Source organism: Ferrovibrio sp. (assembly GCF_019636075.1).
GTDB lineage: Bacteria > Pseudomonadota > Alphaproteobacteria > Ferrovibrionales > Ferrovibrionaceae > Ferrovibrio.
Map to the genome: position 1 here is coordinate 1 of NZ_JAHBYG010000020.1, position 57,671 is coordinate 57,671.

At 63.2% G+C, this 57,671-nt stretch carries 47 protein-coding genes and 1 tRNA gene (1 of these 48 running past the window's edge); 25 read left to right on the forward strand and 23 right to left on the reverse strand.

Annotated elements, in window-relative coordinates; all coding sequences use genetic code 11:
• Positions 1 to 82 precede the first annotated feature (82 nt).
• Positions 83 to 1,057: a GDP-L-fucose synthase gene (locus KF827_RS10105; protein ID WP_291004390.1), complete on the reverse strand. Its 975-nt coding sequence runs from the start codon at positions 1,055 to 1,057 to the stop codon at positions 83 to 85.
• Positions 1,058 to 1,174: 117 nt separating this feature from the next.
• Between KF827_RS10105 and KF827_RS10110 the strand changes: the two genes are divergently transcribed.
• From KF827_RS10110 to KF827_RS10120, 3 genes are all read left to right on the forward strand, one after another.
• The gene (locus tag KF827_RS10110) at positions 1,175 to 1,660 is read left to right on the forward strand and encodes a PAS domain-containing protein (RefSeq protein WP_291004393.1); all 486 of its coding nucleotides are present in this window, start codon (positions 1,175 to 1,177) and stop codon (positions 1,658 to 1,660) included.
• A 6-nt stretch (positions 1,661 to 1,666) separates the two neighbouring features.
• On the forward strand, positions 1,667 to 2,656 hold the full coding sequence (locus tag KF827_RS10115; RefSeq protein WP_291004396.1) for a glycosyltransferase family 2 protein: 990 nt from the start codon (positions 1,667 to 1,669) through the stop codon (positions 2,654 to 2,656).
• Positions 2,657 to 2,734: 78 nt separating this feature from the next.
• Positions 2,735 to 5,917 (forward strand): CHAT domain-containing protein, encoded by a 3,183-nt coding sequence (locus KF827_RS10120; RefSeq protein ID WP_291004398.1) that lies wholly within the window; start codon positions 2,735 to 2,737, stop codon positions 5,915 to 5,917.
• A gap of 17 nt (positions 5,918 to 5,934) precedes the next feature.
• Here KF827_RS10120 and KF827_RS10125 read toward each other — a convergent pair whose 3' ends face one another.
• From KF827_RS10125 to KF827_RS10170, 10 genes are all read right to left on the reverse strand, one after another.
• Positions 5,935 to 8,010 carry an adenylate/guanylate cyclase domain-containing protein gene (locus KF827_RS10125; protein WP_291004401.1) on the reverse strand — a complete coding sequence of 692 codons (2,076 nt, stop codon included), beginning with the start codon at positions 8,008 to 8,010 and terminating at the stop codon, positions 5,935 to 5,937.
• A 2-nt stretch (positions 8,011 to 8,012) separates the two neighbouring features.
• Positions 8,013 to 8,666, reverse strand: a complete 654-nt coding sequence (locus KF827_RS10130) for a hypothetical protein (protein ID WP_291004404.1) — start codon at positions 8,664 to 8,666, stop codon at positions 8,013 to 8,015.
• A gap of 99 nt (positions 8,667 to 8,765) precedes the next feature.
• Positions 8,766 to 10,634 (reverse strand): adenylyl-sulfate kinase, encoded by a 1,869-nt coding sequence (gene cysC / locus KF827_RS10135; protein WP_291004407.1) that lies wholly within the window; start codon positions 10,632 to 10,634, stop codon positions 8,766 to 8,768.
• A gap of 13 nt (positions 10,635 to 10,647) precedes the next feature.
• A complete protein-coding gene (gene cysD / locus KF827_RS10140; protein WP_291004410.1) occupies positions 10,648 to 11,445 on the reverse strand; it encodes a sulfate adenylyltransferase subunit CysD in 798 nt (265 codons plus the stop codon).
• Between the two features lie 22 nt (positions 11,446 to 11,467).
• Positions 11,468 to 12,223: a phosphoadenylyl-sulfate reductase gene (locus tag KF827_RS10145; RefSeq protein ID WP_367273135.1), complete on the reverse strand. Its 756-nt coding sequence runs from the start codon at positions 12,221 to 12,223 to the stop codon at positions 11,468 to 11,470.
• The gene (locus KF827_RS10150) at positions 12,220 to 12,735 is read right to left on the reverse strand and encodes a DUF934 domain-containing protein (protein ID WP_291004413.1); all 516 of its coding nucleotides are present in this window, start codon (positions 12,733 to 12,735) and stop codon (positions 12,220 to 12,222) included. Before KF827_RS10150 ends, KF827_RS10145 begins: the two co-directional genes overlap by 4 nt.
• Complete coding sequence (locus KF827_RS10155; RefSeq protein WP_291004416.1) at positions 12,722 to 14,377, reverse strand: nitrite/sulfite reductase; 1,656 nt, start codon at positions 14,375 to 14,377, stop codon at positions 12,722 to 12,724. Before KF827_RS10155 ends, KF827_RS10150 begins: the two co-directional genes overlap by 14 nt.
• A gap of 5 nt (positions 14,378 to 14,382) precedes the next feature.
• On the reverse strand, positions 14,383 to 14,697 hold the full coding sequence (locus KF827_RS10160) for a DUF2849 domain-containing protein (protein ID WP_291004419.1): 315 nt from the start codon (positions 14,695 to 14,697) through the stop codon (positions 14,383 to 14,385).
• Between the two features lie 12 nt (positions 14,698 to 14,709).
• The gene (gene cysG, locus KF827_RS10165; RefSeq protein ID WP_291004422.1) at positions 14,710 to 16,107 is read right to left on the reverse strand and encodes a siroheme synthase CysG; all 1,398 of its coding nucleotides are present in this window, start codon (positions 16,105 to 16,107) and stop codon (positions 14,710 to 14,712) included.
• Positions 16,108 to 16,279: 172 nt separating this feature from the next.
• Positions 16,280 to 18,523, reverse strand: coding sequence for an adenylate/guanylate cyclase domain-containing protein (locus KF827_RS10170; protein ID WP_291004425.1), 2,244 nt, complete (start codon positions 18,521 to 18,523; stop codon positions 16,280 to 16,282).
• A gap of 225 nt (positions 18,524 to 18,748) precedes the next feature.
• Here KF827_RS10170 and KF827_RS10175 point away from each other — a divergent pair, with 225 nt between their 5' ends.
• Complete coding sequence (locus KF827_RS10175; protein WP_291004428.1) at positions 18,749 to 20,125, forward strand: tetratricopeptide repeat protein; 1,377 nt, start codon at positions 18,749 to 18,751, stop codon at positions 20,123 to 20,125.
• 13 nt (positions 20,126 to 20,138) lie between these two features.
• Positions 20,139 to 24,890, forward strand: a complete 4,752-nt coding sequence (locus KF827_RS10180; RefSeq protein ID WP_291004431.1) for a FecR domain-containing protein — start codon at positions 20,139 to 20,141, stop codon at positions 24,888 to 24,890.
• 97 nt (positions 24,891 to 24,987) lie between these two features.
• Here KF827_RS10180 and KF827_RS10185 read toward each other — a convergent pair whose 3' ends face one another.
• On the reverse strand, positions 24,988 to 25,680 hold the full coding sequence (locus tag KF827_RS10185) for a DJ-1/PfpI family protein (protein WP_291004433.1): 693 nt from the start codon (positions 25,678 to 25,680) through the stop codon (positions 24,988 to 24,990).
• Between the two features lie 121 nt (positions 25,681 to 25,801).
• Between KF827_RS10185 and KF827_RS10190 the strand changes: the two genes are divergently transcribed.
• From KF827_RS10190 to cysG (KF827_RS10240), 11 genes are all read left to right on the forward strand, one after another.
• Positions 25,802 to 26,875 (forward strand): nitronate monooxygenase, encoded by a 1,074-nt coding sequence (locus tag KF827_RS10190; RefSeq protein ID WP_291004436.1) that lies wholly within the window; start codon positions 25,802 to 25,804, stop codon positions 26,873 to 26,875.
• A gap of 20 nt (positions 26,876 to 26,895) precedes the next feature.
• The gene (gene zapE, locus KF827_RS10195) at positions 26,896 to 28,047 is read left to right on the forward strand and encodes a cell division protein ZapE (protein ID WP_291004439.1); all 1,152 of its coding nucleotides are present in this window, start codon (positions 26,896 to 26,898) and stop codon (positions 28,045 to 28,047) included.
• A 106-nt stretch (positions 28,048 to 28,153) separates the two neighbouring features.
• Entirely contained in the window at positions 28,154 to 28,732 is a 579-nt protein-coding gene (locus tag KF827_RS10200) for an ANTAR domain-containing response regulator (RefSeq protein WP_291004442.1), read from the forward strand.
• A gap of 431 nt (positions 28,733 to 29,163) precedes the next feature.
• The gene (locus tag KF827_RS10205) at positions 29,164 to 30,489 is read left to right on the forward strand and encodes a CmpA/NrtA family ABC transporter substrate-binding protein (RefSeq protein ID WP_291004445.1); all 1,326 of its coding nucleotides are present in this window, start codon (positions 29,164 to 29,166) and stop codon (positions 30,487 to 30,489) included.
• A gap of 53 nt (positions 30,490 to 30,542) precedes the next feature.
• The gene (gene ntrB / locus KF827_RS10210; RefSeq protein ID WP_291004448.1) at positions 30,543 to 31,406 is read left to right on the forward strand and encodes a nitrate ABC transporter permease; all 864 of its coding nucleotides are present in this window, start codon (positions 30,543 to 30,545) and stop codon (positions 31,404 to 31,406) included.
• Positions 31,407 to 31,419: 13 nt separating this feature from the next.
• Positions 31,420 to 32,736: a CmpA/NrtA family ABC transporter substrate-binding protein gene (locus tag KF827_RS10215; RefSeq protein WP_291004451.1), complete on the forward strand. Its 1,317-nt coding sequence runs from the start codon at positions 31,420 to 31,422 to the stop codon at positions 32,734 to 32,736.
• Between the two features lie 9 nt (positions 32,737 to 32,745).
• Positions 32,746 to 33,546, forward strand: coding sequence for an ABC transporter ATP-binding protein (locus KF827_RS10220; RefSeq protein WP_291004455.1), 801 nt, complete (start codon positions 32,746 to 32,748; stop codon positions 33,544 to 33,546).
• A 33-nt stretch (positions 33,547 to 33,579) separates the two neighbouring features.
• Positions 33,580 to 36,042 (forward strand): nitrite reductase large subunit NirB, encoded by a 2,463-nt coding sequence (gene nirB / locus KF827_RS10225; protein WP_291004458.1) that lies wholly within the window; start codon positions 33,580 to 33,582, stop codon positions 36,040 to 36,042.
• Complete coding sequence (nirD, locus tag KF827_RS10230) at positions 36,042 to 36,410, forward strand: nitrite reductase small subunit NirD (protein WP_291004461.1); 369 nt, start codon at positions 36,042 to 36,044, stop codon at positions 36,408 to 36,410. Before nirB ends, nirD begins: the two co-directional genes overlap by 1 nt.
• Positions 36,407 to 39,073, forward strand: coding sequence for a nitrate reductase (locus KF827_RS10235; protein ID WP_291004463.1), 2,667 nt, complete (start codon positions 36,407 to 36,409; stop codon positions 39,071 to 39,073). Before nirD ends, KF827_RS10235 begins: the two co-directional genes overlap by 4 nt.
• Before the next feature lie 16 nt (positions 39,074 to 39,089).
• Positions 39,090 to 40,511, forward strand: a complete 1,422-nt coding sequence (gene cysG, locus KF827_RS10240; RefSeq protein ID WP_291004465.1) for a siroheme synthase CysG — start codon at positions 39,090 to 39,092, stop codon at positions 40,509 to 40,511.
• A gap of 2 nt (positions 40,512 to 40,513) precedes the next feature.
• Here cysG (KF827_RS10240) and rho read toward each other — a convergent pair whose 3' ends face one another.
• Both rho and KF827_RS10250 read right to left on the reverse strand, forming a co-directional pair.
• On the reverse strand, positions 40,514 to 41,842 hold the full coding sequence (rho, locus tag KF827_RS10245) for a transcription termination factor Rho (RefSeq protein ID WP_291004468.1): 1,329 nt from the start codon (positions 41,840 to 41,842) through the stop codon (positions 40,514 to 40,516).
• A 279-nt stretch (positions 41,843 to 42,121) separates the two neighbouring features.
• A complete protein-coding gene (locus KF827_RS10250; RefSeq protein ID WP_291004471.1) occupies positions 42,122 to 42,775 on the reverse strand; it encodes a HupE/UreJ family protein in 654 nt (217 codons plus the stop codon).
• A gap of 138 nt (positions 42,776 to 42,913) precedes the next feature.
• On the opposite strand from KF827_RS10250, the gene KF827_RS10255 reads away from it, so the two are divergent.
• From KF827_RS10255 to KF827_RS10265, 3 genes are read left to right on the forward strand one after another with little or no spacing between them, the layout of a single operon-like run.
• Positions 42,914 to 43,384 carry a DUF2946 family protein gene (locus tag KF827_RS10255; protein ID WP_291004474.1) on the forward strand — a complete coding sequence of 157 codons (471 nt, stop codon included), beginning with the start codon at positions 42,914 to 42,916 and terminating at the stop codon, positions 43,382 to 43,384.
• A 56-nt stretch (positions 43,385 to 43,440) separates the two neighbouring features.
• On the forward strand, positions 43,441 to 44,406 hold the full coding sequence (locus tag KF827_RS10260; protein ID WP_291004477.1) for a DUF1775 domain-containing protein: 966 nt from the start codon (positions 43,441 to 43,443) through the stop codon (positions 44,404 to 44,406).
• A 37-nt stretch (positions 44,407 to 44,443) separates the two neighbouring features.
• Positions 44,444 to 46,573 carry a TonB-dependent receptor gene (locus KF827_RS10265; protein WP_291004481.1) on the forward strand — a complete coding sequence of 710 codons (2,130 nt, stop codon included), beginning with the start codon at positions 44,444 to 44,446 and terminating at the stop codon, positions 46,571 to 46,573.
• Here the strand turns inward: KF827_RS10265 and KF827_RS10270 are convergent.
• Both KF827_RS10270 and nth read right to left on the reverse strand, forming a co-directional pair.
• On the reverse strand, positions 46,570 to 46,941 hold the full coding sequence (locus KF827_RS10270; RefSeq protein ID WP_291004484.1) for a hypothetical protein: 372 nt from the start codon (positions 46,939 to 46,941) through the stop codon (positions 46,570 to 46,572). The two genes, KF827_RS10265 and KF827_RS10270, sit on opposite strands and share 4 nt — an antisense overlap.
• Positions 46,934 to 47,608, reverse strand: a complete 675-nt coding sequence (gene nth / locus KF827_RS10275) for an endonuclease III (RefSeq protein ID WP_291004544.1) — start codon at positions 47,606 to 47,608, stop codon at positions 46,934 to 46,936. The genes KF827_RS10270 and nth overlap by 8 nt, the downstream gene beginning before the upstream one ends.
• A gap of 64 nt (positions 47,609 to 47,672) precedes the next feature.
• On the opposite strand from nth, the gene KF827_RS10280 reads away from it, so the two are divergent.
• Entirely contained in the window at positions 47,673 to 48,395 is a 723-nt protein-coding gene (locus tag KF827_RS10280; protein WP_291004487.1) for a hypothetical protein, read from the forward strand.
• Between the two features lie 128 nt (positions 48,396 to 48,523).
• Here the strand turns inward: KF827_RS10280 and KF827_RS10285 are convergent, their stop codons facing one another.
• The 5 genes from KF827_RS10285 to KF827_RS10305 all read right to left on the reverse strand — a co-directional run bounded on the left by KF827_RS10285 (position 48,524) and on the right by KF827_RS10305 (position 53,591).
• On the reverse strand, positions 48,524 to 49,753 hold the full coding sequence (locus tag KF827_RS10285) for a methyl-accepting chemotaxis protein (RefSeq protein WP_291004490.1): 1,230 nt from the start codon (positions 49,751 to 49,753) through the stop codon (positions 48,524 to 48,526).
• Positions 49,754 to 49,780: 27 nt separating this feature from the next.
• On the reverse strand, positions 49,781 to 50,311 hold the full coding sequence (locus KF827_RS10290) for a PAS domain-containing protein (RefSeq protein ID WP_291004493.1): 531 nt from the start codon (positions 50,309 to 50,311) through the stop codon (positions 49,781 to 49,783).
• Entirely contained in the window at positions 50,311 to 50,724 is a 414-nt protein-coding gene (locus tag KF827_RS10295; RefSeq protein WP_291004496.1) for a hemerythrin family protein, read from the reverse strand. The genes KF827_RS10290 and KF827_RS10295 overlap by 1 nt, the downstream gene beginning before the upstream one ends.
• A gap of 189 nt (positions 50,725 to 50,913) precedes the next feature.
• Positions 50,914 to 53,259, reverse strand: coding sequence for a lysylphosphatidylglycerol synthase domain-containing protein (locus KF827_RS10300; protein ID WP_367273136.1), 2,346 nt, complete (start codon positions 53,257 to 53,259; stop codon positions 50,914 to 50,916).
• Positions 53,260 to 53,515: 256 nt separating this feature from the next.
• Positions 53,516 to 53,591 (reverse strand) — tRNA-Ala (locus KF827_RS10305).
• A 248-nt stretch (positions 53,592 to 53,839) separates the two neighbouring features.
• Here KF827_RS10305 and KF827_RS10310 point away from each other — a divergent pair.
• The 3 genes from KF827_RS10310 to folD are packed head-to-tail and all read left to right on the forward strand — an operon-like array spanning position 53,840 to position 55,417.
• A complete protein-coding gene (locus tag KF827_RS10310) occupies positions 53,840 to 54,139 on the forward strand; it encodes a YggT family protein (protein WP_291004502.1) in 300 nt (99 codons plus the stop codon).
• Positions 54,140 to 54,171: 32 nt separating this feature from the next.
• A complete protein-coding gene (locus KF827_RS10315; protein ID WP_291004547.1) occupies positions 54,172 to 54,471 on the forward strand; it encodes a DUF167 family protein in 300 nt (99 codons plus the stop codon).
• A 55-nt stretch (positions 54,472 to 54,526) separates the two neighbouring features.
• The gene (gene folD, locus KF827_RS10320; RefSeq protein WP_291004505.1) at positions 54,527 to 55,417 is read left to right on the forward strand and encodes a bifunctional methylenetetrahydrofolate dehydrogenase/methenyltetrahydrofolate cyclohydrolase FolD; all 891 of its coding nucleotides are present in this window, start codon (positions 54,527 to 54,529) and stop codon (positions 55,415 to 55,417) included.
• 6 nt (positions 55,418 to 55,423) lie between these two features.
• Here the strand turns inward: folD and KF827_RS10325 are convergent, their stop codons facing one another.
• Positions 55,424 to 55,867, reverse strand: a complete 444-nt coding sequence (locus tag KF827_RS10325) for a helix-turn-helix domain-containing protein (RefSeq protein ID WP_291004508.1) — start codon at positions 55,865 to 55,867, stop codon at positions 55,424 to 55,426.
• A gap of 159 nt (positions 55,868 to 56,026) precedes the next feature.
• A complete protein-coding gene (locus tag KF827_RS10330; RefSeq protein WP_291004511.1) occupies positions 56,027 to 56,356 on the reverse strand; it encodes a multidrug efflux SMR transporter in 330 nt (109 codons plus the stop codon).
• A gap of 229 nt (positions 56,357 to 56,585) precedes the next feature.
• On the opposite strand from KF827_RS10330, the gene sigJ reads away from it, so the two are divergent.
• Positions 56,586 to 57,542: an RNA polymerase sigma factor SigJ gene (sigJ, locus tag KF827_RS10335; RefSeq protein WP_291004514.1), complete on the forward strand. Its 957-nt coding sequence runs from the start codon at positions 56,586 to 56,588 to the stop codon at positions 57,540 to 57,542.
• Positions 57,543 to 57,611: 69 nt separating this feature from the next.
• Positions 57,612 to 57,671, forward strand: the start of a protein-coding gene (locus KF827_RS10340) for a HupE/UreJ family protein (protein WP_291004517.1). Its footprint extends 606 nt past the window's final position; the window shows 60 of its 666 coding nt (coding positions 1–60); the start codon lies at positions 57,612 to 57,614; the stop codon falls past the right edge of the window.

Below are 57,671 nucleotides of genomic sequence, written 5' to 3' on the forward strand. Positions count from 1 at the left end.
GCTCAGCGCCCGTTTCGGCATTGCACGCGCCGATTGGCGGCAGGCCGTGGAAGCCTGCTGCGCGGCAAGGGCTGCCGGCTGATTACTTGAGATTGGACTGGCGCACCGCCGCGATGTTGCGGCGATACCAGTCGAAGGCTTCGGCAAAGCCTGCTTCCAGCGCGATCCGCGCCCGCCAGCCCATGGCATGCAAGCGGCTGCTATCCATCATCTTGCGCGGGCTGCCATCGGGCTTGCTGGCATCCAGCCGCAACTCACCCTGCCAGCCGGAAATCCGCGCGATCATGCGGGCCAGATCGGCAATCGAAATCTCCTGCCCGCTGCCGACATTGATATGCTCGTAGCCGGAATAATGCTGGGTGAGGAAGATCAGCGCATCGGCCAGATCGTCCACATGCATGAATTCGCGCAGCGGTTTGCCGCTGCCCCAGATATCCACCACCGGCCTGTTCTCCAGCGCCGCAGCATGGAAGCGTGCGATCAGCGCGGCAGCCACATGGCTATGCTCGGGGTGGAAATTGTCGCCCGGGCCATAAAGATTGGTGGGCATGGCAGAGATGAAATCGCGGCCATGCTGCTTGCGATAGGCCTGGCATAATTTGATGCCGGCGATCTTGGCCACGGCATACCATTCGTTGGTCGGCTCCAGCGGCCCGGTCAGCAGCGCATCCTCGCGCATCGGCTGTTCGGCCAGGCGCGGATAGATGCAGGATGAGCCCAGGAAAATCAGCTTCTTCACATCGCATTGATGCGCGGCCTGGATGATATTGGTTTCCAGCACCAGGTTGTCGTAGAGAAAATTCACCGGGAAGCTGTTATTGGCATTGATACCGCCCACGGTGGCCGCCGCCACGAACACCACATCCGGCTTGTTGGCGGCCATCCAGGCTTCCACATCGGCCTGCCGGCGCAGATCCAGCGTGGCGCGATCGACGGTGAGGATATCGCAGCCTTCGCTGCCCAGCCGCCGCACGATGGCAGAGCCCACCATGCCGCGATGCCCCGCCACCCAGACCCGACGGCCAGATAAACTGAAAGCCTGCTGCGCTGTATTCATCTGACCCTCGCCGCCCATCGCCGGAACCGATACTCCGGCCTTGCTTACCCGTATGAACCCGCTTCGACAAGGCCGATCAATGCTATCCTAGGGCCAGCGCCGCGCTATAATGCCGCCATGAGCCATTCGCCCGCCGACCGCACTTTGATCGATTTGAGCCCGGGCGAGGCCATGCATCCGAATATCAAGCGGCTCTATGAGCATTGGCGCGCTCTGGCGCCGGATCGGCCACTGCCCGGCCGGCAGCATATCGATCCGCTGAATTTCCCCGATCTACTGCCTGGAATCTGGCTGCTGCAAGTAGAGCGCGATCCGTTGCGTTTCCGCTATCGACTGGCCGGCACCAATATCGTTGAGGTTGCCGGTCACGAGGTGACCGGGCTTTATATGGAAGAAGCACATCCGCAGATCAAAAACCAACCCAACGCCCTGGCCCGCTATATCAACGCCGCGAAAAATGGCCGGCCGAGCCGACGCAAAGGCAAGGCCACGCTCTGGCAGCATAAGGATTTCCACCTGATCGAGAACCTGCTGCTGCCGCTGGCCAAGGATGGCGAGACCGTGGACATGATCCTGGTCTATACGCAGCTCTATACTGAGTAACACCCCATGCCGGCCGTAAGCGTGCTGATCGTGAACTACAATGCCGGACCGTATCTGGCGGCCTGCCTGTCTGCCTTGGCGCGCCAGAGCCTGACGGATTTCGAAGCCATTGTGCTGGATAACGGCTCGACCGACGATTCCTTTGCCCAGGCCCAGGCCGCCATTGCAGGGGATGCGCGTTTCCGCCTTCAGGCAATGGGCCGCAATCTGGGTTTCGCCGCCGGCAACAACCATGCCGCCAGCCTGGCCCAGGCGCCCTGGCTGGCCCTGCTGAATCCCGACGCTTTTGCCGAACCCGACTGGCTGGCCGAGTTGCTGGCCGCCACGCAACGCCATCCCGATGTGGCGATGTTCGGCTCGCAGCAGATCGATGCCCGCGATCCAGCCAGGCTCGATGGCGCCGGCGACCGTTATTTCGCCCCCGGCTTTGCCTGGCGCGGCGGCTATGGCTGGCCGGCGGATACGGCATTGCGCGAGGGCGAGGTATTCTCGCCTTGCGCGGCAGCGGCATTGTATCGCGCCGATGCCTTTCGGGCCGCTGGCGGTTTCGACGAAGATTTCTTCTGCTACGTGGAAGACGTGGACTTGGCTTTCCGCCTGCGCCTGATGGGCCAGCGGACGATCCAGCTCGTCTCCGCCAAGGTGCGGCATCTCGGCAGCGCCACATCCGGCGGCAAAGACTCGCCCTTCGCGCGCTATCACGGCATGCGCAATTCGCTATGGTGTTTCACCAAGAACATGCCCGGCCCGTTATTTTGGCCTTTGCTGCCGCTCTGCTGCTGCGCACTGTTATATCTTTGGCTGCGCAACATTCAGAAAGGCACCGCCTTGCCATTCTGGCAAGGTATTCGCGATGCCCTGCGCGGCCTGCCCGGGGCCTGGGCGAAGCGCCGCCGGATCCAGGCGACCCGCACCGCCTCTGCAAGTGCGATAGCCGTCACACTCACGTGGAATCCCTTCGAATATATGCGTCGCGCACCCGCCAACCGGCATTAGCGCCCTGGACTGAAACGCGCCTGCCGCTTTAGCATCGCTCCACCCGCAAAAGCAGTTTTTGGCCGGGTGGAGGTTTGCATGTCTGTGTCGCGACTGGGTGGCTATAAGGCGATGATCCGGCCCATTCTGCTGGCCTCCGCCCTTATCGGACTGAGCGTACCGGCCTTGATTACATCCGCCGAAGCGCAGCGGCGCCAGGTCATCGGCGATGCTCCCGGCGGCTATAAAGGCGGCGGCCCGCAGCGGCCAGCACAGGAAACCGCTGTACCGCCAGATGGCCAGACTCAAACAAATCAAAATCAGCCTGCGAATCAAAATCAGGGCCCGAGCGATACCAGCGTGGAGCGCCTGCTGGATGGCAGTCTGGGCGATCCAGCCAAACTGGCCGAGGCTCAGCGCAAGAGCGAGGAACAACCACCGGCCAGCACCGATCCCAGCAGGCTGAGCACATTCTATTTCGAACGCGGCCTGGCTCGCATGGTGATCGGACAATACACCAACGCGATTGCCGATTTCAGGCAGGCGGCCGAACAGGCCGAGCAGGGCCGCAACCTGGAAGCCGGCTATATCTGGACCGAGTTGGCTATCGCCTACAAAATGGCGGCCCGCCCGGCCTCGGCCTTCCTGGCCGGGCAGAAAGCCATCGAAACCGCACGCTCGCCCACGCCACCCCGCCTGTCGGTGCTGAACGCGCATCTGGTCACCTATGCCAGTGCCATCGGCGAGCTGGCCGTCGCCGAAAAGGCGCTGGCGGCCGTGAAGGACGCCGCCGCCTCGCCGCGCCAGGGCGGCGGCCAGGGCCAGGTGGTGATCCAGATGTCGCTGTTGCGCGCCGAAGCGGATCTGCTGGAGGCGCGTGGCAAATATACCGAGGCGGAACCGCTGCGACGGCAGGCCATCGGCATGACGATGCGCTTTCCGCATCTCAAGGGCATGCCTGAAATCAGCCGCTTGATGGCCCTGAGCCAGAATCTGATGATGCAGGGCCGCATGGGCGATGCCGAAGTGGTCACGCGCCGGGCGCTGATCAGCGTGCAGCAGCAATTCGGGCAGAACAGCTTCTACGTAGCGCATGTGTTGCAGCGCCTGGCCAATATCCTGATCGAACAGGGACGCCTGGCCGATGCCGAAGCCTTGGCCAACCGCTCCCAGCAAATCGCCCAGAGCAACAGCACGCAAAGCACCGGCGGCCTGTTTGCCAATCTCTATGCCGCCCAAGGCCGCTGGCGGGAAGCCGCCGAACGATACGATGCCGTGCGCAAGCTGCGGTCGGCTGAGGATTTCGAGGCCTTCGCCAGCAACAACCCGAATTACGCCCTGGTGATGGTGAAGGCCGGCCGCGCCGCCGAGGTGCTGCGGCGGCTTGAACATCTGCTGGATACGAACCGGCAATTGCTGGGCGACAAGCATGCCGAAACCGCCGAAACCCGCGGCCTGCTGGCCATGGCATTGGTGGAAGCCGGCCAGACCGACCGTGCCTTGAGCGAATTCGCCGCCGCTATTCCGATCCTCACCCAGGCCTCGCGCGCCGCCGAAAGCGATGATGGGCAATCCGCGCGCGACATGCGCCAGCGCGCCATCATCGAGGCCTATATCGATCTGCTGATGCGCCGCCATGGCGCCGGTCAGCCGTTGCCTTCCGGCATCGACGCCGTGGCGGAAAGCTTCCGGTTGGCGGAAGCGGCACGCGGCCGCGATGTGCAACGCGCGCTTGCCGCCTCGGCCACCCGCGCTGCGGCCGGCAATCCGGCCCTGGCCGATCTGGTGCGCAATCTGCAGGATGCTGAAAAGCAGATTGCGGCATTGAATGCCGCGCTGGCGAATGCCATCAGTGCCCGAGCGGATGGTCAGAATCCCAATACCACCGCCGATCTGCGCCGACGCATCGATGGCCTGCGCGACATGCGTGGCGGGTTGGCCGCGCGGCTTGAACGCGAGTTCCCGGATTTCGCCGCGCTGCTCAATCCGAAACCGGCGGATGTTGCCGCCATGCGCAAGGCATTGCGGCCGGGCGAAACCCTGGTTTCGTTTTATGTCGGCGACAAAGCCACCTATATATGGGCGATCGGTAGCAATGGCAGTACCAGCTTCCACATGAGCCCGCTGGGCCGCATCGAATTGGCCAGCCTTGTGAGCAAGCTGCGCACCAGCCTGGAGCCCAATGCGGATAGCGTGGCCGGCATACCTGCTTTCGACACGGCCATCGCCCACCGCCTGTATGCCGAGTTGTTGGCGCCGCTGGGCGCTCCGGTCAGCACGGCGCAACACTTGCTCACCGTGCCGCATGGCCCGCTGGGGCAATTGCCGCTGGGCCTGCTGATAACCGAAGCCACGCCCATGCCATCGTCATCGCCGGGCAACCAGGCCTTCACCGGCTATCGCGGCCTGCCCTGGCTGATCCGCAAGATGGCGGTTACGCAATTACCCGCCGCCGCCTCGCTCGGCACGCTGCGCGCCCTGCCGCCCGGCGCTCCTGATCGCCAGGCCTTCATCGGCTATGGCGATCCCTGGTTCAACAACCAGCAAGCCAGCGAGGCCGCAAGCAGCCAACTGGCCATGCGCGGCGCCAAGTTGAAGCTGCGCAGCGCGCCCAGCAATGTGAAGGCAACCGATGCGAATGCGGTCAGCCTGAATGCCGGCATCAGCCTGAAGGATCTGCCGCGCCTGCCTGAAACCGCCGACGAAGTGCGCAACATCGCCGGCGTGCTGCTGGCCGATGCCGGCAGCGGCAGCCGCCTGGGCAAACAGGCTTCGCGCAGCGCGGTGAAAGCCGCCGACCTGTCGCATCAGCGCGTCATCATGTTCGCCACCCATGGCCTGATCCCCGGCGAGTTGGAGGGCCTGGACCAGCCCGCGCTGGCGCTGAGCGCGCCGGATGTAACTGGCCAGCCGGATGACGGCCTGCTCACGGCGGCGGATATTCTGGGCCTGAAGCTGAATGCCGATTGGGTGGTGCTGTCGGCCTGCAACACGGCAGCCGGATCGGGCGCGGGCAGCGAAGCCATATCTGGCCTGGGCCGCGCTTTCTTCTATGCCGGCACGCGGGCGCTGCTGGTATCGAACTGGCCGGTGGAAACCACGTCGGCCGCCGCGCTGACCACCGAATTGTTCCGCCGCCAAGCAGGTGAGCCAGGTCTGAGCCGCGCCGAAGCCCTGCGCCAAGCCATGCTGAACCTGATCGACAAAGGCGGCAATGCGGATTTCAGCTATGCACACCCGATCTTCTGGGCGCCCTTCTCGCTGGTGGGCGACGGCGCCTGAACATCGTTCTGCGCGGGTTACTTCTCGGTCAGGTCGCTCACGCCATCCCAACCGAGCGGCGGTTTCGCCGCGCACCGTTTGGCGAAGGCAACAGCCGCCGGATCGTTGGGTAAGGCCAGAAAGCCGCGTTCGGCCGCTGCGAAATCGCCTTGACGCCACAGCGCCAGCGCCGCGGCAAAGGCGGCTGCATTGCGCGGATCGTCTGCCCGCAACCGGCCGGCGCGCGCCAGCGGCTCATACAGGGAAACCGGAGCATCGCGGCCCAGCACGCGCACACGATCGATCTCGCGGAACAGGATCGCATCGCCGCAAGCCGCGCGCGTGCTGTCGCTCACCAATATTCGGGTGCCGAACATCTTGTTGGCGCCCTCCAGCCTCGACGCCAGATTCACCGCATCGCCCATGGCTGTGTAATTGAAGCGGCGCGGCGAACCGATATTGCCGATCAGTACCGGCCCGGTATTCAACCCGATACGGATATGGATCGGCGCATTCTGGCCCAGGCGGAAGCCTTTCTGTTCGCGCAGCACCCGATCCATATGCAGGGCGGCGCGCACCGCATGCTGGGCATGCTTGCCATCATTCAACGGCGCGCCGAACACCGCCACCACGGCATCGCCGACGAATTTATCGACAAAGCCGCCATGCTCTTCGACGATGGCGGTCATGGCCGCGAAATACTCATTCAGCGCCGCCACCAGTTCCGCCGGGCTCAGCGCTTCGGAAGCCTTGGTGAAACCGGCAATGTCGGAAAACAGCACCGTCACCGCGCGCTGTTCGCCGCCGAGCGCCGGCGGCTTACCCTCGTCGATCATGCGGTCGATCACCGGGCGCGGCAGGTAAAGCGCAAAGGCCTGGCGCAATGCGCGCTTGTCGCGGTCTGCCAGGGTAAAGCGATAAGCCACCAGCAACACATAGCCCAGCAGCATTGCCGCCAGGCCATTGAGCAACGGCAGCACCCAGCCGGCGTTGAAGGCAACCAGCGCAATCGCCGCCCAGAGCAGCGCCGCAACAAGGCTTGCCAGCGCGGCCCGCAGCGGCGGCAACAACAGGATGGCCAACGCCGCCGCCAGCACGGCCAGCAGGATCGCGGCAAACGCCATCGGCAGGGATGGCTGGCGCAGGGCATCGCCGCGCAACAGGTTGTTCACCGCCGTGGCATGGATGAAAACACCGGGGATGCTGTCGCGCCGCAGATCGCTGCGGATCAGTTCGGGCATCGGCGGCAAGGTACAGCGCGGCGCGGCACCCGCAGCTTCCGGCTGGGTGGCCCAGCGCATGGATGTGAGCTTGCGATCCTCCACATCCGCCGCCACGCCGATCAACACCACCTTGTCCTTGAAGTGGCGGGCGAAATATTCGGCATGATTGCCATCCGCGCAGGCCAGCAGATCGGCCAGCGAATAAGCCGGTATGGCACCGGGCCGGGTATCGAAACGCAGCAGAATGGATTCGCCGCCCGACAGCGCCGGCGCACCTTTTCGCGCGGCCAGTTCCGCAGCCATGGCGGGCTGCGGCGCCAATGTGCCGTCAGCATTGCGCCAGAGAAAATGCAACGGATGGCGGCGGATCACACCGTCATCGTCTTCCAGCGCATTGAGCAGGCGGATATTGCGATCCTGGCCCACGGCGATGCGCTGACCGGCATGGGGCTCGATCGGCTTGGCCTGATGCTGCACCCGGCCCAGCACCACGCGGCCCTGGCGCGCGGCATCGCGCAGGGTCAGCAGGAAAGGCCGCTCCATGCCGGGCACGAAATTTTCCATCGAACTGGGTAGCACGATGTCGAAGCCCACCACGCTGGCGCCGCCATCCAGCACGGCCTTCATCACCTGCGCCAGTTCGGGTGTCCACAACACTGTGGGCTTGTCGGCGAAAGGTGGCCGGCGATGGGTTTCCTCATCCAGCGCGATCACCACGGCAGGGCTTTCAGGAGCCCGATCAGACAGCAGCGGCCGCTGCAATGCATAAAGCACATCGATGCCCAAATCCTGCAGGCCATTCAGGGCCGGGCTGGCAAACAGCAAAGCCGCCAGCATGCTGGCGGCCAGGCCGGACAGCCAATCCCGGCGCCAATTCCGGGCGCTGAGCATGTTCAGAAGCGGACCAGACGGCTGAGCGGCGGCAGGCTATCCGCCTTGGCGGCGGGATCGATGCGGAACACCACGGCCTGTTGGCCGGCTTCGGCGCGATACAATCCACCGGCGGCCAACTGGATGCCCAGTTTCTGCAAATCGGCGGCACGGCCTGCCGGCAGGTCGCGCGGCGCCTCGGCGGCATCCAGGCGGGTCAGCCGGATCGGCCCGGCGGCCTCCGGACGCAGCAGCGGCGACAGACTGGTCAAGGTGAGCGCGGCTTCAGGCAGGTTGCTGGCAGCGCCCTTGGCCGGGGATTTGCGAAACACCATGGCGGCACTCTTGCCGGCCTGGGCCTGGCTGAGCTGCGCGCTGCCCTGGCAGGGCACCTTGCTGCGTTTCAGCTTGGTTTCGTCGGCGGTGGAACGCTCGGTGCCGATCACCACACGACCGCCGCGAATTTCTTCCTGCACGCAACTGGCCATGTAACCGATCACCAGCCATTGCCCGGGCTTGAGTTCGATCACGCGGCCGGGTTCGAGATAATCCATCGCGCCGGGATCGCTGAGATCGGGCGAAGCATCCTCCACCAAAGCCGCAGGTGCAGCCCAGGCGGCGGATATGTTGAGAGACAGAATCAAAGCGAATGCGGCAATCTGGATTCGGCTGTACATCGTGTCCTCACTGCGATGAAGACAGCATACACCCGGCGCGGGGTTTTGCCATTGCCGCCCAGCTCTTGTCCGGTAGTGGCCGTCACGTTTAATGCAGGATCAGGCCAGAAAGGCGCTTTCCGCGAAAGCCGCCAGGCGCTCGGCGGCCTGGGCCACGCTCAACTTGCCGGTATTGAGCTCCAACTCCGGCTGCTCGGGCGCTTCGTAAGCCGCCGACACGCCGGTGAAATTGGCGATCTCGCCGGCGAAAGCGCGTTTATACAGCCCTTTCGGGTCGCGCTGCCGGCAGGTATCGAGGTCGGCGCTGACGTAAATCTCCTTGAACCCCTCGCCGACGATGCCGCGCACCCGGGCGCGTTCGGCACGCATCGGCGAAATCGCCGCCACCAGCACGATCAGCCCGGCATCGGCCATCAGCTTGGCCACCTCGGCCAACCGGCGCATATTCTCGGCGCGGGCCTCCGGCGTGAACCCGAGGTCGCTGTTCAGGCCATGGCGCACATTGTCGCCATCCAGCACATAAACCTGCCGGCCGCGCGCGAAAAGCTGCTGCATCGCGGCCATCGCCACGGTGGATTTTCCGGCTGCCGACAGGCCGGTGAGCCACAGCACGCCGCCCCGATGGCCATTCAACCGTGCGCGATCGGCAAAGGTAACGCTGGTATCCACCTTGGTGATATCGGCCAGCGCACCGCCCTCGGCGGATTCCACCACGAAGCCGGCCACGATATGGAAATTGCGCGTCAGCACCCCGCGCCCGGTGCGCGGCAGGGTTTCGTAGATATCCAGCGCCAACGGCTTGCGGGCGCGCAGCACCACGCGGGCCACACCGTTGCGCTCCACATGGTCGGCTGCGGCAGGCCGCAAGGTTTCCACGTCGATCACTTCTTCGATGGTTTCCACCAGCGCATCCACCTCGGCGGTGCCGAGTTTGAGCGTCAGGCGCTGGCCGGCCTTGAGCGGTTCCTTATCGAGCCAGAACAGCCGCGCCAGAATGCGGCTGCCTTCCTGCGGCGGTTGATCGGTGCCGCTGGCCAAGCTGCCGCGTTCCACGAACACATCTTCGTCCATGGTGAAAGCGATGCTTTCGCCGGCATTCGCCTCCAGCGGCGGCTGCGCACCCTTCCAGGCTTCCAGGCTGGCTACCCGGGCCTCGCGGCCGCCAGGCGTGAAGCGCAGCCGGTCGCCCAGCTTGAGGCTGCCGCTTTCGATACGGCCGACGATCACCCGCTTGTCGTCGATGCGATACAGATCCTGGATCGGCAGCCGCAGCGGCTGATCGCCCAGGGCGGCGCGGGCCGGGAAGGCGTCCAGCGCCTCAAGCAAAGTTAGGCCCTGATACCACGGCAGAAGCTGGCCGCGCTCGGCGATATTGTCGCCCTGCTTGGCCGAGACCGGCACGATGGCGGCGGCCTGGATGCCGATGCCGGCGAGATAGCCGCGCACATCCTCGGCCACCGCCTTGAAGCGCGCGGCGTCGTAGCCGATCAGGTCGATCTTGTTCACCGCTACCGCCACCTGGCGCAACCCCAGTAGATGCAGCAGATAGGCATGGCGGCGGGTCTGCTCGGCCAGCCCTTGGGCGGCATCCACCACCAGGATCGCGGCATCGGCCTGGGCCGCGCCGGTGACCATATTTTTCAGGAATTCCTTATGCCCGGGCGCGTCGATGATCACATAGCGGCGCTGAGCGGTGTGGAACCAGATTTGCGTGGTATCCACCGTGATGCCCTGATCGCGCTCTACCTGCAAAGCATCCAGCAGGAAGGACCATTCGAATTCCAGCCCGCGCTTTTCCGATACCGCACGCAGTTGCTCCACCTTGCCATTGGGCAAAGCGCCAGTTTCATGCAGCAAACGCCCCACCAGCGTCGACTTGCCATGGTCTACATGGCCGACGATCACGATGGGAAAGGCGCGGCTGCGCTGGGTGGCGGCGGCGGCCTTGATGCGGTCTGTCAGGTTCACGGAAGCGATGCTTTCACATATACCCGGCTACGCGCAACCGCTCGAAGGCATCTTCGCTGTCGTGGTCCATGGCGCGGCCGGCCCGTTCCGGCTCGCGGGTCACTTCCAGCTCGGCGATCACCTGCTCGATATCGCCGGCCTGGCTGTCGATCGGAAAAGTGATACCGATCTCGCCCAGCGACCGGAACCGCTTGCCCTCGCGGGCGAAATACAGCGGCACCACCGGGATATTCTCGCGCTGGATATAGCGCCACACATCCAGCTCGGTCCAATGCAGCAGCGGATGGATGCGCATATGCACGCCGGGCGGCAATTCCGATGAGAAATGATCCCACAGCTCCGGCGGCTGGTCGCGGAAATCCCAGGCGCCGTCTTCCGAACGCGGGCTGAATACGCGCTCCTTGGCGCGGGTGGCCTGCTCGTCGCGGCGGATACCGGCGATCACGCCATTGAGCTGGTATTTCTCGATGGCTTCCTTCAGGCCCAGCGTCTTGCGCGCGGCGATGCGGGAATTATGCGGCAAAGTGGGATCGGTAGCCTCCAGCGGCGGGCAGGCATCCTTGATCAGCTCCAGGCCCCATTCATCGGCATAGCGGTCGCGGAAGGCATAGGTCTCGGGAAATTCCAGCCCGGTATCCAGATGCATCACCGGAAACGGCACCCGGCCCAGAAAGGCCTTCTTGGCCAGCCAGATCATCACATTGGAATCCTTGCCCAGCGACCACAGCATCGCCAGAGGCTTAATGCGGCTGTAAGCCTCGCGCAGGATGTAGATGCTCTGGGCTTCCAGCCAATCGAGATCGTCGCTCATGATACCACACTAATCCAACGTCTTATTCTTCTTTAAAGCCAGGGAAAGGTAAAGACTCGCCTAACCCGGGCCTGCCTAAATTGGTGTGAATGCCGCATTCGGTCTTATCCCGGCCCTGCCAACGGCCCGAACGAGCATCTCTACCGGGAACGGCCGGGGTCGAACAGGGCGCGCAACCGATCGAGGCATAGCCCTCCGCCACCAACGGATGGGCGGGCAGATCATGGCGGGCCATATAACCGGCCAGATACTGCGGCCCCCAACCGGCCAGCGGATTGAACTTCACCCGGCCCTCGGCATCCGCTTCACGCAAGGCGATACCGGCGCGTTCTGCGGTCTGGAACCGTTTGCGGCCATTGATCCAGGCTGCGAAGGGCGCCAGGCCGCGCCGCAGCGGCTCGACTTTGCGCAGGAAGCAGCAGGCATCGGCATCGCGGAACCACAGCGTGCCATCGCCATCGTGATTGTTCAGCACGGCCGGATCGGGCCGCAGCACACGCAGATCGCTCAGGCGCAAACGCTTCGCCAGCGCATCGCGATAGGCCAGCGTCTGGTCGAACAGCTTACCGGTATCCAGGAACAGCACCGGCGTTGCCGGATCGATGGCCGCCACCATATGCAGCAGCACGGCAGCCTCGGCCCCGAAAGACGATACCAACGCGATACGGCCCTTGAATTCGCCGCGTATGGCCTGCTCAAGCAGAGCCTGGGCAGATTCTTCCAGGGCGATTTCCTCTGCGCCGACTGCAATCTCGATATCGGCCAGAGCTATGCTCACGCAGCGCTCCGATTATCCAGCCGGCGGGCCAGGCGCTGCTGCAGGATGGTGGCGCGGCCATCGCCAGTGGGCTGATGGAACAGCGTCATCTCGGCCAGTGCGGCGCGAAATACCTCGGCGGCATCAGGGCGCGCTATCTCATAGGCATCGAAGCCGCTGCGATGCATGAACAGCAATTGATCGCGCAGCACATTGCCGGTGGCACGCAACTGGCCGGAAAAACCATAACGCTCGCGCAGCAGGCGGGCCTGGCTATAGGCGCGGCCATCGGTGTATTTCGGGAAGACCAGCGCGATGGCCGATAGATGCGGCAGGTCATCGGCGATGGCTTTCGGATCGGCATCGTTGGGCAGCACCACGCCGATGGGCTGATTGCGGCCGCGCAACGTGTCGCGTTCCGCCTGCCAGCGCGCCAGGCTGACGAAGACCGCGCCGGTGGAGGGCAGCGGCGCCTCGTCGCTCAGATAGCCCCAATCCTCGGGCACCACCTCGCCGTTTTTAATGAGCGGCATAGACCTTCTCCTTGAACGGCGCCAAACCGACGCGGCGATAGGTATCGAGGAAGCGTTCTTCCGGCTGGCGCAGGCTGAGATAGGTTTCCACCAGCGTATCCACCGCATCCACGGTGGCTTCGGTATCCAGCGACGGGCCGAGCAGATCGCCCAGGGCGGCATCGTCGGAAGCCGATCCGCCCAGGGTGAGCTGATAGAATTCCTGCCCGGCCTTATCCACGCCAAGGATGCCGATATGCCCCACATGGTGATGACCGCAGGCATTGATGCAGCCGGAAATCTTGATCTTCAATTCGCCGATCCTCTCGGCGCGCTGCCAGTTGTTGAAACGCAGCGCGATGGATTGCGCCAGCGGGATCGAGCGCGCATTGGCCAGCGCGCAATAATCCAGCCCCGGGCAGGCGATGATATCGGAGATCAGGCCGATATTCGCACTGGCCAGGCCATGGGCGGCCAGGCCACGCCAGACCTCCGGCAGGTCTGCCACCGCCACATGGGGCAGCACCAGATTCTGCTCATGCGTCACGCGGATTTCGCCCAAGGAAAACCGCTCGGCCAGGTCGGCCACGGCATCCATCTGTTCGGCGGTGGCATCGCCCGGCGGCTGGCCTTCGCTTTTCAACGAGATGGTGACGATGGCATAGCCCGGCTGCTTATGCTTGGCCACATTGCGCGCATGCCAGCGCGCGAAATCGATATTGCCGCGCAAAGCCTCAAGAAAAGCCGCTGGCCGCGTTGGGCGCTCCGGGTAATGCGGCGGTGCGAAGTGTGCGGCGATTTGCGCAATCGCCTCAGCCGGCAGACGCAGATCGCCATCCTTGATCGCAGCCCATTCTTCCTCCACCTCGCGCCGATACGCCTCGATGCCCAGTTCCTGCACCAGGATCTTGATCCGCGCCTTGTAGATGTTGTCGCGCCGGCCATAGCGGTTATAGACCCGCAGGGCGGCTTCCAGATAGCTGAGCAGATGCTGCTTGGGCAGGAATTTGCGCAGGGTCTTGCCGATGATGGGCGTGCGGCCCATGCCGCCGCCCACGATCACCTCGAAACCCACCTCGTCTTGTGCATTCTTCACCATGCGCAGGCCGATATCATGCACGCGCACGGCGGCACGGTCGTTCGGCGAGCCGGTGACGGCGATCTTGAACTTGCGCGGCAGGAAAGCGAATTCCGGGTGGAAGGTGGACCATTGCCGGATGATCTCGCACCATACGCGCGGATCCTCGATCTCATCGGCAGCCACGCCAGCGAATTGATCCGACGTGGTGTTGCGAATGCAATTGCCCGAAGTCTGGTTGGCATGCAGGCCCACTTCCGCCAGCACCGCCAGGGCATCGGGGGCCTGTTCCAGCTTGATCCAGTTGAACTGGATATTCTGCCGCGTGGTGAAATGCCCCCAGCCGCGATCGAAGCGGCGCGCAATCACACCGAGCTGGCGCATCTGCGTGGATGACACCGTGCCGTAGGGAATCGCCACCCGCAGCATATAGGCATGCAATTGCAGATACAGGCCGTTCTGCAAACGCAGCGGCTTGAATTCGTCCTCACTCAACTCACCGCTGATGCGGCGCGCCACCTGGCCGCGGAATTGCGCCACGCGTTCGGCCACCAACTGAGTATCGAAATCATCATAGGCATACATGGCGATTACTCCCCGGGTCCCGCACCGATGCCGGCTGTCGGTCCGGCGGCGCGGATGCGCTCGCGGAACTGCACCGGCAGCGGGTTGCCGGTTTCCAAGGTGACCGGCACGGCATAAGGCGCCACAACGATATTGCGCCTGGCCTGCGCTTCTGCCTCGGCCAGCAAGGCGGCGCTATGCTCCAGGCTGGGCGCGATGGCGGCCTGCTCGATGGCGCGGGTCCAGCTATTCACCTTGGTGAGATAGACCACATCGCCGCTGGCGAGATCGTTGGCGGTGACGATTTGCGGATTGCTGACCAGTTTGGGGGCTTTGGCCATGGGGGCTGTTCCTTAAGCGATACGCCGCTGGTTTTGCGGAATTTCTGTGGCACGGGCTTTCGCCGCCACCTCGCCGATGATCAACAAGGTGGGGCCATCGCCATGGCGCAAGGCCATTGCCGGCAATTCGGCCAGCGCGCCCACCGACACGACCTGATCGGGGCGCGAACCGTTTTCGATCAGCGCTACCGGCAAAGCCGGCGACACACCGCGCCCCAACAGGCGCTGGCGGATGCTTTCGGCCTGGCTGAGGCCCATATACACCGCCACCGTATGGCCGGGGCCGACGCGCTGGGTCCAATCCAGTTCGCCGGCCTCGCTGCCCGGTTTGTTATGACCGGTAACGAGCGTGAGGGACGACGACAGGTCGCGGTGCGTCAGCGGAATGCCGGCGGCAGCCGCGCAACCGAGTGCGGCCGTGATGCCAGGCACCACCGTTACGCTGATGCCATGGGCTTGCAGATAGTCCGCTTCCTCGCCGCCGCGACCGAACACGAAGGGATCGCCGGCCTTCAGCCGCACCACGCGCTTGCCTTCGCGCGCTGCCTGCAACAGCAGGGCGTTGATATCGTCCTGCTTCATCGAATGGCGGCCCATGCGCTTGCCCACCGGCACCCGATCGGCATCGCGGCGGGCGCGCTCCAGCAGCGCGGGGGCCACCAGATCGTCGTGGAAGATCACATCGGCATTCAGCAAAGCCTGCTGGGCCGCGATGGTGAGCAGGTCCGGATCGCCCGGCCCTGCACCCACCAGATGCACCACACCCTCTGCCGCCTGCTGCGCGCCATTCAACTGCCGAAGCATGGTTTCGCGCGCGGCCGCACCATCGCCGGCCAAGGCCTGTTGCGCGGCGGGGCCGTCGAATACCCGGCGCCAGAAACGCCGGCGCGAATCCGCGTCAGGCAGCACGCGCTTCACGGCAAAGCGAAAATCCCCGGCCAGTTTCGCCAGGTCGCCCAGGCGGGCCGGCAGCATGGCCTCGATCTGCAGGCGGATACGGCTGGCCAGCATGGGGGCCGCGCCATGGCTGGCGATGCCGATGGTGATGTCGCCACGCTCCACGATGGCCGGCACGGTGAAATCCGACAGGTCGGCGCGGTCCACCACATTGATCAGCACGCCGCGCACCCGGGCGGCCACGGCTGCCGCCTCGGCCAGGCCGGGTTCCTCGGCGGCGACGATGGCGAAGCGGACATTATCCATATGCTCGGGGCGGAACGCCTCGCGCCGCCAGCAGATCGTGCCGGCCTGGGCATGGCCCTCGATCTCGGCCACCGCATCGGCGGCCACCAGGGTGACCGCAGCCTCGGATTTCAGCAGCAGGCGCAGCTTGCGGGCGGCCTGCTCGCCGCCGCCCACCAGCAGCACCGGGCGGCTGCGAAAATCGATAAAAGCTGGAAAAAACGACATTTTTGGGGCTCCAACGGTAGCTGGCGACCGCGTAAGCGACCGCCCCACCGTGGACGTAATATTTTACACTCAATGACCATAGTCAATTGAGTTTTACATAAAATCATAAATAAATATATTTTTATACTTTATTTAAATGTGAATATAAAATTCTCCTGTTTTTCAGCACTAATCACTTAGATGTGGCAACGAATACCCCATCCCAGCTCTCGCCCGGCGGCTCGGCGCGGAAGAATTCCACCCGTTCCTGATAGAGATCGTAAAGCCCGTCCAGGTCCGGCCGGATGCCACGCAGGTCCGGCAGCGCGGCCGCCACCCCGTCCCAATCCTGGGCCCGGTAGGCGGCCAGCATGGCGTCGTGGCGGACCGTGAAATCCTTGAATGGCTGGCTCTCGGCCTCGGTGGCATCACCCAGCAGGGCGAAGATGCGCACGGCCTCCTTCTTGCCCTTCACGGCTATCAGGTCGAGTTCCAGGGCGGCCCAGCCGGGCGCCGCCCTGCGGGTGAGTTCGCCGATCACCACGCCCACGCCATAGGTTTTGGACTGGCCTTCCAGGCGCGAGGCCAGGTTCACCGCATCGCCCAACACCGAATAATCGAAGCGCTGCTCGGAGCCCATATTGCCCACCACGCATTCGCCGGTATTCAGCCCGATGCCGATATTGATGCCGATGAAGGGGCGCTGTTCGGCCTCGGCTTCAGCCTTCAATTCGGCATTCAGCAGCTTGAGACGGGCGAACATGGTGAGCGCGGATTCGCAGGCATGCTCGGCATGGCGGGGATCGTCCAGCGGCGCATTCCAGAACGCCATGATGCAATCGCCCATGTATTTGTCGATGGTGCCCTGGCGCGCCAGGATCACATCGGTCATCGGCGTGAGGAAGCGGTTGATCAGCTTGGTGAGCCCCTGCGGATTGCCCTTGAACTGCTCGGATACCGCAGTGAAACCACGGATATCGCAGAACAGGAAGGTCATGTCGCGGGTTTCGCCGCCCAACCGCAGGCGGGTGGGATCGGCGGCCAATTGCTCGACCAGCGCGGGCGAGAGATATTGCGCGAATGCGCCGCGCACCTGCTTCTTTTCGGCCTCTGTGCGCAGATAGCCGGTGAGCGACCCGGACAGATAGACCGCGAACCCGATCAGGCTGGGCGTGACCGGATCGACCAGCAGCAGATGCTGGCGATAGCCATACCAGGACAGCCCGATCGCCAGCACGATGGCACTGGCGCCGATCACCGCCGACCACATCGCACCGCTGCGCGCCAACAGCAGGATCAACCCCAGGCCGAGCGCCACGGTGAACAGCCATTCCGCCCCGGCAGCCCAATCCGGCCGTTGCAGAAAATGCCCCAGCAGAATCTGCTCGGTTGCCTGGGCATGGGCCTCCACGCCGGGCATCACCGGATTGATCGGCGACGGCCGAATATCGCGCAGACCCGAGGCAGAGGTGCCGATCAGCACGATATGGCCATCCAGCAATTGCGGATCGACTTCATCGGCCAGCAATTTCCACACCGGCACATAGCGTTCCGGCACCGGCAGGGTGAAATGCACCGGCAATTCGCCCGTGGCATTGGTGGGCACCTCGAAATTGCCGATGCGGATGGTGTTGATGCCCGAGGCCGCACCGAGCGCGGTTTCGCCGCTGGCGCCGGAGGATTTCACCACATAGGAGCGCGCCCGCTGCGCCACCCGCAGCCCCTCGGCGGCGATGCTGGGATAGAGCTGGTCGCCCATCTTGAACAGCAGCGGCACCGAGCGGATGACCAGATCGCGGCCGGGATGGAAGTTGAACGAGCCATTGCCGGCCGAGGCGTCTTCCAGAATTTTCAGAGTGGGCACCGCCCCCATGAAATCGCCGGACAGGAACTGGCGCGGATTGTCGCCGGCAGCGGCAAAGCCGGCCCGGGCGCGCGGCTTGGCGCCGTTATTTTCGCTGACCAGCACGAAGCCGGTAACCACATTTTCCGCCTGGCCAATAATCTGCGCCAGCATGGCGTCATGATCGGGCAGGCCCGCCAGTTTCTCGGCCAGATCGTCGGCCCGATCCTCGACCTGGGAAAACCGCTGCCAGATTTTGCTTACTTCGCTGGGCGAGGTGCGGTCCGGCTCGGAAAACACCACGTCGAAAACCGTGGCGGCCGCACCGGCATTGGCCAGCCGGGCGATGATTTCGGCCACCAATGTGCGCGGCCAGGGCCATTGCAGGCCCAGTTTTTCGATGCTTTCGTCGTCGATATCGAGAATGCGCACCGGCACCGGCTGGTATTCGCGGGGCGCCAGGCGCTGATAATAGTCAAACACCGTGGTACGGAAATCGACAATCAGACCGGCCGGATCGAAAGCACGCCAGAACAACGCCAGCACCAGCAACATTGCAGGAATAATGCTGACCAAATGTTTCGAAAAACGCATGCCGTTCCCCCAAAAATACCGCCTCATCCCCCAGGCGAGGTATTCTTATAATCCGCGGATTAGGCTATGCGATAGGCATCGTTTTGCCTATACTGGCTTTGGGGGACTCATTCTACTTCGGCGAGAACCTTCCTCAGCGACTGCTGCCTAAGCGGCGACGGGCCTGTGGTCGCCATAAGCACATCAGGCAGTCAAAAGCACATTAATTCGGGCACGACCAAGCTCATGCAGATTTTCCGCCAAGCGCCAGCCGATACTGCCTTCCATCGCATCCGCCCATTGCTTGCCGCTATGCTGCTGCTGCTATGCGGCCTTACGTTGCAGCCCGCGCCTGCCGCGGCGCAGGAGATTCAGGCCAGCGAGGAATACGACAAGGCCTTTCAGGCCATGCTGGCCGATCCCGGCAATCTGGACAAAACCTTTGCCTATGCCGAACAGGCGATCAAGGCAGGCGATCTAGAAGGCGCGGTCGCGGCGCTGGAGCGCATGCTGTTCGTCAACCCGAACCTGCCGCGCATCCGGCTGGAACTCGGCGTGCTGTATTTCCGCCTGGGTTCGTATGAAGCCGCGCGGTCTTATCTGATGAGCGCGGTGGAATCACCCAACACGCCGCCGGAAGTGCGCTCCAAGGTGGATGCCTTCATGGCGGAAATCGAAAAGCGCAAATCGCCGCATAAATGGTCGGGTTCGCTATTCGGCGGCCTGCGCTGGCAATCCAATGCCAACACCGCCTCGGCCACCGGCAATGTGCTGGTGGGCGGCTTCAGCGCCGTGCTGGATTCGCAATTCACCCAGAAGCGCGACTGGAACAGCTTTGCCGCGCTGAACGTGAAGCATAGCTACGAAATGTCGGAAGCCAGCACCGACACCTGGGACACCACGCTGACCAATTACATCGCGCGCCAGTTCCGCCAGGAAACCGTGGATGTGTCGCTGGTCGAAATCACCTCCGGGCCGAATTACAAATTGTTCCCGGGCAGCGACATGGATCCGACCTTCCGGCCTTATGCGCTGCTAAGCTATGTGGCCATCGACGACGTGCGCGATTTCTTCGCGCCGGGCCTGGGCGCCAGCCTGGGCCTGACCTTGACGCCGCAATTGCTGTTCGAGGTGAGCGCCGAATTGCGCGACCGCCGTTTCCGCGACAGCTTCAAGAGCCCGAACAAAAGCGACCGCGACGGACTGGAGCGCAGCCTGCGCTCGCGCCTGCTCTATGCCGTGAACCAGGATTTCAGCCTGAATGCCGGCATCAGCCTGGTGAAGCAGGAAACCGAAGCCGACCCGCAGACCAATCTGGAATATGCCTTCACGGCGGGCGCCAGCTATAATTTCGATGCGCCCTTCGGCCTGACCAGCCAGCGCTGGACCGCGATTGCCAGCGCCACCCGCGCCTTCACTGCCTATCAGGAACCCGATAACACCATCGATCCATTCATCACGCGTTTCGACAAGGATTGGCGCTTCTCGCTGACCCAGGCGATTCCGCTCAACCAATCCTGGACCTTTGTGGGCGTGCTGTCGCGCACCTTGCGCGGCTCGTCGCTGCCCAACAACCAATACACCAACGACAGCGTCATGTTCGGCGCCAGCGTTCGGTTCTGAACGGAGGGAAGCCATGCAGATCTTCCGCGCGCAAGTTGACCGCAAATCTTCGGCCGCATCGCAGCCGCGTTCGCTGATGCGCCATCTGGCCCTGGCGGCACTGCCTGCCTTCGCCCTGCTGCATCCTGCTTTGGCACCCGCACCGGCGCTGGCCGCCGGCGAAAGCATCGGCGTGGCCGCCGCCGTGAACCCGGATGCCACCGGCCAGCCGCCGGCGATGGACAAGCGCATCATCGAAGTCGGCACCAATATGCTGGTGGATGAAAAAGTGGTGACTGGCCCGAATGGCCAGGCCCAGTTGATCTTCCGCGACGGCAGCGCTTTTTCCATCGGCCCCAACAGCGAATTGACGCTGGATAAATTCGTTTACGACCCCGCAAAGGGCAGCGGCGAAATCGCGCTGTCGGTCACCAAGGGCGTATTCCGTTTCGTGGGCGGCAAGATTTCCAAAGACAATCCGGTGCAGATCAAGGCCGGCAGCGCCACCATGGGCATTCGCGGCGGCATTGCCACCTTGAACATCAATCCGGGCCAGCCGGTGGTGGCGCGCTTCCTGTTCGGCCGCGAAATGTCGATGACGCAGAATGGCGTGACCCAGGTGACCACACGGCCGGGCACCGCCATCGATGTGCTGCCAGGCGCGCCGCCCAGCCCGCCGCGCACCGTATCGGCGCAGGAAATGCGCGAATCCTCCAGCCAACTGGAATCCAGCGGCGGCGGACAACAACAGCAGCAACAAGGCGGGGGACAGCAAGGCGGCGGACAGCAAGGCGGCCCGCCGCCGGGCGGCGCTATCGAATCGCGGCTGGACAGCAGCGGCGTCAGCAACTCCAATTCCGCACCGCCGCCCGCCGGCATCGCACCCGTTGGGCCGCCGCCGCCGCCGGCCCAGCGCGCCGCCAATCCGCCGGCCGGGTTGAACCCGCAGACCCAAAGCGCCACGCAAAGCGCCAACCAGTCGGTGAGCAACAATCAGGCCAGCACCAGCAATCAGGCGGCGCAGAATACCGTATCCACGCCCACCTTCTCGCAGCAATTGGGGCGTCTTGGCCGCTTCATCTTCGGCAATGGCAGCACGGCCGAACCCTATACCGGATTCAATGCCGGCACGCTGTCGGTTTCGATCAATGACGAATACAGCCAGACGCCGTCGCAATATGCCGGACTGAGCAATGGCGCCCAATGGCGCGTCACTGTAGACGGCACCTCGCTGGTGCCTGAAACCACCACCCTGACTCTGCCGAGCCAGAGCGGCTTTTTCAGCCTGTCGAGCATCACCAATCCCTATGGCACCTTCAGCGGCATCGGCTATGCCAGCCCGGCGCGCGATTTCTATTTCTACGGCCTGCAATCCGGCGCGGATACGAAGATGCTGCTGACCGCCGGCGTGCCCACCACGCCGACCAACTTCACCAAGACCGGCCTGGCCGCCTATACCATGCTGGGCGGGCTGAACGCGATTCCCCTGATCGGCGAAGTGGTGCCCAATGCGGATACCGCCTTGCGCAATTCCGCCGTCTATTCGCCGCTCTATGCAGCCTATAACGAACATCTGACGCCCACCGAAATCGCCGGCAGCGACCAACGCTCGGTGCTGTTGCAGGCCTCCATCGGCATTTCCGGCCAAGGCGCCAGCCAAACCTCTTTCCTTGCCGGCACCACCGGTCAGTTCGGCGTGGATGGGCAAAGCGGCGAAGTGGTCGCGCTGGGCGGCGTGGCGGGTTCTTATATGCGCAGCGGAAGCGGCAACAACGCCACCGCGCTGCGCGGCGATCTTTCCACTCTCGCGGTGAATGGAGACCATTCGGCGGCGTTCGGCAGCAGTGGGCAATACCTGGTGCTGTCCACCGACAAGCTGACGCCCAATACCGGCACCAACAGTTACGACCGCACCTCGCAACTGGGCATTGCCACGCCGCAAGAAGCCACCGCGCCGTATGATGTGGCCTTCGTGGACGTTGCGGTGCGCAGCACCACCACGCCCAGCATCGTTACCGCCACGCCGCGCAGCTCGCAAACCCTGCAGGGCTATGCCTCGGGCATGATACAGCGCATGGACGCCAATAACATTCCGTTTCCCAACGACAGGCTTTTGCAAGCGCAAGGCATCGGCGCGATGGGCCTGACGGTGATCACCGACGCCACCACGAACCGCGCCCAGGCCACGATGAATCTGGAGGGCGACAGCAATCCCTATTCTCTCGAATTCGGCGGCGTAACCGGCGCATTGGATGCGCGCTCGGCCTTCGTGAACGATAAGCTCTACGCCCTGCGTGAATCGGCAACCACCAACAGCACGGCGGCTTCAGACCCGGTGACGAATCAAACCAGCCTGATGGTTTCGTCGTCGGTGGCCAATGTGGATGCCGGCTTCCTGCCCAATGGCGTGAATTTCTGTTCCGATTGCGATGGCGTCACCTGGGGCTGGTGGTTCAGCAATTTCAAGGAAAGCGACGGCACTGGCAACAACATCCATCTCGGCACCTACATGACCGGCCTGTTGCCCTCGCTGCCCTCGATCCCGCAAACCGGCACCGCGCGTTTCGGCGGCCACGCCATCGGCAACGTGCAGAATACAGGCAACCGCTATATCGCGGTGGGCAATTTCGATGCCTCTTGGAATTTCGGCAGCCGCGTCGGCATGTTCAAGATCAGCGATTTCGACAGCCTGAGCCTTTATGGCAATGGCAACTCCGCCAATGGCCGGGATTTTTACGGCTCGCTTTCTGGCAGCAACATGAGCGGCGGTTTCGAGGGATCGTTCTTCGAGGGAGGCGGCAATGCCGCCCGCTATATGGGCGGACAATTCGACATCAGCGGCCCGGATTATACTGCCGGCGGCACGTTCGTTGCCGGCAGCAATGCTTCGGCTGCGGTGAACAACCTTTATGCCCAGGGCTGGCGCGGCCATTACTACCGCTACAATCTCGACACCGACACGCCGAGCAAAAGCCAATACCCCTATAGCGGCTTCAACAACATGAATTTGGGGATCACCCCGACCGCGCTTTACAATTCACCGGTTTCCGGCGTCAGCCGCATCGGCGATTCCTGGTTCCGCATCACCACTGCAGCCGGCGATTTCTTCTTCAATTCCCAAACCAATTCATCCCCGACATCCGTCGGCTATTCCAACACCTATTCGCCGTTCGACGACTACACCACCAGCACCACCCAGGAAGGCACGATGTATTATCCCGATTCGGGGATTTTCTTCTTCGCCTCGCTGGCCGACAGCACCAATCCCAACAACAGCCGCACCGTGGTTTATGCCGGCCAGCCCACCACCATGGCGCAATTCCCCACCACCGGCATGGCCGCGCATAACCTGCTGTTCCCCGGCACCGCGCTGCCCTTCGTGCCCGGCCAATATGCCAGCCAGATGCTTACGCTGGCCGCCAACACCGAGATATCGCCGATCTATTCGGTTTATAATCCGAACATCACCGGCGCCAGCCTGGCCAGTTCGCCGCAGCGCAGCGTTTTCCTGCAGGCCTCAATCGGCATTTACGGCCAGGGCAGCAGCCAGCAGAGCCTGTTGATTGGCAGCACCGGCATCTACAGCCAGGAAGGCAGCCAGCAGAGCGTGATGCTGACCGGCGGCGTGCGCGGATCGGTGCGCGACGATGCCAACGACACCACCGTGCGCGTGGCAGGCGGCGTGGCCTCGGCCAGCACCGGCAACGGCAACGCGATCTATGGCAGCAATGCCGACCATATCGTGCTGGCACCCGACAGCTCGTCTTACAATAGCAGCACGCAGACCACCAACCGCATCGATCAAACCGGTTTCCTGCAGCCGCATGACCAACTGAGCGGCGAGGATTATTACTACAATATCGTGGCCAACCGGCAGGCTACGCTGCCCGCCACGCTCACCGATCCGACGCGCACCACCCGCACCCTGCACGGCTACGCCGCCGCGATGGTGGAAGGCCGCACCAGCGCCAATGTGGCGCTGCCGCAGGATTACGCGCTCACCAGCGCTGCCTCGGCGGGAGGCTTCACTCTCACCACCAATGCCACCACCAACCGCGCCGATGCCATCATGGTTCTAACCGGTAGCGGGCAGAATTACGGGCTGCATTTCGGCTCGCAAGGCAGTGAGAGCGGCTCTTCCGCCTTCATCAACGACGAGGTGTTCGGCCTGCGTGAAGCCACCTCCACATCCAGCCAGGTGAATGGCGTGGACGTGACCGCCCGCAGCCTCATGGTGACCCACGCCCTGGGCACGGTCAGCAACAGCGCGTTGGGCAGCGTTACGCTATGCTCTTGCGAATATCTGCAATGGGGCTGGTGGATCACCGATATCACCCATAATGGCGCGGGCAGCGCCACGCCCGGCCAGCGCGACCGCGTGCATATGGCCAGTTGGGTGGCCGGCGATTTGCCAGGGCTGGCGGAAATTCCGGTCACAGGCACCGCCAGTTTCAGCGGCCACGCGACCGCCAACGTAAACAACAATGGCAGTCGCTATGTCGCCTTCGGCAGCTTCAGCCAAAGCTGGAATTTCGCCACCCAGGCCGGCAACGTCACCATTTCCAATTTCGATGGCATCGCACCGATCACCGGCGCGGTGACCGCCGGCAATGGCCGCGACTTCTCCGGCACGCTGAGCGCCACCGGCGGCTATACCGGCAGCCTGAACGGATCGTTCTTCAAGGGCGGCGGCGATCCAACGAAATCTTCAGGCGGCAATTTCAGCCTGAACAATACCAGCTATAGCGCGGCAGGCACCTTCGCCGCGCAGAAACTGCCGCCATGATGGCCGGGATGGTTTGAAGCTTTAGGGCTTTACGCGCTTCACCTCGGGCCTTCATGCGGCCCACTGCACGCCGCTCAAACGGGCCGCTGCCCACCGCTCAAACGGGCCGCTGCCCACCGCTCAAACGGGCCGCTGCCCGCTGGCTAGCAGCCAATCTTTTTTCCAGCATCGGCGCCATCACCACTTTGAGGGTGGACACCACGTCCTCGCCCGCGCCCTTGGGCGAACCGGCCGCAAAGGGCGGCGCCGGATCGTATTCGATGCTGAGCTGAATCGCCTTGGCCATGGTTTCGCCATGGATCTGCGCGGCCAGCGCCAACGCGAAATCGATGCCTGCGGTAACGCCGCCGCCAGTGGCGCGGTTACGGTCGATCACATACCGCGCATCCACCGGCTCGGCCCCGAACAGCGCCAGCTGGTCGCGCGAGGCCCAATGGCAGGCCGCCTTGTAACCATCCAGCAAGCCGGCAGCGGCCAGCACCAACGAGCCGGTGCAGACCGACGTGACCCATTTGGCGCCGGCCGCCTGCTTGCGCAGGAAATCCAGCACCTCATCATCCTCCATCAGGTCGATCTGGCCGGGGCCGCCGGGAACGCAGATCACATCCAGTTGCGGCGCCTCGCTCAACGCCATGCTGGGCAGGATGTTCATGCCGCGATCGCAGGTGATCGGCTGGGTATCCTTCCACAGCAGATAGGTGCGCGCGCCCGGCATGCGGGCGAAAACCTCGAACGGGCCAGTGAGATCAAGCTGCGTCAGACGCGGAAACAGCAGCAAACCGATATGCATAAGGTGACTCTCCCGGCGTTGTTGTTTTGTCTAGTGTAAAACAAACGCTTCCGATCCTGCCAGGGCTTTGCCGGCGGAGATTTCAGGCGCAAACTACGGGCAAAATCGCAGGAGCGCCCGCATGTCTCGCTTCGAAACGCCGTTCGTGCAACGCCTGAGGTTGCTGCATCCGCTGGTGCAGGCCCCGATGGCCGGCGAAACCGCTACCGTGGAACTCACCCTGGCCGCCAGCCGCGCCGGTGCGCTGGGCAGCCTGGGCGCGGCCTATTTCACCCCGCAGCGGCTGCGCGATTCGATTCGCGCGCTGAAGGCAGGCACCGAACGGGCCTTTGCCGTGAACCTGTTCATCCCGGTGCCATGGAGCCGCGATCCGATGCGCGAGGCCGCCTATGCTGCCGAAATCGCCAAAGCCCATGCCACGCTGAAATTGCCGCCGCCGGAACCGCCCCAGGCGTTCGAGGAAAATTTCGATGCGCAGATCGCCGTGGTGCTGGAAGAGGCACCGCCGGTTTTCAGTTGCACCTTCGGCGCGCCGGATGCCGCATTGGTGAAGGCGCTGCAGGCGCGGGATATATATGTGATCGGCACCGCCACCCATCCGGCGGAAGCGCGCGAACTGGAACGCCGCGGCGTGGATGCGATCCTGGCGCAAGGCGCGGAAGCCGGCGGCCATCGCGGCACATTCCTCAAGCCCTTCGAGCAGGCGATGATCGGCAGCATGGCCCTGGTGCCGCTGCTGGTGGATGCCGTGCGCCTGCCGGTGATCGCCGCCGGCGGCATCGGCGATGGCCGAGGCGTGGCTGCCGCGCTTTGCCTGGGCGCCCAGGCGGCGGCACTCGGCAGCAGCTTTCTGCTGGCCGAGGAATGCGGCACCAGCGCCGCCTATCGCGCCGCGCTGCAAAGCGTAAATAACACCGGAGGCGACCTTGAGACCGCCATCACCCGTGCCTTCTCCGGCCGGCCGGCACGTGGCCTGCGCAACCGCTTTTTGGAGCAGATCGAAGGCCGCGAAAACCTGCTGCCGGATTATCCGATCCCCAATGCCTGGAGCCGGCCGATGCGCCAGGCCGCCGCTAAGCAGAGCGACGCGGAATATCTTTCGCTCTGGGCCGGACAGGCCGCCAAACTGGCGCGGCCGGAAAAAGCAGCCGAGATCATCGCGCGGGTGATGCAGCAGGCCCATACCTGCTTCTGACCCTTGATCTGGCGGCGCGAATGCCGCATCACAGCCCGATGGGACCGCTTGAAACCTATCGCGCCCGCCTGCAGGCAGGCAGTTTGCACGACGACCCGGCGCAGGAATTGGCCGCCGAGAAGCTGGAATTGCTGGCGCGCCGCCTGGCGCATTATCAGCCCGGCGCCGGCGATGCCGGCTGGCTGCAACGGCTGAGCCTGGGCCGCAAACGCGAACCGGCGCCGCAAGGCCTCTATATCTATGGCGAAGTGGGCCGGGGCAAATCCATGCTGATGGATCTGTTCTTCGATGCAGCGCCGGTGGCCCGCAAACGCCGGGTGTATTTCCATGCCTTCATGCAGGAGGTGCACGGGGCGATTTTCCGCTATCGCAACCTGCCGCCGGACTCCGACGAGAAGAAGCGCGGCGGCGACGACCCGATCAAGCCGGTGGCCAAGCAGATCGCCGAATCCGCCTGGCTGCTCTGCTTCGACGAATTCCAGGTATCCGATGTGGCCGATGCGATGATCCTTGGCCGATTGTTCGAGAAACTGTTCGACCGCGGCGTGGTGGTGGTGGCCACCTCCAACCGCGCACCCGACGATCTCTATATCAACGGCCTGAACCGGCCGCTTTTTCTGCCCTTCATCGCGCTGTTCAAGGAAAAGCTGGATGTGCTGCATCTGGCGGCCGAACGCGATTACCGCTTGCAGCGGCTGTCTGGCAGCCCGGTCTGGCATGCGCCGCTGGGCATGGCCGCCACCGAAGCCCTGCAACGCGCCTTCGATCTGCTGACCGATGCCGATCCCGGCATGCCGGAAGAATTGCCGGTGCTGGGCCGTGTGCTGAAAGTGCCCAAGCAGGCGCGCGGCGTGGCCTGGTTTCGCTTTGCCGATCTATGCGAAACCGCTTTGGGCCCGGCGGATTATCTGGCTTTGGCCAAGCGCTACCACACGCTGATCCTGCAGGATATTCCGCGCCTGAGCGCCGACAAGCGCAACGAAGCCAAGCGTTTCGTGACATTGATCGACACATTGTACGAAGCCCATGCCAAGCTGATCGCAGCCGCCGAGGCAAAGCCGGAAAGCCTTTACCTGGAAGGCGATGGTGCATTTGAATTTCAGCGCTGCGTCAGCCGCCTGAACGAAATGCAAAGCGATGAATATCGCGCCCTGCCGCATCGCGGCGCGTGAATGCTGCCATATCGCGCAGGTTGATCCGGCCATTGATGGCACGGAGTTTGCGTAGCCCATCGCCTGCTATGATGCGGCGAGACGAAACAGGATCAAGTTGAGCGGTTTGCGCATTCTTCTGATCGATGAGGACCCCGAACGCGCTGCGTTGCTGGACGAAACCCTGCGCGCCCAGGGCTATGAACTGGTGGCCCGACTGCCACCTGATGAATTGAGCGCCAAACGCGTCAATGAAATCGGACCCGACATCATCCTGGTGGATATGGGTTCGCCGAGCCGCGACACCATCGAAAGCATGCGCCAGATCAACGAGGAACAACCGCGCCCGGTGGTGATGTTCGTCGATCAATCCGACGACAGCATGGTGGCCGAAGCCGTACAGGCCGGCGTGTCGGCCTACATCATCGACGGCCTGAATGTAAAACGCGTGAAGCCCATTCTAGACGTGGCAATCGCGCGTTTTCGCGAGTTTCAGGCGCTGCGCGACGAGTTGAAAAAGACCAAGGCAACCCTTGCCGAACGCAAGCTGATCGAACGCGCCAAGGGCCTGCTGATGCGCGAGCGCGGGCTGAATGAAAGCGAGGCCTATGCCGCCTTGCGCCGGCTGGCCATGGACCGCCAACAGCGCCTGGCCGATGTGGCCGAGGCCCTGCTGGCCTTCGCCGATGTGCTGAAAAACAAATAGCCCGCTGCATAGCTGGGCAGCACAGCCGCTTATTTTTTGTGCGATGCAACAGAAAGCTTCTGGCTGCCCGACTCGCCTGCGGCATACGCGGGACTGCGGCATGGAGAAATTTTTCCGCATACGGCACGATTTCATTTTAGCCTTATAAATAAAGGCTTTTTCAGCGCTCCGCCGAACCCGCGAAGTCGTTTGGACGGCCACCGGAAACCGGCATGGGCGGGCAGCTGGCATGCTTCCTGCTAATCAGACTGCGAACACCCACCGCAACGGCGCGGAGGGTTCTAGCGCCGGCCCCGGGCGATGCAGCCTGGATAAACCGGACCCAGAGGGACAATGGCGTCCCGCGATCACGACCCATGGATTGGGTGGTGGCGCGGACGCCTTTTTTTATGTCTTCAGCCTGGCTGAAGGCCGCAACGAGGGGGAATTCGATGCGTAAGGACGTGAACAAGCAATCCCGCAAGCTCGCCGTTAATCGCCGCGACCTGCTGAAAACCGGCGCCGGCGTGGCCGGCCTGCTGGCCGCCGCCAAGCTGGCCTTTCCATCCGGTGCTTTCGCCCAGGCCGCTGGCCCCGAGGTGAAAGGCGCGCGGCTGGGCTATATCGCGCTCACCGACGCTTCGCCGCTGATCATCGCCAAGGAAAAGGGCCTGTTCGCCAAATACGGCCTGCCCGACATGAGCATCGAGAAGCAGGCATCCTGGGGCGCCACGCGCGACAATCTGGAGCTTGGCGAGGCCGGCGGCGGCATCACCGGCGCGCATATCCTCACCCCCATGCCGTATCTGATTTCCAGCGGCAAGGTGACCAAGAATAACGTGAAGCTGCCGATGTATATCCTGGCGCGGCTGAACACCAACGGCCAGGCAATCTCGGTCTCCAAGAATTACGCCGGCATGGGCGTGACCACCGATGCCAAGACGCTGGCCGCAGCCTTCAAGAAAGGCAAGGCGGAAGGCAAGGATCTGAAGGCTGCCATGACCTTCCCGGGCGGCACCCACGATATGTGGATCCGCTATTGGCTGTCGGCCTCCGGCATCGATCCCGACAAGGATATCGCCACCATCGTTGTGCCGCCGCCGCAAATGGTGGCGAACATGAAGGTGAACGCGATGGAAGCCTTCTGCGTCTGCGAGCCGTGGAACCTGCAGCTGATCCACCAGAAAATCGGCTTCACCGCGCTGATGACCGGCGAATTGTGGAAGGACCATCCGGAGAAATCGCTGGGTCTGCGCGCCGATTGGGTGGACAAGAATCCGAAGGCGGCCAAGGCGATCCTGATGGCCACCCAGGAAGCCCAGATGTGGTGCGACAAGATGGAAAACAAGGAAGAGATGTGCAACATCGTCGGCGGCCGCGACTGGTTCAAGGTGCCGGTGAAGGACATCCTCGACCGCACCCAGGGCACCATCGATTACGGCGATGGCAACCGCACCGCCAAGGTGGGCGTGGAAAGCCCACTGATGATGAAATTCTGGCGCGATCATGCCTCCTATCCGTTCCAGAGCCATGAATTGTGGTTCCTGATCGAAAACATCCGCTGGGGCTATCAGCCGGCCGATCTGGATACCGCCGCGCTGGTGAAACAGGTGAACCGCGAAGACCTCTGGCGCGAAGCCGCCAAGGGCCTGGGCGTTTCCGATGCCGATCTGCCGAAATCCACCTCGCGCGGCAAGGAAACCTTCTTCGACGGCAAGGTGTTCGATCCGGCCGATCCCTCGGCCTATCTGAAATCCCTGGCAATCGCCCGGGTTTAATCGAAACCCGGCCTGATCAAGCGATCCTGAAAGAAAGCGGCGGAGACATGGCGATGAAAATGGAAACCATCGACAAGACGGCACTCGGTTTGGGTGCGGCGCGGAATTCCGCGCCGCTGCTGCCGAAACTGAAAAATGCCGCCCGTGCGATAGCCTCGCGCGTGTTGCCGCCGCTGCTCTTTCTGGCCCTGTTGATCGGCATCTGGGAAATCGCCTGTTCGCAGCCCAATGCCTCGCTGCCGCCGCCTTCCACGGTGGTGCAGGATACCTGGATGCTGATCAGCGATCCGTTTTTCGACAAAGGCAATCTCGACAAAGGCCTGTTCTGGCATCTCGCCTCCAGCCTGAAGCGCGTTGCCATCGGCTTCTCGCTGGCTGCCGTGATCGGCATCGGCTTGGGTGTGCTGATCGGCCAATCCACCCTGGCGTTCCGCGGCCTGGATCCGATCTTCCAGGTGTTGCGCACCGTGCCGCCGCTGGCCTGGCTGCCGCTTTCGCTGGCGGCCTTCCGCGCCGCCGATCCTTCGGCGATCTTCGTGATCACCATCACCGCGATCTGGCCGATCATCCTCAACACCGCCGTGGGCATCCGCAACATCCCCGCAGATTACCGCAATGTGGCGCGTGTGCTGCAGCTCAACGGCTTTGAATATTTCTTCAAGATCATGCTGCCGGCCACTGTGCCTTTCATGTTCACTGGCCTGAAGATCGGCATCGGCCTGAGCTGGCTGGCCATCGTGGCCGCTGAAATGCTGATCGGCGGCGTGGGCATCGGCTTCTTCATCTGGGATGCCTGGAACAGCTCGCTGATCAGCGAGATCATCCTGGCGCTGATCTATGTGGGCCTGGTGGGCTTCATGCTGGATCGGCTGATCGCCTTCATCGGCAGCCGCGTGGGCGGCGGTGCCGCTCAATAGGAGGGCGCCGACCATGCCACGCCGCACCGGCAAACCCCGCGCACAGCGCCCCGCCAAGGCGATTTCCGCCAGCGTGAAGATCGGCTTCATCCCGCTTACCGATTGCGTGGTGCTGATCGCTGCCCAGGAAAAAGGCTTTTTCCGCCGCCATGGGCTGGATGTGGAATTGTCGCGCGAACCATCCTGGGCCAACGTACGCGACAAGGTGGCGCTAGGCGCACTGGATGCGGCGCATATGCTGGCGCCGATGCCGCTGGCTGCCACCTTGGGTGCCGGCGGCTGGCGCAAACAGCAGATCGTCAGCTTTGTGCTGGCGCTGAACGGCAATGCCATCACCATTTCCACCGCGCTGTGGCAGCGCCTGCTGGAGATCGAGCCCAATCTGGCCAACAAGCGCGCCGATGGCGCCAGCGTGATGCGCAAGCTGATCGCCAAGGATCGCAAGGAAGGCAAGCCGAAACTGACGCTGGCCACGGTGTTCAATTATTCATCGCACCAGATTCAGTTGCGCTACTGGCTGGCAGCCGCCGGTATCGATCCGGACCATGATGTGGATCTGGTGGTGGTGCCGCCGCCGCAGATGACCGACCGGCTGGCCGCCGGCGAGATCGATGGCTTCTGCGTGGGCGATCCATGGAATTCGCTGGCGGTGCTGCGCGGCGTGGGACGCATTCTGATTTCCGGACAGGAAATCTGGAACAACCGCATGGAAAAGGTGATCGGCGTGAACCGCGACTGGGCGGAACGCAATCCGCTGGTTGTGAAAGCCATGACCATGGCGCTGATCGAAGCCGCCGAATGGCTCGACAAGCCGGAAAACCGCCTGGAAGGCGTGGAGATCATGGCCAAGCCTGAATATATCGGGCCCTACGCCGCCGATGCGATCCGCTTAGGCATGCTGGGTGTGGTGCGCTACGGGCTGGACGAACCGCCCGAGCATATGCCGGATTTCCATGTGTTCAGCCGTTATACCGCCAATTTCCCCTGGCGCAGCCAGGCCGAATGGTATCTCGGCGAAATGCGGCGCTGGCACTTGATCGATCCTGCCACCGATATCTCGGCATTGGCCGATGTGGTGTATCGCCCCGATATCTACCGCGAGGCAGCGGCCGCGCTGGACAAGCCGTTTCCGCTGATCGACCGCAAGCCGGAAGGCCTGCATGCCGGCCATTGGATTCTGGGCCAGGCCACCGCGCCCATCGAGATGGGGCCGGATCTGTTTTTCGATGGCTCGTATTTCTCTTCGGCCCGCATGGGCGCACAACCTGTGCGCAGCGTTGCCGCCGAGCCCGTGCTTCCCACCCTGCGCCGCAATCCGGCAAACCGATAGGAGCCCATCATGAGCGCATATCTCAGCATCGACGATGTGGGCATGACCTTCGCCTCCGCCCAGGGCGCCAATTTCGTGGCCCTGCGCGATATCGACCTGAAGATCGCGGCCGGCGAATTCGTGGCGCTGATCGGCCATTCGGGCTGCGGCAAATCGACCTTGCTCAACATCATTGCCGGGCTGTTGCGCGCCAGCAAGGGCGGCGTGCTGCTGCAGGGTAAGGAAGTGAACGATCCCGGCCCGGATCGCGCCGTGGTGTTTCAGAACCATTCGCTGCTGCCCTGGCTGAGCGTTTACGACAATGTGAAGCTGGCGGTGGACAAGGTGCATGGCAAGACCAAGAGCGCCAAGGAGCGCGATGACTGGACACGCCACAACCTGGCCCTGGTGGGCATGGACCAGGCCCTGACCAAGCGGCCCAACGAAATTTCCGGCGGCATGAAACAGCGCGTTGGCATTGCCCGCGCCCTGGCCATGGAACCGAAAGTGCTGCTGCTGGACGAACCGTTCGGCGCGCTGGACGCCCTGACCCGCGCCACACTGCAAGACACCGTGATGGAGCTGCATGCCAAGCTGAATAACACGGTGATCATGATTACCCATGATGTGGATGAGGCGGTGCTGCTGTCTGATCGCGTGGTGATGATGACCAATGGCCCGGCGGCCACGATCGGCGAAATCCTGGATGTGAAACTGCCGCGCCCGCGCAATCGCCTGGAGCTGGTGACCGATGCCGAATATGGCCGCTACCGCCAGGCGATTCTGGAATTCCTGTATGCGCGCCATCGCGCGCCTGCCCATGCGGCGTAAACAGCCAAGATAAGGCTGAGGAGGAAACGCGCCATGAAACAAAGATTGGTCGTTGTCGGCAATGGTATGGCGGCCGGCCGCGTGTTGGAGGAAATGCTCGAGAAGGCGCCCGATGCCTATCAGATTACGATCCTGGGCGCCGAACCGCGGGTGAATTACAACCGCATCATGCTATCGCCGGTTCTATCCGGCGAAAAAACCTATGAGGATATCCTGATCCACGATCAGGATTGGTATGCCCGCCATGGCATCGCGCTGCTGCCGAGGCGCAAAGCCGTGAAGATCGACCGCGCGGCTCGCCAGGTGCACGCGGAAGACGGCACCATCCTGCCTTACGACAAGCTGCTGATCGCCACCGGATCGAACCCGATCATGCTGCCGGTGCCCGGCGCCGATCTGCCCGGTGTGCTGGGCTATCGGGATCTGGACGATGTGAATGCCATGCTGAAAGCTGCCGAAGCCGGCGGCGCGGCCGTGGTGATCGGCGGCGGCCTGCTGGGTCTGGAAGCGGCTGCCGGCCTGAAGGCGCGCGGCATGGATGTGACCGTGCTGCATCTGATGCCCACATTGATGGAACGCCAGCTCGATCCGGCCGCAGGCTATCTGCTGCAAAAAGCCATCGAGGCGCGCGGCATCCGCGTCATCACCCGGGCCAACACCCATGCCATCCTGGGCGAAGATAAAGTGCGCGCCGTGCGCCTGGATGACGGCAGCGAATTGCCCGCCGATATCGTGGTGATGGCGGTGGGCATCCGGCCCAATGCCCAGCTTGCCAAGGAGGCCGGCCTGGATGTGGGCCGCGGCCTGAAGGTGGACGACACCACGCGCACCAGCGACCCCGATATCTTCGCGGTGGGCGAATGCGTGGAGCATCGCGGCATTTGCTATGGCCTGGTGGCGCCGCTTTATGAGATGGCGAAGGTGACCGCCGCGCATCTGATCAATCCCTGCGACGATGCCTATACCGGCTCGGTCACCTCCACCAAGCTGAAGGTGACCGGCATCGACCTGTTCTCGGCTGGCGATTTCAATGAGGCCAAGGACAGGGAAGAGATCGTGCTGCGCGATGCCGCGCGCGGGGTTTACAAACGCCTGGTGATCAAGGACGACCGGATCATCGGCTGCGTGCTGTATGGCGACACAGAAGATGGCAGCTGGTTCTTCCAGTTGCTGCGCGAGGGCACGCCGATCAACGATCTGCGCGAAACCCTGATATTCGGCCGTGGCTATGCGGGAGGCGCCCCGCTGGACCCTATGGCGGCCGTTGCAGCCTTGCCGGATGATGCGGAAATCTGCGGCTGCAACGGCGTATGCAAGAGCAAGATCGTTTCGGCCATCGCCGAAAAGGGCCTGACCGACCTGGACCAGGTGCGCGCCCATACCAAGGCGTCTGCCTCTTGCGGCTCCTGCACCGGGCTGGTGGAGAAACTGCTCACCCTCACGCTCGGCGACGGCTACAAACCGGCAACCGTGAAGGCGATGTGCGGCTGCACGGATCTGGGGCATGACGACGTGCGCCGGCTTATCGTGGCGAAAAACCTGCGCAGCATTCCCGCCGTGATGCAGGAACTGGAATGGAAGACCTCCTGCGGCTGCGCCAAATGCCGGCCGGCGCTGAATTATTATCTGATCGCCACCTGGCCCGGCGAATATGTGGACGACATGCAGTCGCGTTTCATCAATGAGCGCGTGCATGCCAATATCCAGAAAGACGGCACATACTCCGTGGTGCCGCGCATGTGGGGCGGCGTGACCACGGCGGCCGAATTGCGCGCGATTGCCGATGTGGCCGACAAATTCAATATTCCCACCGTGAAGGTGACCGGCGGCCAGCGCATCGACCTGCTGGGCGTGAAGAAGGAAGACCTGCCGGCCGTTTGGGCCGACCTGAACGCCGCCGGCATGGTATCCGGCCATGCCTATGGCAAGGCCCTGCGCACGGTGAAAACCTGTGTGGGCACCGAATGGTGCCGCTTCGGCACCCAGGATTCCACCGGGCTTGGCATCAAGCTGGAAAAATTCTCCTGGGGCAGTTGGACGCCGGCCAAGGTGAAGTTGGGCGTATCGGGTTGCCCGCGCAATTGCGCCGAAGCCACGGTGAAGGATTTCGGCGTGATCTGCGTCGAGTCCGGCTACGAGCTGCATGTGGCGGGTGCCGCCGGCCTGCATGTGAAAGCCACGCAATTGCTGTGCAAGGTGGAGACCGAGGCCGAGGTGCTGGAATATTTCGGCGCCCTGATGCAGGCCTACCGCGAGCAGGCGCGCTACCTGGACCGCATCCATAGCTGGGTCGACCGCGTGGGCCTGGCCAATGTGCAGGCGCAGATCGTGACCGATGCCGAAAAGCGCCAGGCGCTGTATCTGCGCTTCCTGAAGGCGCAAAGCTTCGCCCAGAGCGATCCTTGGGCCGAGCGCGTGAATGGTGCCGAGGCGCATGAATTCACCGCCATGGCCGATCTGCGCATGCCGAAAATGGATGTGAAGGAGATGGCGTGATGAACATGCTGCCTCTCACATCAAGCGAATGGGCACCCGGAGAATGGGTGGAAATCGGCGAGTTGGAGGCGATTCCGCGCCGGGGTTCGCGGGTGGTGAAAACCGCGCGCGGCGATATCGCGGTGTTCCGCACGCAGGACGACAAGGTGTTCGCCCTGGAAGACCGTTGCCCGCATCGCGGCGGGCCGCTTTCGCAAGGCATCGTGCAAGGCGACAGTGTGACCTGCCCGCTGCATAACTGGGAGATCGGCCTGGCCGATGGCCGCGCGCGCGGGGCCGATCATGGCTGCGCCCGGCGCATCATGGTGAAACTGGAACATGGCCGCGTCTCGCTGGCCTGGGCCGACCTGATGGAAACCGCCTCTTGAACGAAACGCGCTCCACCTGCCCCTATTGCGGCGTGGGCTGCGGCGTATTGCTGCGGCCCACAAGCGAAGGCGGGTTGGATGTGCGCGGCGATCCTGAGCATCCGGCCAATCGCGGGCGGCTCTGTTCCAAGGGCGCGGCCCTGGGCGAAACCATCGGCCTGCAAGATCGCCTGCTGCATCCGCAAATCCATGGCCGCCGTGCCGGCTGGGATGAAGCGCTGAACCTGGTGGCACGGCGCTTTGCCGCCACCATCGCCGCGCATGGGCCGGACAGCGTGGCCTTCTATCTCTCCGGCCAGTTGCTGACCGAGGATTATTACGTGGCCAACAAGCTGATGAAGGGTTTCATCGGCAGCGGCAATATCGACACCAATTCGCGGCTCTGCATGGCATCCGCCGTGGCCGGCCATCGCCGCGCCTTCGGCAGCGATACCGTGCCGGGCGTGTATGAGGATATCGAACTGGCCGATCTTGTGGTGCTGGTGGGATCGAATCTCGCCTGGTGCCATCCGGTGCTGTTTCAGCGTTTGCAGGCGGCCAAGACGGCAAGGCCGGAATTGCGCGTGGTGGTGATCGATCCGCGCCGCACGCAAACCGCGCGCTTCGCCGATCTGCATCTGCCGTTGCTGCCGGGCAGCGATGTGGCTTTGTTCAATGGCTTGCTGCATTACCTGGCCGGCCATTGCGCAACGGACGATGCCTTCGTGGCTGCCCATGTGCAGGGCGCGGAAGCCGCACTGGCGGAAGCTGCCGGCTTCGACATCTCGCAGGTGGCCCGCCTCACCGGCCTGGCGCCCGATCTGCTGCGGCAATTCTACGCCTGGTTCGCCGAAACGCCCCGCGTGGTCACCGGCTTTTCCATGGGCGTGAATCAATCCAGCAGCGGCACCGACAAGGTGAACGCGATCATCAATTGCCATCTGCTGACCGGCCGTATCGGCAAGCCTGGCGCTTCGCCGTTTTCCATCACCGGCCAACCCAATGCCATGGGCGGACGCGAAGTGGGCGGCCTGGCCAATCTGCTGGCAGCCCATATGGAGATCGAAAACCCCGCGCATCGCGCGCTGGTGCGGGATTTCTGGCAAGCACGGCAATTGACCGAAAAACCCGGCCTGAAAGCCGTGGAAATGTTTGCCGCCTTGCGCGAGGGCCGCATCAAGGCGATCTGGATCGGCGCCACCAATCCGGTGGACAGCCTGCCGGAAGCCGATCTGGTACGCGCAGCCCTGCAGGCCTGCCCCTTCGTGGTGGTTTCGGATGTGACAATGGCCTCCGACAGCGTGGCCATGGGCCATGTGCTGTTGCCCGCCGCCGCCTGGGGCGAAAAGGATGGCACGGTGACCAATTCCGAGCGCCGAATTTCGCGCCAGCGCGCCGCCTTGCCGCTGCCCGGCCAGGCTAGGCCGGATTGGTGGATCTTCGCCCAGGTGGCGCAGCGCATGGGCTTTGCCGATGCGTTCGATTATCCCGATGCGGCAACGATCTTCCGTGAGCATGCGGCGCTGTCTGGCCTGGGCAACGATGGTAGCCGCGATTTCGATATTTCGGCGCTCACCGAGCTTTCGAGCTGGGCCTACGATGCATTGCCGCCGCTGCAATGGCCGCTGCCGCGCGGCGCTGAGCTGAGCGATACACCGAAACGTTTTTTCGGCGATGGCGGTTTTTATACGCCGGATCGCCGCGCCCGCATGCTGGCCCTGCCCTATCGCATGCCAGCCAGCGGCGCTGATGCGGATTATCCCCTGGTGCTGAATACCGGCCGCCTGCGCGACCAATGGCATACCATGACGCGCACCGGAAAGGCCGCCCGGCTGATGGCCCATATCGCCGAACCTTTCGCCGAACTGCATCCCGAAGATGCGGCGCAGCTTGGCATCGTTCCGGCCGGCCTGGTGATGGTGGAAAGTCCGCGCGGCCATGTGCTGGTGCGGGCATTGTTGAGCGAGGACCAGCAGCGCGGCAGCGTTTTCGTGCCGCTGCATTGGACCGATCAACTGGCATCGCGCGCTCGCGTGGATGCCTTGATTGCGCCGCATCGAGATCCCTTCTCGGGCCAGCCGGAATTGAAATTCACCCCGGTGCGCGCAAGGCCCTATAAAGCCGCCTGGTATGGCTTTGCCGTTCTGGCGCAAAAGCCCATGATGCCGGATTGCGACTATTGGGCGCTGGCGCCGGCCCAGGCGGGTTGGCGGCTGGAATTGGCACATGATGCCATGCCGGCGGATTGGGATAGCTTCGCCCGCATATTGTTCGGCCTTAACAGCGACGATGCCATGTTGGCCTATCACGACCGTGCATCCGGTCGCGTGCGGCTGGCGGCGTTTCGCGATGGGCGCCTGCTGGGCGCATTGTTCGTGGCGCCGGAGCCGGTGGAGGTGTCGCGCGCCTGGGCCGCCGCGCAATTGGAACGCTGCGATGTCAGCCCAGCCGAATGCCTGCGCCTGCTGGCCGGCCGCGCCGGTAATGATCGACCCGATCAGGGTGCCATCCTCTGCGCCTGCCATGGCGTGGGCGTGAATCCCATTCTGCGTGCCATCACCGAGGCCGGTTGCAACAGCGTGGCGGCCGTGGGCGCCGCCACCAAAGCCGGCACCAATTGCGGCTCCTGCCAGGGCGAGATACGGAAACTGCTCGATGCGAATGCCATCCAGAAAGCCGGCTGAAGCGCCGCCACACCGCATGCAAAAGCTGGCCAAGCTGCCGCTGTTCATGGATCTGCATGGCCGCCGCGTGCTGGTGGCCGGCAATGGCGGGCCCGCCGCCTGGAAAGCCGAATTGCTGGCGGCCAGCGGCGCCGATGTTGTTGTGCTGGCCGATGCGCCGGGCGAGGAAATGCAAAGCCTGCTGCACAACGGCGCCGCCGATGGGCAAGTGCTGCATCAGCCGCGATGCTGGCAGGATGATGATTTCGCCGGCATGGCACTGGCCGTGATCGAAGCGCAGGACGATGCGGAAGCAGAGCGCTTCCGCATGGCCGCGCATCGCCATGGCGTGCTGGCCTGCGCTATCGACCGGCCGATGCAGAGCGATGTGCAATTCGGCAGCATCGTGAATCGTTCGCCGATCGTGATCGGAATTTCCACCGATGGCGCGGCCCCTGTGCTAGGCCAGGCGATCCGTCGCCGTATCGAAATGCTGCTGCCGCCGGCTTTGGCCGATTGGGCAGCCGCGGCGAAAACCCTGCGCAGCCGCCTGAAGACCATGCTGCCCGATGCCGATGCGCGCCGTGCCTATTGGCGGCGCTGGGCCGAACTGGCTTTCGCGGCTCCAGCCGCCGAGGCCAAAGCCCGCAGCCTGGCCCTGGCCCATGAGTATCAGGCAACCGGCTGCGCGAGCGGCGGATCGGTAACCCTGGTGGGTGCCGGGCCGGGCGATGCGGAATTGCTGACCATCAAGGCGATGCGCGCGCTGCAATCCGCCGATGTGATCCTGTTCGACGACCTTGTGTCGCAGGATGTGCTGGAGCTTGCGCGCCGCGAGGCCAAGCGCATGCTGGTGGGCAAACGCGGCCGCCGCGCCAGTTGCAAACAGGACGACATCAACGACCTGATGCTACGCCTGGCAAACCAGGGCAAACATGTTGTGCGGCTGAAATCCGGCGACCCGATGATTTTCGGCCGCGCCGGCGAGGAGATCGAACGCCTGCGCGCCGCCGGCATTCCGGTGCGCGTGGTGCCGGGCATCACGGCGGCTTTGGCGGCAGCCGCCAGTCTGGGGGTTTCGCTGACCCATCGCCAGGCGGCGCATTCGGTGCGTTTCGTCACCGGCCATGCGCGCGATGGCAGCATGCCGGCCGGGCTGGATTGGCGCGGCATGGCCGATCCCGATTGCACACTCATGCTGTATATGGGCGGCGGCACCGCCCCGGCGATTGCCGCGCGGCTGATTGCCGAAGGCGCATCGCCCGACCTGCCGGTGAGCGCAATGGCCGCCATCTCGCGGCCCGATGAAATGCGCTGGCATGGCTGCTTGCGGGATTTGCTGGAAGGCTGCCCGCTGAATGCGGGCGAGAGTACCGCCGGTGCGCCGCTGTTGATCGGCATCGGCCAGGTCTTCCGCCAGGCCGCGGCGCAAAGCCGCGACCTGGCGATATCGGCGTAAGCTCAGGTATTCATCGAGTCGAAGAAATCCGCGTTGGTGCGGCTGTGCTTCAGCTTGTCGAGCAGGAATTCCATGGCATCCTGGCCGCCCATGGGCATGAGGATACGGCGCAGCACCCACATCTTGGCGAGGATGCCCTTGTCGACCAGCAGTTCTTCCTTGCGGGTGCCGGACTTGGTGATGTCGATGGCCGGGAAGGTGCGCTTGTCGGCCAGCTTGCGATCCAGGATGATTTCCGAATTGCCGGTGCCCTTGAATTCTTCGAAGATCACTTCGTCCATGCGCGAGCCGGTATCGATCAGCGCGGTGGCGATGATGGTGAGCGAGCCACCCTCTTCGATATTGCGCGCGGCGCCGAAGAAACGCTTCGGCCGCTGCAACGCATTGGCATCCACACCGCCAGTCAGCACCTTGCCGGACGACGGCACCACGGTGTTGTAGGCGCGGGCCAGGCGAGTGATGGAATCCAGCAGGATCACCACATCGCGCTTATGCTCGACCAGGCGCTTGGCCTTTTCCAACACCATTTCCGTTACCTGCACATGGCGGGTGGCGGGCTCGTCGAAGGTGGAGGAAATCACCTCGCCCTTCACGGTGCGCTGCATGTCGGTCACTTCTTCCGGGCGCTCGTCGATCAGCAGCACGATCAGATAGACTTCCGGATGATTGGCACTGATGGCATGGGCGATATTCTGCAGCAGCATGGTTTTGCCGGTGCGCGGCGGCGCCACGATCAATGCGCGCTGGCCCTTGCCCTGCGGCGAGATCAGGTCGATCACCCGCGAAGAGATGTCTTTCTTAGGCAGCGAGATCAGCTTTTCGCGCTTGGCCGCTTCGCCGCGCGTCTTGGTCGGCGCGATCACGGCCGGGTCTTCCACGAAGGGCAGTTCCATCTTCAGCCGCTCGTTGGGATAGAGCGGGGTGAGATTGTCGAAATGCACCTTGTGGCGGGTGTTTTCCGGATCTTCGTAATTGATGGTGTTGACCTTCAGCAGCGCGAAATAGCGCTCGCCATCCTTGGGCGCACGGATGCTGCCTTCGATGGTGTCGCCAGTGCGCAGGCCGAAGCGGCGGATCTGGTTGGGGCTGACATAGATATCATCGGGGCCCGGCAGGTAATTGGCTTCCGGCGAGCGCAGGAAGCCGAAGCCATCCTGCAGCACTTCGAGCACGCCCTGGCCGGTGATCTCGACCTCGCGCTCGGCAAGCTGCTTGAGGATGGCGAACATCATGTCCTGCTTGCGCAGGGTGGATGCGTTCTCGATCTGCAATTCCTCGGCGAAGGCCAGCAGATCGGTGGGGGATTTGGATTTCAGTTCTTGCAGATTCATGTGGCGCTCGGGAGAAGAGGGGTCGCTCGAAAAGGAGGGTACCGCGAAGGGAGCCGCAACGATGGCGGCAGGAGGGGGAGATTTGGGATGCGACAGCCGCGCTGGGCGTGAGGCCCAATAGGCTGGCGACCGGGTGGCCGGGCCGGAGGGGGTGTTCAACACCGGCAGCTTAGTGCCAGCCCGAAACCCATCCACAGAAGCCGGAAGGATGCCCGACCGTATGATCGGACGCCCAGGAAATAACAATCGGCCTGGGCGGTGTCAAGTGCGGGGTGCTTTTCAGCCGATAACGGCAAGAATCAGGAATATGCCGCCAACCGCCCCCACGGCCCAGCCAGCCGGGCCCCAGCCAACCTGCCCGCCGGCTTTCTGTTCGGCGCGGCCTGGCAGCCAATAGCGCACCAACCGGCGATACAGCAGGATGCTGCCCGCGCATAGGCCATATTGCACCAGGGCCAAGCCGGCGAAATAGCCCAGCAGCGGTGTGGATTCGGCGCCAACGATGCTTTCGCCGAAGGCATAGCCATGCAGCAGGCCGGCCAACATCAGCAGGGGCAAAAACAGCATTGCCTGATCGGCACGGCGCCAAACCAGCATCAAACCCAGGATGACCAGGCTGGCCGCCACCAGGATTTCCGAGACCGGCAGATCGAAACCGGCCACATGCCAGGCCGCCGCCAGCAGGCCCGGCAGAATGAAATACCAGGGCAGCCGAAAGGCATTCGGCCGGGACGCCATGGCCACCGCCGCAGCCAGCAGGAAGGCCAGATGATCGAGCCCGATCACCGGATGCGCCAGCCCGGAAATCAGGCCGGAAAACAACGTATTAGGCACTTGCCCATCCATCCCGTGATGGGCCAAGGCAGTCTGGCTGATAAACGCGCCGGCCAATGGCGGCAGGGCGGCGAAAAGCATATGGCGGCGGGTTTTCATGGCGCGAAGCCTATGCCTGGCGCGGCCCGGTCGTCAATTGGACTGCCGGGCTGCGACCGCGTGTCGCTTGCCGGGCCGGCGGGGCGCTGCTAGGTGTTGGGCATGCTCGCCACGACATCGAAACCGGGAATCGCTGTCTTGAGCCGCCCTGATGTCAGCAAATGGGCGGCCAAGGCTGCGTTGTGGTTTGCGCTTGTCTCGCTGGTTTTCCATAGCCTGCTGCCGCTGGCCTACCAGGCCGCCATGCGCCGCGCCGATACCGGCGGCTACGACAGCATCGTGATCTGCAGCGCGATGGGCATGCGCATGGTGCTGGTGGGGGCCGACGGCCTGCCGCTGGCCAACCAATCCGGCAAAAAAGCCGCTGGCACCAGCACGGAAGGCGCCAGCACGGATGGCGACACGTCCGATGACGGCAAGGTCAAGCATTACGTGCCGCTCTGCCTGGGCCCACCCATGCTGCCCGGCATGCTGCCTTCGGCCGATCTGAGCATTGCCCTGCCGCTGCTGGCCAGCGGCATTGCCTACATGATGTGGATGGCCGCGCCGCCCCATGGCGTGGATCAAGCCCCTGCCCGCGCACGCGGACCACCGAACGCCCTCGACTGACCTTGCATCGCGCGGCCCTGCCGTGCGCATTTTCCGTCATTCGAGGGGGTAAACCCATGTTGAAATCCATGCTTTTCTGCTGCGTCGCGGGCGCTGCGCTGTTTTCAGTTCATGCCGCTCCGGTCTTCGTTTCCCCGGCCTTCGCCCATGTTGTGGCCGATCCATCCGAGGGCAAAGCCGGCAGCTATTTCCGCACCGCCTTGCGCGTTGGCCATGGCTGCGGCCAATCGCCCACCATTGCCGTGAAGGTGCTGCTGCCCGAAGGCCTGACCAGCGTGCGGCCCCAGGCCAAGCCGGGCTGGGACATCAAGATCGAAACCGCCAAGCTGGCCAAGCCGGTGGATGCCGGCCATGGCGCCATGACCGATACCGCGATCAGCGCCGTATCGTGGACCGGCGGCAAATTGCCGAATGAGCATTTCGATGAATTCGGCCTCAGCCTGAAACTGCCCGAACAGAATGGGCCGCTTTACCTGAAGGTGATCCAGAGCTGCGCCGAGGGCGAGTTGCGCTGGGAGCAGATCGCCACCCCCGGCCAGCGCGTGGAACGCCCGGCCGCGGTGATCCGCGTGAGCGGCGGCAAGGATGCCGCACCCACGGCCAGTATTGGGCCGATTCAGATCCAGCAACCTTTCGCCCGCGCCACGCCGGCGAAGATGGGCGGCGCCTTCATGACCCTGGTGAATACCGGCATGGCAGGCGACAAGCTGGTGAAGGCTGCCTCTCCGGTGGCCGAGAACGTGGAATTACACACCCATGTGAAGGAAGGCGAAGTGATGCGGATGCGTCCGGTGCCGGCGATCGAAATCGCAGGCCATGGCCGCACAGCGCTGGAGCCCGGCAGCTATCATGTGATGCTGATCGGGCTGAAGCAGCCGTTGAAGGAAGGGGCAAGCTTTCCGCTGACCCTGACCTTCGAGAAGGCTGGCAGCGTGACGCTGAACGTGCCTGTGGTGAAGCCTGGCGGTACTGCCGGGTCCGAAATGGATCATGGCAGCCATGGCGGCGCCCACAAGCACTGATCACCCGCATTTTTTCTTTCCATAGGGAAACGACACCATGAATCCGTCCATCATGCGTCGGCGCGTCGAGAAGACGCTGCCGAAAATCGCGCTCGGCTTGTATGCCGGCGCCAGCCTGCTCGCGCTGTTCAGCGGCAATGCCCATGGGCAATCCGGCAGCCCCGCCACCACCCCCACGCTCAACGTGCAGGGTGGTTCGGTCGGCGGCAATGTCGAGAAGGAAGCCATCACCATCCCCTCGCCGGAAGAGGCCCGCAAGGCGCTGGAAAAAATTCCCGGCGGCGTGAGCCTGGTCAGTGAGCAGGAATTGCGCGAGGGCCGCGCCAGCACGGTCAAGGAAGTGCTGGATTATGTGCCCGGCGTTTTCGCGCAGCCGAAATACGGCCAGGAAGATGCCCGCCTGGCGATCCGTGGCTCCGGCCTGTCGCGCAACTTCCATCTGCGCGGCGTGCGGCTACTGCTGGATGGCGTGCCGATCAACCAAGCCGATGGCGGCGGCGATTTCCAGGAAATCGATCCGCTGGCTTTCCGCTATGTGGAAGTGTATCGCGGCGCCAATGCGTTGCAATTCGGTGCAGCCAGCCTGGGCGGCGCGGTGAATTACGTGTCGCCCACCGGCCGCAGCCATGGCGGCTACCTGGTGCGGCAGGAATTCGGCAGCTACCAGACCTCACGCAGCCAGTTCGCCGCCGGCGGCGTGCTGGGCGCCTTCGATTATTACATCACCCCTACCTACAGCCACTCGCTGGGCTATCGTGATCACTCGGATCAGGATTACTACCGGCTGAACGGCAATGTCGGCTATCGCTTCGGCGATGGCGCGGAAACCCGCTTCTACATCACCGCCAATAACATCAATCAGGCGATCCCCGGCTCGCTGACGCGCGACATTGCCTTCAGGCAGCCCAATTCAACGGTGGATACCAGCTTCAGCCGCAACACCAAGCGAGACATCGATTCCGTGCGGCTGAACAACAAAACCACCTTCCTCACTGCCGGCGGCGAGGCCACGCTGGGGGTGTTCTATGCCGACAAGGCATTGTTCCACCCGCTGTCTTTTGCGGTCATCGACAACCAGGAGAATAATTACGGCGGCTATGCCCGCATCACCGAAGAAACCAACCTGTTCGGCCAGCGTCTCGATCTCATCGGCGGGCTGAATTATTTCGGCGGCAAGAACCACGCCAAGCAATATGCGAATGTGGGCGGCAATCGCGGCGCCTTGAGCAACAATGTGGAGGAGAAATCCAACACGTTCGAACTCTATGGCGAAGCGGCCTATTACCTGCGGCCCGATATCGCTGCGATTGCCGGCGCCCAGGCCACCTATGCCGAGCGCAATCTGGTGGACCTGTTCCCCGCCAATGGCATCGACAGCGGCAGCCGCGAATACCAAAGCCTCAACCCCAAGCTGGGCCTGCGCTGGGATGTGGCGCAGGACTGGCAGGTTTTCACCAACCTGAGCTGGGCTTCGGAACCGCCGGCATTTTCGGAACTCAATCCGACCGCCACACCGGGCTTTGCACCGCTGGCACCGCAGAAATCCCGCACGCTGGAAATCGGTACGCGCTGGCGCACAGCGGATTACGCGCTGGAACTGGCGGCCTACCGGGCCAATGTGGAGGATGAACTGCAATTGCTGGATGTGGGCGGCGGCCAGACCCAGGCGCGCAACATCAACAAGACGATCCACCAGGGCATCGAACTGGGCGGCGAAGCCACCCTGCTGCGCGGCGCCTGGATGGAGGGCGATCGCATAAGCCTGCGCAGCGCCTATACCTTCAGCAATTTCCGCTTCGACAACGATCCGGTATTCCGCGACAACGCTTTGCCCGGCGCGCCCAGGCATTACCTGCGCGCCGAATTGCGTTACGGCGCGATGGAAGGCCAGGCGAATGGCTGGTTCATCGCCCCGAATGTGGAATGGGTGCCCGAGGCCTATCACGTGGACAACGCCAACACGTCGAAAACCGCAGCCTATGCGCTGTGGGGCTTGCGTGGCGGCTATACCATCCGCGAAGGCGGCCGCATCTTCCTGGAAGGTCGCAATCTGCTGGACAAGACCTACATCGCCTCCACCAGCGCCGCCACCACGGCGGGCAATCAGGCGCTGTTCAATCCTGGCGATGGCCGTGCGGTCTATGCCGGTATCGAGTGGCGCTTCTAGGCCAGCAGGCAGGCGCGGAAAGCGGCGTAATCCATCGCCCTTTCCGCGCGTTTTGCCAACGCCCTGTCGTCGCTGACCAGCCAGGCGCCATGCCGGACGGCCAGCAGCAGCAGGGCATCATCGGCGGCCAGCATCGGATCGAGTTCCGTGCTGGCCGTTTTGCCATCCAGATCATCGTATAATGCCAGCAGGCGCGTGCGGCGCTGTGCATCGGGCACACGGTGCAATTCGCGGCGCTGGCAGGCATGGCGCAACAGGCACAGGCGACCGGCGGCAATTGCCTGGCGGATCAAAGCCGCCGCTTCGGCATCGGCCAGAATGCGATCATGGATATTGCTATCCAGCAATGCCAGCAGCGGTTCAGGCATCCGGATCGGGCGTTTTCGGCTCGAAGAGGCAGAGATCGCGGATGATGCAGCGCGGACAGGCCGGGCTGCGCGCCTTGCAGATATAGCGCCCATGCAGGATCAGCCAGTGATGGGCGTGGCGCAGATAATGCGACGGGATCGCCTTGAGCAATCCCTGTTCCACTTCCAGCGGCGTCTTGCCCGGCGCCAGGCCCAGCCGGTTGCCGAGCCGGAAGATATGCGTATCCACCGCCATGGTGGGCTCGCCCCACAGCACGTTCAGCACCACATTGGCGGTTTTGCGGCCCACACCGGGCAGGGCCTGCAACGCATCGCGGTCGCGCGGCACTTCGCCGCCATGCTCGCGTACCAGGATTTCAGACAGCGCGATCACGTTCTTGGCCTTGGCGTTGAACAGGCCGATGGTCTTGATATGCTCTTTCAGGCCGGCCTCGCCGAGTTTCAGCATCGCCGCCGGATCCCGCACTTTCTTGAACAGATCCTTGGTGGCGCGGTTCACCCCGGCATCGGTGGCCTGGGCCGACAGCACCACCGCCACCAGCAAAGTATAGCCGTTCACGTAATTCAGCTCGGTGCGCGGCTCGGGATCGGCGGCCGACAGGCGGGCGAAGATTTCCGCGATGGCGGCAGGCGAAAGCCTGGCTGGTTTCTTCTTGGGCTTCGGCATGGTCACGATCGGGGCTTGGCTGCTATTCTGTTGCGGCGATATCTTCCCTTAGCACAGGCCGACGATGCTGCGCTATTTTCTGTTTCCACTGCTGCTGTTCCTGGCATTGCCCCAGCCGGCAATAGGCCAGGCGCAACAGCAATGCCGCCTGCCCGAGCGGATCGAAAGCCAGGCCTGCCCGCAAACCGGGCCACGCCGCGGCATGCCAGGGGATTTCGATTATTATGTGCTGGCCCTGAGCTGGTCGCCGCATTATTGCGCCAGCACCAAACGGCCTGATCCGCTGCAATGCCAGGATAACCGCTTCGGCTTCGTGGCCCATGGCCTGTGGCCGCAATATCGCAGCGGGCATACGCGCGCGGTGGAAGGCGGCTGGCCGCAATATTGCGCCCCTACCCGGCCGCCGCCAATGGATTTGCAACGCCAGTATCTTTGCCGCATGCCGAGCAGCCGGCTGATCGCCTGCCAATGGGCCAAACATGGCAGTTGCGCCGATTTCGGCAGCGATGAAACCGGCGGCGCAGAGCGCTATCTGCAGGCCATCGCCGGCGCCATGGACAAAATCGCCCTGCCGGCCCTTACGCCCGGCGAGGTGCGGGTGGGCGACCTGCTGGCGGCCTTGCGCCGGACCAATCCGGCTTTGCAGCCAGGCCAGGCGGCGGTGGTTCTGCGCGACGGCCAATTGCAGGAAGTGCGCTTTTGCCTGAAACGGGATTTGAGCGGCTTTACCGCCTGCGACAAGAATGCGGGCGGGGCGAGGGAAAATCAGAAGCTGCAAATCCGCTGATACACCGCGTTGCCTGATCGGGTGACGTTAGCCATTGCGCCACCCGCAATGCCGCAACCGGTGCTTCCAAGCACCCTTCCTGGTGAAGGATTGCCCGCAGATCAAAGGCATCGATAACATCCTGGATGTTACAGCCGACGGATGAAATCCAGGAACTCGCTGACCCGGCGCGCCAGTTCATCGGCCCGGCCATTCATCGCCGCAGCGGTTTCGCGCATGCCGGCGGCCATCTCGCCACTTTCGGCGGCCGCGCCCGATATGCTCTCGATATTCGCCGTCACGCTTTCGGTGCGGGTGGCTGCGGCCTGAATATTGTTTGAGATATCGGCCGTGGCACTGGCCTGCTCGCTGACCGCCTCGGTAATGCCCACCATACGCTCGTTCAACTCGGCCGCCTGGCCGCGTATGGTGCCGATAGACGTGACCGTGCGATCGGAGGCCTGCTGGATGGCGCTGATCTGCTCGGCAATCGATTTCGCCGCCTCGGCGGTCTTCTGCGCAAGATTGCGCACCTCCTGCGCCACCACGGCAAAGCCCTTGCCGGCCTCGCCGGCCCGCGCGGCTTCCACGCTGGCATTCAACGCCAGCAGGTTGGTTTGGAAAGCCACCGATTTGATGAATTCCACCACTTCATCGATGCGCTGATTGGCTTCCACCAGATCCTGCACGGCAGCCGCGGCGCGGTTCGCCTCGTCATTCACCGCCTTGCTGGCCATGTTGCCTTCGCGCAACTGGCGGCTGATCTCGGTAACGGTGGCGGCCATCTGCTCCGACGCGGCAGCCACCGCCTGGGTGTTCTGTGTGGCCTGCTGCGCCGCCTCGGCCACCGAATAGGATTGCGTGCCGGCCTGGGCCAGGCGCTCGGCCATGGTATCGGCATCGGCAGCCACTTCCTGGCTTGAGACCGTCACCTGCTCCACGATGGCGGTAACGCCGGCTTCGAATTCATCGGCCAGCTTGGCGCGTTCGGCCTTGGCCTGCGCCGCCATGGCAACGCGCTGGGTTTCGATCTCGCCGGCCAGCTTGGCGGCCTCGCCGGCCTTGTCGCGCATCGCCAGGCGGGCGCGATTGATGATGCCCGCACCGCGCCGGAAATCGCCATGCAGGCCGCGTTCGAGAAACGGCCGATAGAACTTGCCCTCGGCCGCAAAATTGAGCGAAGCGCCGGATTCGCGGATATAGGCGTCGGTCTGGTCCAGCATATGGTTGAGCGCGCGCAACGGCGGCGCCAGGTCGCCATAGGGATCGGTATGCACCACACGGGCATTCAGATCGCCATGGGCAACGCGCTCGCAAACCTCGCCGATCTCCTTCAATGCCTGCACATGCAGGCGCGCAGTGCGGCCGATCAAAAACATCCTCATCCCCTCTGAAATCAATCAGGCCTAAGCCAGGCCGGCAATCTCGAAAACGAAGGCATCGTATTCCATGCCGATGCGCTGCAATTCCGCCTGCAACAAGGCAACGCCGGCCTGCATGCCCTGTTTGCGGTCGGCGTGGCGCGCTTCCTCAGCCAGCAAAGCGGCATAGATCGGCGCAATGGTTTCCACCGCCCGGCGCTCCGGCACCCGGCGGTTTGAATGATAGCCATCGATGCCGCCCTGGGGATCGAAGCTCGGCGTGACATGGGCGAACACCCAGTAGAAATCACCGTTCTTGGCCAGGTTTTTCACATAGGCGAAGATTTCCTGGCCGGTTTCTATCCGCTGCCAGAGCAGATGAAACACGCAGCGCGGCATATCCGGATGGCGCAGGATGCTATGCGGCTGGCCGATCAGTTCGGTTTCCGAATAGAGCCCCACCTTGCAGAACACATCATTGGCATAGGTGATGCGGCCGCGCGTATCGGTTTTGGAAACGATGATCTCGGTCGGCTCGAAGAAGCGCTCGTTCTGGGTTGGCTCCGGCCGCCGCATTACAATATCCCCCTGACATGCAGGAAAGTCTTGAATTGCAGATCGGCCCGCAGCACATCGTCGATCACCTGCGAGAAACAATCGTTGATATCATCGATATCGATATAGCCCTTGTCGATGCACTGGCTGCGCAGGCTCTGCAGCCGCGCCATGCTTTCGCGGTGATGCCCGATATGCCAATCCAGGCCATGGTAGCGCAGGCCAGCCATGATCTCTTCCTCATGCAGGAAATGGCTGTGCATCTTGTCGGAAAGCCGGTCGAAGCATTGATCGGCAGGCAAGCGGCCCGCATTGCCGCGCAGCATATCGAGGTAATCGTTCAATTCGTCGAGCAACGATTCATGCTGCTCGTCCAAAGCGTTGTATTGTATCCGTGCCGCTTCCGGCAGCGCGAAATGCCGTGAATATCCCATAGCCAGCCGCACCCCAGTTGGTCCAAGCACGGCATGCTATGGGGCGCCTCAAAGGCTGTAATTGATTTCGATCAACGCGCGTCATGGCTGATATTATTGCCCCACACTACACGCCACCCATAGTGTCGCTCAGTGCAATTTCAGCATGTATTTTTATATTGTTTTTACCAGAAAAACTTCGGCGTACGCTTACACTGGCGTGCCACCGCCGTGGCTTTGCGCCGGCTTTGCCCAGCTGGAAGCCGGCAAAGCCATCACTGCGCCCAGAATCAGCCACAGGATTCGCTGATAGAAAATTTCATGAAACTGGCTGAATACCGCGAAGGCCAGAAACAGAAAAATCAATCCCGCACGATGCGGCGCCGCCATACGGATCGGGCGCTGCATGGCATGCAGATACAGTTTCGCCGATATCCAGAGGATAATACCGAAACCGATCAGGCCGAATTCGGCCAGGATCCATAGCGGCGTGCTATGCACCACCTGCTGGCGGCCCAGCCATTCCTCGCTGCGCACCAGAAACACGCCCAGGCCGGCGCCCCAGATCGGCGATTCAAGCCACAACTTGATGGCATGAAACCAGGTGGCCCAGCGCTCCACATTGCTTTCATCCCACGAAAGCAGGCTTTGTACGGCCAGGCCCCGGAAGGCATCGCCTGTACCGAAATCGATCTTCTGCACCAGCCAGAACAAGCCCCAGATCGATGCCGCCACCACAGCGCCCCGCAGCACCTTCTGCCAACCGACCATCCGCGCAGCCATACCCACCAGCAGCACGATGCCGGCAGCCACCATGCCGGCGCGCGAGCCGGTCCACACCATACCCACCATGAGCACGCCGAGGCAGATGGTTTCAAAGCGCCCCCATTGCACCGGGTGGAACCAGGGCAGGCGCTGTAGTTTCAGCGCGTTTTCGCCAAACACCCGGGCATAAGCCAGCAGCAGCGCCATCACCGACAGCAACTGAAATACGAAGGCGTTGCGGTTGCCTGAATAAGCTTCGAAATTCAACGGCGGCGGCACATTCAGGCCAAAGCCGAAATGATAAGCCAGTCGGCTCAGCGCATGCCACAGCACAACGCAACAGGCGACCAGAACCAAGGTCTGCATCAGGCGCCGCAATGCGATATTGCCCACAAAGGCCACCAGAAGATAACCCGCCGAAAGATACCCCAGCACCACCAGCCAGCCCAGCAGACGCCCGGCCAGCGCCCATTGCGTGATGCCGATCTTAAGCGCACCGATGGCAAATCCGAATAACAGCATCAGGCTCAGTGCCATCAGGATGGCGTTGAATCCCCGTATCCGCCAATGCGGCAATTGGCGCTGTATCACACAATGCAAAGCCACTGCCGCCAGCGACAGGATGGCGAACGGATCCGCCAGATTTATGTTCAATGGGCCGGAAGTGAGTTCCACATGGAGCTGGAAAAACACCGTCAGCGCCACCGCCATGCCGAGCAACCAGGCCGCTGCTTTTTCCAGATCCGGCACCGCGCTTGCCGTGAAGGCATCTGTGCTGCGGTTTGCGTCATCGCTACGCATTATGGCGGTGCGTTTGATTTTCTTACGGAAAGCCAATGGCGCGGCCAGCAGGATCACCAAGGTTGCGCTGGCGCCGATCAGTATCGACACAGTGATGGCATCGGCGGCCGCAATGCCCAATTGCTGCAGCACGAACACCGCCGCCACCTCGCGCACGCCCCATCCGTTGACGGTGATCGGCAGGCTGGCGGCAAAGCTGATCAGCGCGGCAGCGGCAAACACACTGAGCGGCTGCGCATCGGGCTGCAAGGTGAGGATGGCAACCACGAAACTGCTGAGCACCAGGCATTGGCTGCAAAGGGTGAGCGCTGCGATCTGCAACACCTGGCCCAGATTTCGGCCGGTCAATACGCGCCGCAGAATCCGCGATTCGAAACGAGAGCGCCCGATCATCAGGCTGAGCAGCAAGCTGACCGCGATCAAGCCGGCGATCTCGATCAGCGGAATGCCCCGGAAAAAAGCCGCGACCAGATGCTGGCCGAACAGATAACCCGCCGAAAAAATCGCCAGCAGACCGCTGATCACCACCAGCAGAGCGCGTTCGTAGGCCGCCAGGCTGGAATTCACCAATGGCGAGATGCCCACTTCGCGCAGCACGGCCTGCCGGCCCGCCACCTGGCCAAACAGCGAGAATACCAACAGGCCCGCCACATGACCGGCCAAAGCCGCGCGTGTGGCCACCGCCAACGGCACCCGATAGGAAAATTGCATCAGCACGCGCCAGAAGCGGAAACCCACCAGCCACAGATTGGCGCCCAGCAGCATCAGGATGGCAAACAGGCTGCCGAGCGGAAACGCGACCAGCCGCGCGAAAACATCCTCCAGCCCGGCCACCCAGATTATGAGCAGCAGCAAAAAGACGGCGAGGATGGACTTGGTTGTGCGCTTGCGAAACAGACGCAAAATACCAGCAAGGCTAGCGATACCCCGCTTTACCGGCGCAGACGATATTGCGCTGCGTAAACTCAGCACGACCCTGCCAATCAACACAGCCTGGAGAATCCCTTGCTACCTGCTATCGGAAGCCCGGCTAGGAATAAGGCCCGCGAGCATTCAGCGCCTCTCTATATACTTTTTCCAATAAGTGTCGAACGAAAAGCGATTAAACAGTCACATTCGCACATTCAATTTAAAATATATTAATTCACTATATTGATCAATTATAAATTGCCGCCCCTCTCAGACAAAGAATGCCCCAACTGCAGGCTTGAATCCGGTCGGATTTTCGTAGATCGCGCGCTGGAATTGGTGGAGCCGAGGGGAATCGAACCCCTGACCTCCTCATTGCGAACGAGGCGCTCTCCCATCTGAGCTACGGCCCCAGCGCTATTCATGCTGCCAGACGGCGGAAGCAGGTTCCGGGCCGGCGAGCGGCATGCTTGTAGCCAAGCCCGGGCGCTTTGTCCATCCCCCCATCCCGGCCGGGCTCGGGATTCTGGCCCTACCCGGGCTGGGCTTGGGATTCTGGCCCCGCAGTTGCCTTTCACGGGCACAGCCGGTATGTCAAAGGACCGGTTGCGGCCACCATCCATGCGCGGCAGGCCGGGGTTCATGGGCGAAAGGGTTGGCAATGTTTGCGTTGATCTGGCTGATCGACACCCTGATCGGGCTGTATATCTGGCTGCTGATCGGCTCGGCCATCCTGAGCTGGCTGGTCGCCTTCAACGTGGTGAATACCAGCAACCGCTTCGTTTATATCATCGGCGATTTCCTCTACCGGGTGACCGAGCCGGCCCTGCGGCCGATCCGTCGCGTGCTGCCCAACCTGGGCGGACTGGACATCTCGCCGGTGCTGCTGATCCTGCTGCTGCTGTTCCTGCAAAATCTGCTGCTGCGCGACCTGGCGCCGGCTCTGCTGCGAGGCGCCTGATTTCACCGCCCTGGTTCCTGGCAGGCGACGGCCTGCGGCTGCGGGTGCGGCTCACCCCGAAAGCCGGCCGCGATGCCGTGGAAGGCATCAAGCCCACCGCCGATGGCGGTTGCGAACTGGCCGTGAAAGTGACCGCCGTGCCCGAGAAAGGCCGCGCCAACGAGGCTTTGCTGCGATTGCTGGCCAAACAGCTGCATGTGGGCCCCAACCGCCTGAGCCTGGTGGCCGGCGCCACCGACCGCCACAAGCAGGTGGCATTTACCGGTGCGCCGGAAGACTGGTTGCCCACCCTGCGCGCCTGGTTGGCGCCGCATGGCCTGGCCGAGACCTGATCCGGGCCGAGACTGATCCGGGCCGGGCTGGCATGAGTGAAAGAGGAGCGAACCGATGACCGCAACCCTGATCGAAGGCAAACCCATCGCGCTGGATATCCGCGCCGAGGTGGCCGCCAAGGTGGCGCTGTTCCAGGCCAAGCTGGGCCGCGCCCCGGGATTGACCGTGGTGTTGGTGGGCGAGGATCCGGCCAGCCAGGTTTATGTGCGCAACAAGGGCGTCCTCACCCGCGAAGCCGGCATGGTGTCGGATGAAATCAAGCTGCCGGCGGATACCGCGCAATCCGATCTGCTGGCCCTGCTGGGCAAATTGAATGCCGATCCGCTGGTGGATGGCATCCTGGTGCAGATGCCGTTGCCGCCGCATATCGACAGCCAGGCCGTGGTGGCCGCCATCGATCCGGCCAAGGATGTGGATGGCCTGCATCCGGTGAATGCCGGCTATCTGGCGCAAGGCATCGAAGCGCTGGTGCCTTGCACGCCGAAAGGCTGCATGATCATGCTGGAGCGCATCAAGGCCCAGGTGCCCAAGGCGGAGGTAGCGGGCGCCAGCGCGCTGGTGATCGGGCGTTCGATCCTGGTGGGCCGGCCGATGGGCGCATTGCTGCTCAGCGCCAATGCCACCGTCACCATGGCGCATTCGCGCAGCCGCGACCTGCCCGCGCTTTGCGCCGAAGCCGATATCGTGGTGGCCGCCGTGGGCAAGCCGGAAATGGTGCGCGGCGAATGGCTGAAGCGCGGCGCCGTGGTGATCGATGTGGGCATCAACCGCATTGCGAAAGAAGATGGCAAGACCAAGCTGGTGGGCGATGTGCATTTCGCATCCGCCGTGGAAGTGGCCAGCGCCATCACCCCGGTGCCGGGCGGCGTGGGCCTGATGACCACCGCCTGCCTGCTGCAGAATACGCTGGATGCAGCCTGCGCCCGCGCCCGAATCAAACTTTAGCGTATCTCAAACTTTCGGTGTGTCGGTATCGGCCAGCCGCATCACCGTTTCGAGCAGGCGCTGGCGCAGGTCATCGCCTTCCACGGCATTGAAATAGCGCATCAGCATTTGCAGCTCTTCGCGCGCCACGGCCTCTTCTTCCGGGCTGAAATCCGGCAGGGCGGTGGCGGCATCCTTGATCAGCAAGTGCATGGGCAGCGCCAATGGCTGGGCAATGCGCGCAAGCTGCCCGCGCGAAATTTCCAGCAGCCCGGCTTCCACCGCGCGCATCTGATGTTCCGACAGGCCGACCCGCGCGGCCAAAACCTGGCAGGTCATTCCGGCATATTCACGAAACACCCGGATGCGGGCGCCAATGACCTGACGCCAGCGCAGATCCGCTTCGCGCGCATCGGCGCCTGATGCATCCGAAGCGGATACGGCGGCATTACAGGTTTCCGGAATCGCCATGGCTGCGCTCTCTTCCCTACGGATTCGAATACTGCCAAGAGCCCGCGGCTTTCTCAATGCCGACCAAAGCATGAGCGCGGATGTCGGATGGGAAAATATTTCCGCCCGCAACCAATCCGGCATTCGCTGCTGCGAAAGCGTATGATTACGATGGGAATCTTAGGGCGCCGTGCTGTGCGACAGCAGATTGATCACCAGCACCCCGGCAATGATCAGGGCAATGCCGATCATCGCCGGCAGATCCAGCCGCTGGCCGTAAATCGCAAATCCCGCAATCGCCACCAGCACGATGCCGATGCCAGACCAGAGCGCATAGACCACGCCGATCGGCATCACCCGCAAAGTGAGGCTGAGGCAATAAAACGCCACGGCATACCCGGCTATGACACCGAGGCTGGGCCAGAAACGGCTGAATTCCTCGGATGCCTTCAGCAGGCTGGTGGCTGCTACTTCGCTGCAAATGGCAATGGCGAGATAAAGATAATGCACGATATCCCCGCTGAGGCTGCTTGGCCGCCTGCAGTATAACCGCCAGACCGGATAAAATGCAGGCTGTCACAAAAAGCCAAGCTGCCGCGTCTTTGCTGCATCACAGACGATCAGGAACTGTCATGCATCCGTTATACCGCCTGCTGGAAGCTTTTATCGAACGGCGCATCCGCGCGGCTGAGGCAGGCTTTGGCTATGCCAAGAGCTGTAGTCTGGTTAAGGTGGCGGCATGATCGAAAATGTTGCGCTGTTTGAAAAGCATCGCCGCCGGCTGTTTGGCCTGGCCTATCGCATGCTGGGCAGTGTGAGCGCGGCGGAAGATGCCGTGCAGGATACCTATCTGCGCTGGCACCGCGCCCGACCGGAGGATTTGCGCAATGCCGAAGCCTGGCTGGTGACCGCCTGCACGCGGCTCTGCATAGACCGGCTGCGCGCCATGAAAGCCGAACGCCAAGCCTATACCGGCGAATGGCTGCCGGAGCCGCTGGTTGCGCATCCCACCGCCGAAGCCGATTTCGCAACCGAACTGGCCGACAGCCTGCAAATCGCTTTCCTGGTGGTGCTGGAAACCTTGCGGCCGGCGGAACGCGCCGCCTATCTGCTGCGCCAGGCCTTTGATTACGAATATGCCGAAATCGCCGGCATCCTGGGCAAGAGCGAGGCTGCCTGCCGGCAATTGATCAGTCGCGCCCAGCGCCGGCTTGCCGAAGCTCGCCCGCAATTCGATCATCCGCAGCAAGACGATGGCATCACAGAACGGCCGGCGCACGCCAAGCAGCAGCAGGCACGCGATCTCGCCCGGCGCTTCATCCAGGCGGCAGCCTCCGGTGAACCGACCGCTTTCGCCGGACTGCTGATGCAGGATGCGACCATCCATTCCGATGGCGGCGGCAAGGTATCGGCGGCCCGCAACGTGATCCATGGCGCGGACCGCTGCCTGCGCTTTTTCATCGGCATCACCCGCAAACAGCCAACCGGCATCCAGTTGCACGAATGCTTGATCAACGGCCAGCCTGGCTTCATCACCCATCTGGACGGCCAGGCGCTCAGCGCCATTTCGTTTGCCATCGCCCCCAATGGCGATGCGGATGGCAATGGGGGGGCCATCCAGGCCATCTACATTATCCGTAACCCCGACAAACTGCGCCATCTGGCTCCGCTGCTGGGGCGTGCATTGCAGCATTGACCTGAACCGGGCGCCCCGGCAAACTCACCGCAGGTGGGTTGGCTTATCGTGTTTCAAGGGGGAAGTTCCATGTCCTGGCTCGTTTACCGCCGTGCCGCCACCGGCGCGGCCACGTTTGCCATGCTTGCC

What these genes read in the sequence shown, in the direction of transcription:
- KF827_RS10105 (WP_291004390.1), bottom strand. Translation starts at nt 1,057, where the DNA reads ATGAATACAGCGCAGCAGGCTTTCAGTTTATCTGGCCGTCGGGTCTGG.
- KF827_RS10110 (WP_291004393.1), top strand. Translation starts at nt 1,175, where the DNA reads ATGAGCCATTCGCCCGCCGACCGCACTTTGATCGATTTGAGCCCGGGC.
- KF827_RS10115 (WP_291004396.1), top strand. Translation starts at nt 1,667, where the DNA reads ATGCCGGCCGTAAGCGTGCTGATCGTGAACTACAATGCCGGACCGTAT.
- KF827_RS10120 (WP_291004398.1), top strand. Translation starts at nt 2,735, where the DNA reads ATGTCTGTGTCGCGACTGGGTGGCTATAAGGCGATGATCCGGCCCATT.
- KF827_RS10125 (WP_291004401.1), bottom strand. Translation starts at nt 8,010, where the DNA reads ATGCTCAGCGCCCGGAATTGGCGCCGGGATTGGCTGTCCGGCCTGGCC.
- KF827_RS10130 (WP_291004404.1), bottom strand. Translation starts at nt 8,666, where the DNA reads ATGTACAGCCGAATCCAGATTGCCGCATTCGCTTTGATTCTGTCTCTC.
- cysD (WP_291004410.1), bottom strand. Translation starts at nt 11,445, where the DNA reads ATGAGCGACGATCTCGATTGGCTGGAAGCCCAGAGCATCTACATCCTG.
- KF827_RS10150 (WP_291004413.1), bottom strand. Translation starts at nt 12,735, where the DNA reads ATGCCGCTCATTAAAAACGGCGAGGTGGTGCCCGAGGATTGGGGCTAT.
- KF827_RS10155 (WP_291004416.1), bottom strand. Translation starts at nt 14,377, where the DNA reads ATGTATGCCTATGATGATTTCGATACTCAGTTGGTGGCCGAACGCGTG.
- KF827_RS10160 (WP_291004419.1), bottom strand. Translation starts at nt 14,697, where the DNA reads ATGGCCAAAGCCCCCAAACTGGTCAGCAATCCGCAAATCGTCACCGCC.
- cysG (WP_291004422.1), bottom strand. Translation starts at nt 16,107, where the DNA reads ATGTCGTTTTTTCCAGCTTTTATCGATTTTCGCAGCCGCCCGGTGCTG.
- KF827_RS10170 (WP_291004425.1), bottom strand. Translation starts at nt 18,523, where the DNA reads ATGCGTTTTTCGAAACATTTGGTCAGCATTATTCCTGCAATGTTGCTG.
- KF827_RS10175 (WP_291004428.1), top strand. Translation starts at nt 18,749, where the DNA reads ATGCAGATTTTCCGCCAAGCGCCAGCCGATACTGCCTTCCATCGCATC.
- KF827_RS10180 (WP_291004431.1), top strand. Translation starts at nt 20,139, where the DNA reads ATGCAGATCTTCCGCGCGCAAGTTGACCGCAAATCTTCGGCCGCATCG.
- KF827_RS10185 (WP_291004433.1), bottom strand. Translation starts at nt 25,680, where the DNA reads ATGCATATCGGTTTGCTGCTGTTTCCGCGTCTGACGCAGCTTGATCTC.
- KF827_RS10190 (WP_291004436.1), top strand. Translation starts at nt 25,802, where the DNA reads ATGTCTCGCTTCGAAACGCCGTTCGTGCAACGCCTGAGGTTGCTGCAT.
- zapE (WP_291004439.1), top strand. Translation starts at nt 26,896, where the DNA reads ATGCCGCATCACAGCCCGATGGGACCGCTTGAAACCTATCGCGCCCGC.
- KF827_RS10205 (WP_291004445.1), top strand. Translation starts at nt 29,164, where the DNA reads ATGCGTAAGGACGTGAACAAGCAATCCCGCAAGCTCGCCGTTAATCGC.
- ntrB (WP_291004448.1), top strand. Translation starts at nt 30,543, where the DNA reads ATGAAAATGGAAACCATCGACAAGACGGCACTCGGTTTGGGTGCGGCG.
- KF827_RS10215 (WP_291004451.1), top strand. Translation starts at nt 31,420, where the DNA reads ATGCCACGCCGCACCGGCAAACCCCGCGCACAGCGCCCCGCCAAGGCG.
- KF827_RS10220 (WP_291004455.1), top strand. Translation starts at nt 32,746, where the DNA reads ATGAGCGCATATCTCAGCATCGACGATGTGGGCATGACCTTCGCCTCC.
- nirB (WP_291004458.1), top strand. Translation starts at nt 33,580, where the DNA reads ATGAAACAAAGATTGGTCGTTGTCGGCAATGGTATGGCGGCCGGCCGC.
- nirD (WP_291004461.1), top strand. Translation starts at nt 36,042, where the DNA reads ATGAACATGCTGCCTCTCACATCAAGCGAATGGGCACCCGGAGAATGG.
- cysG (WP_291004465.1), top strand. Translation starts at nt 39,090, where the DNA reads ATGCAAAAGCTGGCCAAGCTGCCGCTGTTCATGGATCTGCATGGCCGC.
- rho (WP_291004468.1), bottom strand. Translation starts at nt 41,842, where the DNA reads ATGAATCTGCAAGAACTGAAATCCAAATCCCCCACCGATCTGCTGGCC.
- KF827_RS10250 (WP_291004471.1), bottom strand. Translation starts at nt 42,775, where the DNA reads ATGAAAACCCGCCGCCATATGCTTTTCGCCGCCCTGCCGCCATTGGCC.
- KF827_RS10260 (WP_291004477.1), top strand. Translation starts at nt 43,441, where the DNA reads ATGTTGAAATCCATGCTTTTCTGCTGCGTCGCGGGCGCTGCGCTGTTT.
- KF827_RS10265 (WP_291004481.1), top strand. Translation starts at nt 44,444, where the DNA reads ATGAATCCGTCCATCATGCGTCGGCGCGTCGAGAAGACGCTGCCGAAA.
- KF827_RS10270 (WP_291004484.1), bottom strand. Translation starts at nt 46,941, where the DNA reads ATGCCTGAACCGCTGCTGGCATTGCTGGATAGCAATATCCATGATCGC.
- nth (WP_291004544.1), bottom strand. Translation starts at nt 47,608, where the DNA reads ATGCCGAAGCCCAAGAAGAAACCAGCCAGGCTTTCGCCTGCCGCCATC.
- KF827_RS10280 (WP_291004487.1), top strand. Translation starts at nt 47,673, where the DNA reads ATGCTGCGCTATTTTCTGTTTCCACTGCTGCTGTTCCTGGCATTGCCC.
- KF827_RS10285 (WP_291004490.1), bottom strand. Translation starts at nt 49,753, where the DNA reads ATGTTTTTGATCGGCCGCACTGCGCGCCTGCATGTGCAGGCATTGAAG.
- KF827_RS10290 (WP_291004493.1), bottom strand. Translation starts at nt 50,311, where the DNA reads ATGCGGCGGCCGGAGCCAACCCAGAACGAGCGCTTCTTCGAGCCGACC.
- KF827_RS10295 (WP_291004496.1), bottom strand. Translation starts at nt 50,724, where the DNA reads ATGGGATATTCACGGCATTTCGCGCTGCCGGAAGCGGCACGGATACAA.
- KF827_RS10310 (WP_291004502.1), top strand. Translation starts at nt 53,840, where the DNA reads ATGTTTGCGTTGATCTGGCTGATCGACACCCTGATCGGGCTGTATATC.
- folD (WP_291004505.1), top strand. Translation starts at nt 54,527, where the DNA reads ATGACCGCAACCCTGATCGAAGGCAAACCCATCGCGCTGGATATCCGC.
- KF827_RS10325 (WP_291004508.1), bottom strand. Translation starts at nt 55,867, where the DNA reads ATGGCGATTCCGGAAACCTGTAATGCCGCCGTATCCGCTTCGGATGCA.
- sigJ (WP_291004514.1), top strand. Translation starts at nt 56,586, where the DNA reads ATGATCGAAAATGTTGCGCTGTTTGAAAAGCATCGCCGCCGGCTGTTT.